This window comes from Knoellia aerolata DSM 18566 (assembly GCF_000768695.1).
In the GTDB taxonomy this organism is placed as follows: domain Bacteria; phylum Actinomycetota; class Actinomycetes; order Actinomycetales; family Dermatophilaceae; genus Knoellia; species Knoellia aerolata.
Map to the genome: position 1 here is coordinate 1 of NZ_AVPL01000010.1, position 57,091 is coordinate 57,091.

The following is a 57,091-nucleotide window of genomic DNA, read 5'->3' on the forward strand; positions in this document are numbered from 1 at the left end:
GGCGACGTCCGCGTCCCGACGGGCCGAGGCCAGCGCCACCTCGGCGGACGCGCGGCTGCTCGGGGCCGAGGCGCTGCGGGCCGGCGACGTCGACACCGCCCTCCTCCTCGGGGTGGCGGGGTGGCAGCTCGAGGCGTCGAGCGACACCCGGGCGAACCTCCTCGCCGCTCTCGACCGGGCGCCGGCGCTGCTCCGGACGGAGCGGGTGGCGCGGACGACGAGCCTCGCCGTGAGCGAGGCCGGCGGGAGGCTGGTCACCCAGGCGCCGGAGCGCGCCCTCGAGCTGCGGTCGCTCGACACGCTCGCGCTCGTCTCCGAGCGACCCGAGCTGAGGGGCCCCGCGGTCGTGGCCAGCGCCGACGGGGTGGTCGTCGCCGTGTCCGTCATGAGCGAGCTGCTCGGGCCCGGCCGACCACACGGCGCCGTCGTCCTCCTCGACGCCGACGGATCCGTCGCCGCCGCGCAGCCCGGCGGGATGCCGGAACGTCGCTACGTCCAGCAGGACCTCACCCTCACCCCCGACGGGCGGTGGCTGGCGGCGACCTTCCTCGACCGGGCGGGAGGAGCGCCGCTCGTCGGACTGTGGGACCTGGACCGACCCGCGACCCCCGTCGCGCTGCTCGACCTCGGGCCGCAGTCCGGCGACCCGACCCCCTCGGCCGACGGGACGACGCTCTACTCGGTCGGGGAGGGGCGGCTGCGCGTCACCGACGTCGGGACCGGGCGCGCGCGGCGGGTGCTCACCGGTGCGGACCTCGGCGCCGGCGAGCTCGGCGGCTCGGTCGCCCTCTCCGCCGACGGGGCACAGATCGCGGTCGCGGCCGACCGGCAGGTCGTCCTCGTCGCCACCGCCACGAACGCGCGCCTCGCCGTCCTTCCCACCCCCGGGGACCCCGGCGGCGTGTCCTTCTCCGGCTCGGGCTCGCGCCTCGCATCGGCGGGCGAGGCACTCCTCGTCTGGGACGTCCCCTCGGACGCGCCACCCACGGAGCTGCTCGACCAGCCGGACGCCGGGAGCTGGGTGGTCTTCGGCGAGGGTGGGCGGACGGCATACACCGCCCAGTTCGACGGGCTCCTCCACGCGTGGGACCTCACCGGCACCCAGGGGATCCTCCGGCGCTCCGTCGGGGGCTCCGACGACCCCGGCTTGGCCAGGGTCTCGCCCGACGGGCGGCGCGTCCTGCACGTCTCGACGGCGCCGGATCCGGTCCTCACGATCGTGGACTCGGCATCGGGAGCGGTGCAGCACGAGGTCGCCGTCGGCCAGGACGCGACGAACTACGTCGACGGTGCCTGGAGTCCGGACGGACGCCTCGTCAGCGTGACGACGGGCGACGACGCCGTCGGTGTCTGGGACTCCGCGACGGGGGACCGGCTCGCGACCCGCGACCTGCCCGTCGACGAGATCGCGTCGTACGGCGCCTTCACCGCGGACGGCCGGCTGCTCGTCGGGACGACGACCGGACGGATGCACGTGCTCGACGCACGGACGCTGGAGCCGGAACGGGAGGCCCTGGACGTCGCGGCGCTCGTCGGCGGGGAGGGGGCACTGTCCTCGCTCATCCCGCGGCCCCGGTCCGACCAGGTCCTCACGGCGGTCGACGGCCGGGGCACCTGGCTCGTCGACGTGGACCGCGGGACGGCCGACCGCCTCGACATCGGCCACGAGGTGTTCGGGGCGGCCTACTCACCGGACGGCTCCCGCCTCGCGGTCACCACCCGGGAGGGCGAGGTCGGCCTGTATGCCGTCGACACGGGTCGGTGGATCGCCGCACCGACCGCACGGCACCCCTTCGCCGGCTGGAGCGCGTCGTTCAACGGGGACGGGACCGAGGTGGCGGTCGCCGCGTCGGGTCGGCTCGGTCGCTGGGACGGCCGGACCGGCGCCTTCCTCGGGGCGGTGACGGTCGGGGACGACGGGGTGGCGGGCTACGGACCCGGCGCCTCGTCACTGCTGCTGGCCGGCGGGTCCGGCAGGACGTCCACGTGGGCCCTCGACGAGCAGGGGTGGGTCGCGGCCGCGTGCCGGATGGCCGGCCGTTCGCTCACCGCGGGCGAGTGGCGCACCTACCTCCCGGACCGTGAACCGCAGGAGGTCTGCTGAGCCGAGCGCTCACGACCACGGCACCACGTCAGCGCACGGGCGTGAGCACGACCACCGGGGTCGGGGTCGTGCGGTGCGCGACGCGGGCGTCCAGCTCCGGGTCCACCGCGCGCCAGCGCGCCCACAGGCGCTCGTGGTCGGCGCCCTGCGCCGCGTGTGCGCGAACGGTGACCGGCTCCTCGACGCCGGTGAGGCGCACGGTGGCCTCCGGGTGGGCCAGCAGGTTGAGCCACCACGCCGGGTGGCCCTCGTCCCAGCCGTTCATCGCCAGCGTGACGAGGTCGTCACCGTCCTCGATGTAGCCGAGGATGACCTCGCGTTCCCGGCCCGAGCGCCGGCCGGTGGCGGTGAGGCGGAGGGCGCCCCAGCCGCGCTTGTTGGAGGGAGTCCAGAGGAAGCGCCCGCCGCTCAGTCGGTGGAGGCCTCGGTGCACCCGCCAGGCCAGGTGGACGAACCACGGCGGTGGCTTGGAGGGCTTGGCGGGTGCGGATGCGGGCATGTGGTTCCTCCTGCGGGCGCGCACGTCGCACGCCGACGGCGTCGCTCACGTCCAGCGTAGGACCGTGGCGCGGCCGGGTAGCGGGGTCGGGCGAACCCGTGCCGGCCCGCCGGGGCGGGTCGGCAGGGCACGGCACGGGTCAGGCACGGGTCAGGCACGGGCGAGCCGGTAGCCGCGCTTGACGACGGTCTGGACCAGCGCGCGTCCTCCGGCGTCGCGCAGACGGCCGACGGCCACCTCGGCGGCGTGCGGGTCGGTGGAGTCGCCGGGCAGGACGCGCAGGACCTCGCCGCGTGACACGACGTCGCCACCGGCGTCGACGAGGAGGCGCAGCACCTCGAGCCCGCTCGGTGACAACGGGAGGACGTGGCCGTCGAGCAGCGCGACGGTGCGGCGGACCTGGAGGTGACCGGTCGCCGTGGCGACCGCCGTGGACTGGGCGGCCTCGTAGTGGTGCACGAGCCGGCGCACGAGGGCGCCGAGCCGGCCGCGGTCGGGGACGATCGGCTCGATGCCCCTCTCCTGCAGCGGAAGGGCCGTGATCGGTCCCACGGCGGCAGCCACAAGGCACCCCGACCGGTGCCGGGCGACGATCCCGTCGAGCGCCCCCTCGGCGTCGGCGGCGGCGAGCCAGGCGTGCGCGCCGGGGGCCGACGTGAAGACGACGGCGTCGATCTCGCCGGCCGCGGCGTCGCGCACCGAGGCGGCCAGGGCCACCGGGTCCGGCGTCGGGCCCCAGCGGTACACGACGAGGCTCGCGACGTCGGCTCCCGCGGCCGCGAGCTCGGTGTCGAGCCCGTCGGCGCCGGCCCCGTGGTGCTGGACCGCGACCCGCAGCCCGGACACCCCCTCGTCGAGGAGCAGCTCGAGGATCTCGGCGGACGTCTCCGACTCTGCGACCCAGTCGGCGGTGAGCCCCGCGGCCTGGATCGCCCCACGTGCCTTCGGGCCGCGCGCGACGATCCGCGCCCGGCCGAGGACGCCGAGCAGCTCGTCCGCGTGTCCGGCGGCGTCGGCGGCCTCGATCCAGCCGCGCAGCCCGATCCCGGTCGTCACCACGACGACGTCCGGTGGTCTCGTGATGAGCTGCGTCGTCGCCAGGACGAGCTCCTCGTCGTGCTCGTGGGGCACGATCGTCAGGGCCGGGGCGTGGCGGACGCTGGCGCCGCGACGGGTCAGGGCGGAGGCGAGCTCGCCGGAGCGGCGGTCGGCCGTGACGAGGACGACGCACCCCGCCATGACCTGGCCCAGCGCCGGGGGAGTCCGGCCGGTCACCGGGTGTCCCCGGCCGCGACGCCGGTGGGGAGGAGCAGCGAGGGGTCGGCGACCCGTCCCACCACGATGACGGCGGGGGAGCGCACCCCGGCCGTGTCGGCCACCGCGGACACGTCCCTGAGGGTGGCCGTGGTGACGCGCTGAGTCGCGGTGGTCGCGTCCTCGACGATCGCGACCGGCAGGTCGTCCGCCGCGCCGGCCGCGCGCAGGTCGCGCACGTGGTCCGCGAGGGCCGAGACGCCCATGAGGACGACGAGGGTCGCCCGCTCCGCCGCGACGACGGCCAGGGCCGAGGGGTCGACGGGCTCGTGCCCGCTCACCACGTGGATCGCGGCGACGGTGCCGCGGTGCGTCAGGGGTATGCCGGCCGCGGCCGGCGCGCTCAGCGCCGAGCTCACGCCGGGCACGACCTCGACCGCGATCCCGGCCGCGCGGCAGGCGAGCACCTCCTCGCCGCCACGACCGTAGACGAACGGGTCACCGCCCTTGAGCCGGACCACGGTCCGGCCGCGCTGGGCCTGCTCGACGAGGATCCGGTTGATCTCGTGCTGCGGGACGGGGTGGTGGCCGGGGGTCTTGCCGACGTCGATGACCTCGACGCTCGTGGGCAGCGTGCGCAGCACCCCGGTGGGGCCCAGCCGGTCGGTGACGACGACGTCCGCCTCGGCCAGGGCCCGTCGGCCGCGCACGGTGAGCAGGTCGGTGGCCCCCGGTCCGCCGCCGACGAGGACGACCCGTCCGGGAGCACCCGGGCGGCGGCGGCGCTGGCGCAGGTCGAGGTCGCCCGTCGCCAGGTGCAGGGCCAGCGCGTCGCGGACGGACACGACCCGGGCGGGGTCGGGACGCCCGAGCGACACCACACCCACCCGCACGCCGGCGTGGTCGGCGACGGCCGGGTTGCGGGCCGTCCCGTCGGCGGCGGCGCCGGCGCACACGCTGAAGACGCGCTCGTCGGTGGCTCTGGCACAGAGCTCGCGGTCGGTGCGGGAGTCACCGGTGGCCGCCACGACGAACCACGTGCCGGCCACGTCGTCGAGCCGGACCTCGCGCCGGCTCCAGGTCACGGTCGGCTCCTCGACGAGGTCGAGCAGGGCCTCGCAGGCGATCGGGGACACGACGTGCACCAGTGCGCCGTCGGCGACGAGGGCGGCCGCCTTGGTGGCGGCGACGGGTCCTCCTCCGGCCACGAGCACGACCCGGCCGACGAGGTCGACGCCGAGCAGGGTGCTCATGCCGCGACCTCGTGCCGCGAGACGTGGACGACGCCGTCGCGGACGTCCGTGGCCCAGGTGCGCAGTGGCTGCGGCTCGCGCCCCGCGGGGTCGAGGCACTCGCCGGTGCGCAGGTCGAACACCTGCTTGTACATCGGTGAGGCGACGGTCGGGGCGTCACCGCGCGAGCCGACGATCCCGCGCGACATCACGTGGGCGCCGGAGAACGGGTCGAGCTGCTGGACGGCATACACGTCGTCGGTGTGGGTGCGGAAGAGGGCGAGCTGTTCGCCGCCCACGAGGGCCGCGGCACCGCGCTCGGGGGAGAGGTCCCCCACCCGGCAGACGGCGACCCACCCGGGCAGGGCGAGCCCGGGCTCCTCCGTCACGACGTCGACGGTCATCGGCGAACCTCCAGGGTAGTGCCGGCGATGAGCACACCGCTCGTGCGCTCCTCCGGGGTGGCGGGGCGGGGCTGGCCGCGCTCGGCGACGTAGGCGAACGAGTCGTCGGCCCGGTCGGGCGCGTTGACGAACGACCCGAAGCGGCGCAGTTTCTCGGGGTCGGCGAGGGCCGCCGCCCACTCGTCCTCGTAGCCGTCGACGTGGCCCGCCATCGCGGCGTCGAGGTCGGCGCCGATCCCGAGGCTGTCGTCGATGACGACGGAGCGGATGGACTCCAGGCCGCCCTCGTGGTCCTCGACCCACGCCGCCGTGCGCTGCAGTCGGTCGGCGGTCCGGACGTAGAACATGAGGAACCGGTCGATGGCCCGGACGAGCGTCTCGGTGTCGAGGTCCTCGGCGAGGAGCTGCGCGTGCCTCGGGGTGAAGCCGCCGTTGCCGCCGACGTAGAGGTTCCAGCCGTTGTCGGTGGCGATGACGCCGACGTCCTTGCCGCGCGCCTCGGCGCACTCGCGCGCACACCCCGAGACGCCGAGCTTGATCTTGTGCGGCGAGCGGAGGCCGCGGTAGCGGAGCTCGAGGGCGATGGCGAGGCCGACCGAGTCCTGCACCCCGTAGCGGCACCACGTCGACCCGACGCACGACTTGACCGTGCGCAGCGACTTCCCGTAGGCGTGCCCGGACTCGAAACCGTTGTCCACCAGTCGTTTCCAGATCTGTGGCAGCTGCTCGATCCGGGCGCCGAAGAGGTCGATCCGCTGGCCGCCGGTGATCTTGGTGTAGAGGCCGAAGTCCTTCGCGACCTCGCCGATGACGATGAGGCCCTCGGGCGTGATCTCGCCACCGGGGATGCGCGGGACGACGGAGTAGGACCCGTCCTTCTGGAGGTTGGCCATGACGTGGTCGTTGGTGTCCTGCAGCGTCGCGCGCTCGCCCTCGAGGATGTGACCGGTGCCGAGCGAGGCGAGGATCGAGCCGATGACCGGCTTGCAGATGTCGCACCCGCGTCCCCGGCCGTGGGCCGCGATGATCTCGCTGAACGTCGTGAGGCCCTGGACCCGGACGACGTCGAACAGCTGCGCGCGTGACAGCTCGAAGTGCTCGCAGAGCGCGTTGCTCACCTCGATGCCCGACCGCTCCAGCTCGGTCGTGACGAGCCGCTTGACGAGCGGCAGGCAGGAGCCACAGCTCGTCCCGGCGCGGGTGCAGGCCTTGACGCCCCCGAGGTCGGTGCACCCGCCCTCGGTCACCGCGCAGCGCACCGCACCCGCCGAGACGTTGTTGCAGGAGCACACGGTCGCGTCGTCGGGCAGGTCGCCCACCGGGGCCGGACCGGAGCCCTCGGGAAGCAGGTATGCCGCCGGGTCACCTCCCAGCTCCCGGCCCACCATCGGGCGCAGCGCGGCGTAGGCGCTCGCGTCACCGACGAGGATGCCGCCGCGCAGGGTCCGGGCGTCGTCGCTCATGACGAGCTTCTTGTAGACGCCGGCGACCGGGTCGGAGATGACGACCTCGAGCCCGCCGGGCTCCTGGGCGAACGCGTCGCCGAAGCTCGCGACGTCGACCCCGAGGAGCTTGAGCTTGGTCGACAGGTCCGCACCGGGGAAGGTGCCGGCGCCGCCCAGGAGCCGGTCGGCGACGATCTCGGCCATCGTGTAGCCGGGGGCGACGAGCCCGAGGCAGCGACCACCGATGTTGGCGACCTCACCGATCGCCCAGACCGCCGGGTCGGCCGTGGCACAGGCGTCGTCGACGAGCACCCCTCCGCGCTCGCCCACCTCCAGCCCACAGTCACGGGCCAGCTCGTCGCGGGGCCGGACGCCCACCGCGAAGATGACGACGTCGACGTCGAGGGCGGGACCCTCGCCGAACTCCATCCGCGAGACCGCACCGCGGTCACCGACGATCTTCGACGTGGCGGTCGACGTCCGGACGCGGACGCCGAGGGCCTCGATGAGCCGCTTGAGCGCCGCGCCGCCGCCGTCGTCGACCTGGAGCGGCATGAGCCGCGGGGCGAACTCGACGACGGTGGACTCCATGTCCAGCGCCGTGAGCGCGCCGGCCGCCTCGAGGCCGAGCAGGCCCCCGCCGACGACCGCGCCGCGGACGGGACGGTCGAGCTCACCACGCCGTTTCTCGACGAAGGCGCGCAGGTCGGCGACGTCGTCGATGGTGCGGTAGACGAACGCCCCACGCAGGTCCTTCCCGGGGACGGGGGGCACGGCGGCATACGAGCCGGTGGCCAGCACGAGCGCGTCGTAGGGCAGGACGGCGCCGCCGCTGGTCGTCACCGTCCGTGCGTCGCGGTCGATCCGGTCGGCCCTGACCCCCCGACGCAGCGTGACGAGGGGGTCGTCCCACAGGTCCTGGCCGCCGAGGGCGAGGTCCTCGGGGTGGCGGCCGGTGAAGTACGACGTGAGGGCGACGCGGTCGTAGGGCGCGCGCGGCTCCTCGCAGAGGAGGGTGACCTCCCACGTGCCCGCCTCGTCGCGCGAGCGGAGCGCATCGATGAGGCGGCGCGCGACCATGCCGCCGCCGATGACGACGAGCTGCTGTGTCGGGGATCCCTGGGGCATGGGTGGAACGCTAGGGACGCGGGGTTTCGGGACGGTCGTCCCCCTGTTTCCCCTGCGTAAAACGGTTCTCACACCGGTGCGGCGGTCGCGGTGAGGCGAGCCTCGTCACGCGAGCCCAGCCAGGCGAGCAGCCCGCAGACCTCGTCCTTGCACCCGCCGCACCCGGTCGTGGCGCGGGTCTCGCGGGCGACCTCGGCGACGGAGTGCGCGCCGCGCGAGTGGGCCCGCGCGACGTCGGCCTTGGTCACGCTGTTGCAGCGGCAGACGGCGGCGTCGTCAGCCAGGTCGCCCGGGCTCGACGGGGCGGGAGGCGCGCTCGAGAGCGTCGCGAGCAGCAGGTGGGCCGGGTCCCGTGGCACCGGGGTGCGCCGGGTGTAGGCGGCGACGAGGTCGGCCGCCACCTGTCCCGCGCCGATGCACGTGGCGCCGACGAGGCGGTCGCCCTCGACGACCACCTCGATGTGGCGGCCGGCCGCGGGGTCGGACAGGCTGAGGGTGCGCTGCTCGGGGTCGGTGGGTCGTGAGCCGCCGCAGACGCCCATCGTCACGACGTCGAGACCGTGCGCCTTGACCCGGACGACGTCGCTCGCCCCGGCCCCGCCGGCGCGGCCGCGAGCCACGGTGCCGGTGAGTCGCTCGGCGAGGGCGCGGGCCTGGTCCCACCCCTGCGCGACGAGCCCGGTGCCGCCTCCCGGTGGCTGGGCGCAGTCCCCGATCGCGAAGATGCGGCCGTCGGCGGTGGCGCTGCCGGCGTCGGTGACGATGCCGCGCTCGCACGCCAGGCCTGCGGCGGCGGCGAGGGAGGTGTTGGCCACCGTCCCCGTCGCGACGACGAGGAGGTCGGACTCGACGACCTCGCCGCCGGTGAGCCGGATGCCGGTGAGGCGGCCGTTCGCGACGATCGCCGCCTCGGCGCCCACGCCGACGCGCGGGTGGATGCCGAACCCGGGCATCGCGCCGACGAGCACGGTGCTCGCCGAGACGTCGAGCTGGCGCTCCATGAGGGCGTCCGCCGGGTGGATGATCGTCACCGGGCAGCCCCGCTGGGCCAGCCCGCTCGCCGCCTCGACGCCCAGGACACCGGCACCGAGGACGACCGCGCGCCGGGAGTTGAGGGTGGCCGCGACGATCTCGCGGGCGTCGTCGATGCTGCGCAGGGCGTGCACGCCGAGGGGGAGCGCCCCGCTGCCCAGACCCAGGCCTTCCAGTGGGGGGATGCGGGCCGAGGCGCCGGTGGCGAGGACGAGCTGGTCGTAGCGGTGGCGGTTGCCCTCCGTCGTGACGACGACCCGGTCCTCGCGGTCGATGGCGGCGGCGCTCACCCCGCGCAGGACGCTCAGCCGGGGGTGCGCCAGGACCGGGAGGGTGATCGCGGCGAGGTCCTGCCGACCCGCGACGACCTCGCTGAGCAGGACGCGGTTGTAGGTCTCGCAGGCCTCGTCCCCGATGACGGTGACGTCGTACTTGCCCGCGTCGTCGCGGGCGAGGACGTCCTCGGCGAACCGCGAGCCGACCATGCCGTTGCCGATGACGACGAGCCTCATGCCGGGACCTCCGTGATGAGGAGCGGCCCTGCCGCCTCCGGGTGTGCGGGCAGGTCGGCGCGGGCCACGGTGACCGCGCAGACCTTGAACTCCGGCATCCCGGAGACGGGATCGGTGGCGTCGTTGGTGACGCGGTTGACGTTCTGCTCGCCCGGCCAGTGGAAGGGCATGAAGACGGTGTCGGGGCGGATCGCGTCGGTGATCCGGGCGACCGCCGTGACCGTCCCGCGTGCGTTCGTCAGGGTGACGAGGTCCCCGGGCTCGACGCCGTGCCGGTCCGCGAGCACCGGGTGCAGCTCGACGAAGGCGGCGGGCGAGGCCGTCACGAGGTCCTCGACGCGTCGGGTCTGGGCACCCGACTGGTAGTGCTGGAGCACCCGCCCGGTGACGAGGTGGATCGGCGCGTCGGCCCGGACGTCGTCGGCCGGTCCGCGGTCGTCGACCGCGACGAAGCGGGCCCGCCCGTCGGCGGTGTGGAACCCGTCGAGGAACAGTCGCGGGGTGCCCGGGTGCGGCTCGCCCTCCGTCGCCGGGCAGGGCCAGTGCAGGTCGGGCTCGGCGTCGAGCCGGGCGTGGCTCAGGCCGCTGTAGTCGGCCCGGCCACCGGCGCTGGCGCGGGCCAGCTCGTCGAAGACCGCCGCCGCGTCGGTGTCCCACGTCCCCGGCGCGCCGAGTCGCGTGGCCAGCTCACGCCAGACCCACAGCTCGGAGCGCGCCCCGGACGGCGCCTCGACCGCCTTTCGGCGGCGCAGGACGCGGCCCTCGAGCGAGGTCATCGTGCCCTCCTCCTCCGCCCACTGGAGCACGGGCAGGACGACGTCGGCTCGCTGCGCGGTCTCGGAGGGGACGACGTCGCAGACGACGAGCAGGTCGAGGGCGTCGAGCCGGTCGGCGACGTGCGTCGAGTGGGGCGCCGAGACGCGCAGGTTGGCGCCGTGCACGAGGAGGGCCCGGGGTCCTCCGGCGCGGCCCAGCGAGTCGAGCAGCTCGACGGCCGGCCTGCCCCTGCCCGGGATGGTGGCGGGGTCGACGCCCCAGACGGCTGCGACGTGCTCGCGAGCCGCGGGGTCGTCGATCATCCGGTAGCCCGGGAGCTGGTCGGACTTCTGGCCGTGCTCGCGGCCGCCCTGGCCGTTGCCCTGGCCGGTGACGGCGCCGTAGCCGGAGCCGAGCCGGCCCGGCAGGCCCAGGGCGAGGGCGAGGTTGATCGCGGCGTTCACCGTGGCGGTGCCCTGGACCGACTGCTCGACACCGCGCCCGGTGAGCACGTAGGCGCCGGCGCCGCCGCGGGACGGGCTCGCGGCGGCGAGCAGCCGTGCGGTCTCGCGGAGCAGGGCGGCCGGGACGCCGGCCACCTGCTCGACGCGTTCCGGCCACCAGGCGGCGGCGAGGCGCCGGGCGTCGTCGGCCCCGGACGTGCGCTCGTCGACGTAGGCCCTGTCCGCCAGCCCCTCGGCGAGGACGACGTGGAGCAGGCCGAGGAGGACGACGAGGTCGGTCCCCGGGACCGGCTGCAGGTGCAGGCCCTGGCCGTTCTCGGTGAGGGTGGCGGTGGCGCTGACCCGGGGGTCGACGACGACGAGCCCACCGGCGGCCCGCGCCCCGGACAGGTGGGCGACCGCCGGGGGCATCGTCTCGGCGAGGTTGCTGCCGAGGAGGAGGACGGCTGCGGCACCGCCGATGTCGGCGAGGGGGAAGGGCAGCCCGCGGTCGACCCCGAGCGAGCGGTTCGCCGCGGCAGCGGCGCTGCTCATGCAGAAGCGCCCGTTGTAGTCGATGTTCGCGGTGCCGAGCGCGATGCGGGCGAACTTCCCCAGCTGGTACGCCTTCTCGTTGGTCAGCCCGCCACCGCCGAAGACGGCGACGGCGTCGGCACCGTGCCGGGCCCGGATCTCGGAGAAGCGCCGGGCGACGAGGTCGAGGGCCTCCACCCAGGTCGCGGGCCCCAGCTCGCCGTCGGCCCCGCGGACGAGGGGGGTGACGAGCCGGTCCGGCGCCCGCAGCACCGAGGCGCTCGTCCATCCCTTCTGGCACAGGCCTCCCCGGTTCGTCGGGAAGTCCCGGCCGGCGACGCCCACCCCGGCCGGAGTCGGGGTGAGCGTCTGCGCGCACTGCAGGGCGCAGTAGGGGCAGTGCGTGGCAACGGCCTCCATGGGGTTCAGATCGTCTCGGCGGCGAGCGCCGCACCGCGACGCTGGTACACGGCATACGTCGTGAGGACCATGAGGACGTAGGCGCCGACGAAGACGTGGAGGGCGGGGGTGAGGGAGCCGTAGGTGTCCTTCGCCATGGCGAAGCCACGCGGGATGAAGAAGCCGCCGTAGGCGCCGACGGCCCCCGCGATGCCGATGCACCCGGCGGCGGCCTTGCGGGCCGCGGGGAGGGCCTCCGCGGACACCCCGGCCCGGAACACCGCGGGGATCATCCGGTAGGTGGCGCCGTTGCCCATGCCGGCGCCGACGAACAGCACCATGAACGCCCCGAAGAAGAGCGGGAAGCTGCGCGACTGCAGCCCCTCGATCGCGGCGAGGGCGCCCCCGGTGAGGACGACGAACGAGGCGAGGGTGACGCGGGCGCCGCCGAGCCGGTCCGCGACCATCCCACCGAGCGGGCGGGTCAGGGCGCCGATGAGAGCACCGAGGAACGCGAGGCCGAGGGGGGCCGTGGGGAACTGGGTCTTGAGCAGCGTCGGGAACGCACCGGCATACCCGATGAAGGAGCCGAAGGTGCCGATGTAGAGGAACGAGATGACCCACGTGTGCGGGTTGCGGGTCGCGAGGGCGAACGACCGGTAGTCGGCGCGGATGCCGGAGAGGTTGTCCATCCAGCGCCACGCGGCCGCGGCGGACAGCAGCGCGAGGGGGATGAATACCAGGCCGGCCCGCTCGAGGTGCACGCCGGCGCCGACGGCGATGACGGCGGGGACGACCATCTGGACCATGCCGGTGCCGAGGTTGCCGCCGGCGGCGTTGAGCCCCAGCGCCTTCCCCTTCTCGGCCTCGGGGAAGAAGAACGAGATGTTCGTCATCGACGAGGCGAAGTTGCCGCCACCGAACCCGGCGAGCGCGGCGCACAGGAGGAGCACCCCGAACGGCGTGCCCGGCTGGGTGACGACCCAGGCGAGGGCGGACGCAGGGAGCAGGAGGAGCAGGGACGAGATGACGGTCCAGTTGCGCCCGCCGAACATGGGGACGGCGAACGTGTAGGGGATGCGGACCGTTGCCCCGACGAGGCTCGGCACCGCGATGAGCCAGAACTGCTGGTTGAGGGTCAGCGAGAAGCCGGCGGCGGGCAGGAGCGGCACGACGACGCTCCACAGGGCCCAGACGCAGAACCCGAGGAACTCGGCGAGGACGGAGAAGCCGAGGTTGCGGCGCGCGACGCGCCGGCCGGTGGACTGCCAGAAGGTGGCGTCCTCGGGGTCCCAGTGCTCGATCCAGCGGCCCTCGGGGGTCGTGGGAGGTGCCGGGACGAGCGTGGCCTCCGGGGCGGGGCCGGCGGGGGCCGCGGTGGCGGTGGTGGTGTCCATGGGTCGGAACCCTGCCGACCCGGTGTTTCGGGGCACCTCAGGGCGTGTGAATGGTCCGTAACACTCGGCGCACAGACCGAGGACCCGATCTGTGAGAACACTCGACCCGCAGGGCCAACGTGCGCCCTGCGGGTCGAGGTGTGGTCAGGGACCGTCTCAGGGGACGGCCGTGATCCGGTTCTGCGGTCCCGGGTTGACCGTCCCGAGGTGCTCGACGTACCGGGCGAAGGCGTCGAGGTCGATCTCGCCGACGAACCGGTTGGTGCCGTCCCGGAACACGCTGTAGCCGTCACCGCCGTCGGCGAGGAAGTTGTTCACCGTGACGCGGTAGGTCGCCGCGGGGTCGAGCGCCACGCCGTTGATGCGGACGTTCGAGATGCGGTCACCCGGCGCTGCGCTCAGCGAGCGGTCGTAGGTGAGCGAGGCCGGGATCTGGAGCACCCCGTTGCCGCCCGTGAACTGCTGCTCCAGCACGGCCTCGATGTCCGCGCCCGTGAGGTCCATGGTCACGAGGACGTTGGCGAAGGGCTGGACCGTGAAGGCCTCGCCGTAGGTGATCGGGCCGGCGTTGATGTCCGACCTGATGCCGCCGGAGTTCATGAACGAGATGACCGCGGGTGCGCCGTTCCCGGCCGGCCACCCGGTCCCGGACGTCGCCCAGAGCTGGGCGTCGGCGATGATGTCGCCGAGCGACGACTCACCGAGGCTGTTCTGCGCCCGGGTGAGGGGTGCCGACGCCGTGCCGATCTCCCTGTTCTCGGTCGGGGCGGCGATCTCGCCGTACTTGGCGATGAGGGCCGTGAGGTCCTCCGCCGGCGTGAAGACGTCGCGTCGCACGATGACGTTGTTGATGCTCGCCGACACGACCTCCTTCGTCGCCCGGCTGATCGAGAGGTCGATGTCGGTGACGACGCGGCCCGCCGACGCGGCGCCGGTCACCATGATCCCCGTCCCGGCGAGGTCCGGGCAGTTGAGGGCCCAGTTCGTGTGGCCCGTGACGACGAGGTCGATCTCGGGGTTGAACCGCTTGATGACCTCCACGCCCGCACCCGTGGGGTTGGCGCAGGAGTTGACCGTGGTCTCGTTGAGCGACACTCCTGCGCTGCCACCCTCGTGGAGCAGCACGACGATCGTCTCGACGCCCGCCTTCTTGAGGACGGGGACGAGGGCGTTGACCGAGTCCGCCTCGTCGTGGAAGTCGAGGTTCTCGGTGGCCGCGGCGGTGACGATGTTGGGCGTGCCCTCGAGCGTCATCCCGACGACGGCGACCTTGACGCCCGGGAACTGGTGGATGGCATACGGCGGGAAGATGGTCTCGCCGGTGTCCTTGTAGGTCACGTTGGCGGCCAGGAAGTCGAAGTCCGCACCCGCGAAGCCGTCACCACCGAAGCAGCCCTCGACGGGGTGGCAGCCGCCCTCCTGCATCCGGACGAGCTCCTCCGGCCCTTCGTCGAACTCGTGGTTGCCCACGCCGTTGTAGTCCAGGCCCATGAGGTTCATGGCCTCGATGGACGGCTCGTCGTGGAAGATCGCCGACACGAGGGGTGTGGCGCCGATGAGGTCCCCGGCCGACACGAAGAGGGTGTGGGGGTTCGTGGCCTCGAGGTTGCGGACGTACTGCGCCAGGTACTCCGCGCCGCCGGCCGGCGTGGCACCGATGCGACCGCCCGAGCTCGTCGAGTCCGGGGGCCGGAGCTGGCCGTGGAAGTCGTTCAGGGCCAGCACCTGGACCTCGGTGGTCCGGGCGTGCTCCTCACCCGGTCCGCCACCGGGCGGGGCGGCCGATGCCCCGGGGGTGAGGGCCGGCAGCACGAGCGCCGATCCGACGGCGAGCAGAGCGAGGGACCTGGTACGCATGACGCATCCTCCTGGGGGCCGTTTTCTGGCGCGGGTGTTCGGCAGGCTAGGGGGTGGACGTCCCGGAGGCCATGACCCAGCCGAGCCCCCTCCTCCACCCCGACGAGGGTGAAGCGCCGGCATCCCGTCCGAGGGCGTCAGACGTAGCGGGTGGGGATGGCCGGGTCGCCCTGGCTGAGCTGGTGGGCCGAGCGGGGCAGCTCGGCGAGCGAGGTCTCGTGGCGTTCGCGGGCGGCGGCCAGAGCGACGTGCTCACCGCCGACGAGCTCACCCGCCCGGACGTAGTCCACGAGGAGGGTGCGGTCGTCCCCGTCGTCGAGGGGTGGCTCGCCGACGCCGATGACCTCCGCCTCGGCCACGCCCCGTGCGTCCCGGCGGCGCAGCGCGAACTTGCGGCCACCCACGGAGGCCTTGTCCTTGCTCGCCTTGGCGACGTCGACCATCCGGCCGGAGTCGTCCGAGCGGGCGACGAGCTTGTAGACCATGCCCGCCGTGGGGGCCCCGGACCCGGTGACGAGCTGGGTGCCGACGCCGTACGCGTCGACCGGGCCGGCCGCGAGCCCGGCGATGGCGAACTCGTCGAGGTCGGAGGTCACGACGATCCGGGTGGACGTGGCGCCGAGCGAGTCGAGCTGCTCGCGCACCTCCTGGGCCTGGTCGAGCAGGTCGCCGCTGTCGAGCCGCACCGCACCGAGCCCGGTCCCGGCGACCTCGACGGCGATCTCGACCGCCCGCTCGACGTCGTAGGTGTCGACGAGCAGCGTCGTGCCCGCGCCCATCGCCTCCACCTGTGCGGTGAAGGCCTCGCGCTCGTCGTCGTGCAGCAGCGTGAACGAGTGGGCCGCCGTCCCCGCGGTCGGCACGCCCCAGCGCCGTCCCGCCTCGAGGTTCGACGTGGCCGCGAAGCCGGCGATCCAGGCCGCCCGAGCCGCCGCCACGGCCGCCTCCTCGTGCGTGCGCCTCGAGCCCATCTCGATGCAGGGACGCGTCCCCGCAGCCCCGGTCATCCGCGAGGCGGCGCTTGCGATCGCGCTGTCGTGGTTGAGGACCGACAGGATCACCGTCTCGAGGAGCACCCCGTGGGCGAAGTCGGACTCGACGACGAGCACGGGGGAGCCGGGGAACCACGCCTCCCCCTCGGCGTACCCGCGGATGTCCCCGTCGAAGCGGTAGCCGGCGAGGAAGTCCAGGGTCTCGTCGTCGACGACCTTCCCGTCGCGCAGCAGGGCGATCTCGGCGTCACCGAACCGGAAGTGCTCGATCGCGTCGAGCACCCGCCCGGTCCCGGCGAGGACCCCGTAGCGGCGACCCCGGGGCAGCCGGCGGGCGAAGGTCTCGAAGACGCAGCGACGACTCGCCGCCCCGGACCGCAGCGCCGCCTGGACCATGGTCAGCTCGTAGTGGTCGGTGAGCAGGGCGGTGGACGCGGGGGCGGCGGGCTCGGGCCTCATTCGCGGCAGCCTATGGTGGGAAGCGTGTCCATCGCGCCCGTGCAGGAGGAGATCACCTCCTCCGACTCCCTGGTCGAGGCCGACGTCCCGTGGATCACGCTCGTCTGGAACGACCCGGTCAACCTCATGTCCTACGTGACCTACGTCTTCCAGAGCTACTTCGGCTACGACCGCGCCAAGGCCGAGAAGCTCATGATGGACGTGCACGTCAAGGGCCGTGCCGTCGTCTCGCACGGCTCCCGCGAGAAGATGGAGATCGACACCGAGGCTCTCCAGGGCTACGGGCTCTGGGCGACCTTCCAGAAGGACGACTGATGGCCCGCGCGTTCTCCCGTCGCGGGAAGGGCAAGACGGTCCGGTACGCCGCGAAGCTCGACGCGATGGAGCGCGCGGTCGTCGCGGGGCTGATGGAGCAGGTCCACGACCTCGTGGCGCCCGAGCCGGACGCCGCGACCACGAGCGGTGACGGCGACGACTTCGACTCGATCGTGTCCGGGCTGGGCGGCCTCGGGATGGGCGTGTCCGTGTCCGCGGAGGACCAGACCCCCGACCAACGGCCGGTGCCCACGGATGCCCGGTCGTTCGGCGAGCGCGACCCCGCCCTCGAGCGGCTCCTTCCTGCCGGCAACCGCACCGACGACCAGGCCTCGGCGGAGTTCCGCCGGCTCACCGAGCCCGGCCTGCGCCAGCGCAAGGCGCGCCACCTCGAGTCCGCCATCGCCGCGCTCCGGGCTCCGGGCTCCGGCGTCGAGCTGGACGAGCGGACCGCGATCGACTTCGTCATCGCCCTCACCGACGTGCGGCTCGTGCTGGGCGAGCGTCTCGGGCTGCGCGAGGACGCCGACGTCGAGCGCCTCGAGGAGGAGCTCGCGGACGCGGACGTCGACGACCCGCGCGCGCACGCCATGGCGGTCTACGACTTCCTCACCTGGCTCCAGGAGACGCTGGCGACGGCGATGCTGCCGGTCAGTAGGCCCCCCGAGCGCTGACGACCGCGATGGCCGTCCGCGCGAGGATGAGCAGGTCCTGGGTGAGCGACCAGTTGTCCACGTAGTAGAGGTCGAGGCGCACGGAGTCCTCCCACGACAGGTTCGAGCGGCCCGACACCTGCCACAGCCCGGTCATGCCGGGACGCACGACGAGCCGGCGGTGGACGTCGGTCTCGTACTTGTCCACCTCCGACTGCAGCGGCGGACGCGGTCCGACGAGGCTCATGTCGCCACGCAGGACGTTGACCAGCTGCGGGAGCTCGTCGAGCGAGAGGCGGCGCAGGGTGCGTCCGATGCGGGTGACGCGTGGGTCGCGCTCGGCCTTGAACAGGACGTGGTCGCTGCCGTGCCGGTTGTGCTCGGCCACATGGTCCACCGCGGCCTCGGCGTCGCACACCATCGACCGGAACTTGAGCATGCGGAACGCCCGGCCCCCCTTCCCGACCCGCTCCTGGGCGAAGAAGACGGGCCCGCCGTCGTCCAGCCGCACGGCGAGCGCGACGACGGCGAAGACCGGTGCGAACAGGACGAGGAGCAGGCCGCCGGCCACGAGGTCGAAGGCCCGCTTGAGGACGTGCGAGACGTAGTGGGACGCCGGGCCCTCGAGCTCGATGAGCGGGAGGCCGGCGGCGGGCCGGGGCCGCACCCGGTCGGAGGCCACGTCGGTGAGGCTGGGCGCGAGGAGGACCTGCACCCCGCTCTCCTCGAGCTCCCACGCCGCGCGTCGCATCTCGCGGGCCGAGCTCACCGCACCACCCGCGAAGAGCACCGCGTGCGGCGCGAAGGTGTTGACGATCTCCGCGGTCCGGGGCGTCGCGCCGAGGACGGGCAGTCCTCCGGGGGTGCTGGACTGCGCCTCAGAGGGCGGCAGCACCGCACCGAGCACGGTGTAGCCGAGCCACCGCTCGCGCTGCAGCACCTTCGCGATCTCGTCCACCTGGCTCGCGGCCCCGGCGATGACGACCCGCTGCTGCAGGTGGCCGTGCTCGCGCAGGCGGTGCAGGACCTGGCGCGCGGCGTACCGCGTCACGAGCAGGGCCGTGGTGCCGACCGTGAAGAGGAGGAAGAAGAACCCGCGGGGGAGTGGGTAGCGGGCCAGGTAGCAGCCGATGCCGACGAACCCCGCGGCATACGTCGTCGCCCGCAGGACGCTCTTGTACTCGCCGGAACCGGCACCGAAGACGTCCGGGGCGTACGCCCCGCTCACGGCGAGGGAGGTGAGCCAGAGCGCGACGATGGGCATGGCCGCCAGACCGAACCTGATGTCGGCGTCGGTCGGGGTCGTGAAGACCCTCCACTCGCTGCGTCCCCACGCCGCGAGGACCGTGCACAGGACGACGATGGCCGCGTCGAGCGCGAAGGCCGCCATGGGCGGCGAGTCCTGGGACCAGTGGTAGCGCACTCGGGGGAGGGCAACCCTGATCCCGTCGTCGAAGAGAACCAACCTCGTCCCCTTGGCTGGTGCCGCATAGCCCCTGCTTGGACCGGCTTCCAACGTGGCACGACCGCGCGGGGCCGGTGGTGCGCTTCCCCGAGAATGACTCGCCCCCTGCCCGATCGGGTCATCGGCGTGCCCAGTCCGGTATCCCCGGGGGCATAACCTTGGGCGGTGCCTGACTCACCCATCGGGATCTTCGACTCCGGATACGGCGGCCTCACCGTCGCGCGAGCCGTCCTCGACCAGCTGCCGCACGAGTCGGTCGCGTACCTCGGCGACACCGCACGCACCCCCTACGGCCCGCGACCCATCGCCGAGACCCGGGCCTTCGCCCTGGAGTGCCTCGACCGGCTCGTCGACCACGGCGTCAAGGCGCTCGTCATCGCGTGCAACACGGCGAGCGCCGCGGTCCTCCACGACGCCCGCGAGCGCTACCACGTCCCGGTCGTCGAGGTCATCCGACCGGCCGTGCGCCGTGCCGTGGGCGCGACCCGCAGCGGTCGGATCGGGGTCATCTCGACGACCGGCACCCACCAGTCCCGCGCCTACCTCGACGCCTTCGCGGCCGCGCCGCACCTCGACGTCACGAGCGGGGCGTGCCCCCGGTTCGTCGAGTTCGTCGAGTCGGGCGTCACCGGGGGGGAGGAGGTGCGCGCCGTGGCCCGCGAGTACCTCGCCCCGTTCCAGGACCACGGGGTCGACACGCTCATCCTCGGCTGCACGCACTACCCGCTGCTGTCCGGCGTGATCTCCTACGTCATGGGACCGGACGTCACGCTCGTGTCCTCCGCCGACGAGACCGCGAAGGAGCTGTACCGCGTGCTGTCCGACAGTGACCTGCTCCGCCCCGACGCCTCTCCGGCGCCGCAGCACGGCTTCACGACCACCGGGGACCCGGAGGAGTTCCGCCGGCTGGCCACGCGCTTCCTCGCGCTGGGGCCGGACGTCGGGGACGTCTTCATCTCGCCGGTGGCGGTCGCCGAGGTGGTCGCGTGAGGCTGACCGTCATCGGCTGCAGCGGCTCGTTCGCCGGTCCGACGTCCGCGGCGTCCAGCTACCTCGTCAGTGCCGACGACGCCGACGGCCGGACGTGGAACGTCCTGCTCGACCTCGGTTCGGGTGCGCTCGGCCCGCTGCAGCAGCACGTCGACCCGCACGCCCTCGACGCGGTCCTCCTCAGCCACCTGCACCCGGACCACTGCGCCGACCTCTGCGGCCTCTACGTCTCCTACACCTACGCCCCCGGCGGTGCGCCCGACGAGCGGCTGCCCGTCTGGGGTCCGCGCGACACCTCCCGTCGGATCGCCCTGATGTACCACGGCCTCGAGGACGGGGGCCTGGAGCGGGTGTTCGACTTCGGCCGGGTGCGCGACCGCGTCCCGATCCGCGTCGGCCCGCTGACGATCACCCCGTATGCCGTGAACCACCCGGTCGAGGCGTACGGCTTCCGGGTCGAGGGCGAAGGGGCCGTGATCGCCTACACCGGTGACACCGACAGCTGCGACAGCCTCGGTCCGCTGATGAGCGGCGCCGACATCGTGCTCGCCGACTCGGCCTTCGTCGACGGGCGCGACGGCGTCCGCGGGGTGCACCTGTCGGCGAGCCGGGCGGCCCGCGCGGCGCTCGACGCCGGGGGTGTCAAGCGGCTGGTGCTGACCCACCTGCCGGCGTGGAACGACCCGGAGGTCTGCCGCGCGCAGGCCGCGGAGCTCTGGCCCGGCGTGGAGGTCGCCGAGGCGGGCGCCGTCCACGACCTCGGCTCACGCGGTGTCACGTCCGGCGTCTAGCCTGCGGGGGTGACTTCACCCCAGACCAGACATGACGGCCGCACCCCCGACGAGCTGCGCGAGGTGCGCATCACGCGCAACTGGCTCGACCACGCCGAGGGCAGCGTGCTCGTCGAGTTCGGCCGGACCCGGGTGCTCTGCGCCGCGTCCTTCACCGCCGGCGTGCCGCGCTGGATGAAGGGCCAGGGGACCGGCTGGGTGACGGCCGAGTACGAGATGCTCCCGCGGTCGACCAACACCCGATCGGACCGCGAGTCCCGCAAGGGCAAGGTCGGCGGTCGCACCCACGAGATCTCGCGGCTCATCGGACGGTCGCTCCGCGCCGTCATCGACACGAAGGCCCTCGGCGAGAACACCATCGTCGTCGACTGCGACGTCCTCCAGGCCGACGGCGGCACCCGGACCGCGGCGATCACCGGCGCCTACGTCGCCCTCGCCGACGCCATCGAGGACGCCAAGGCCAAGGGCCTCCTCGCGCAGGGCGCCGCGCCGCTGTCCGACTCGATCGCCGCCGTGAGCGTCGGCGTCGTCGCCGGCGCGCCGGTGCTCGACCTCGACTACCCCGAGGACTCGACCGCCGACACCGACATGAACGTCGTCATGACCGGCTCGGGGCGCTACGTCGAGGTGCAGGGCACGGCCGAGGGCGCCGGCTCGGCCTTCGACCGCGACCGGCTGCTCGCGCTGCTCGACCTCGCCGCCACCGGCTGCGCCGAGCTGACGCTCGCGCAGCAGCAGGCCCTCCGGGAGACCCCGCGGGTGCGAGTGCGATGACCCGCCTCGTCCTCGCCACGCAGAACGAGCACAAGGTCCACGAGCTGAGGCAGATCCTCGCCGACCTCGTCGACGAGCTCGGGCTCGAGATCGTCGGCGCCTCGGACTTCCCCGACGCCCCCGACGTCGTCGAGAGCGAGGTGACGTTCGAGGGCAACGCGCGGCTCAAGGCCGTGGCCGTGGCGCGGGCCACGGGTCTGCCCAGCGTCGCCGACGACTCGGGGCTGGCCGTCGACGTCCTCGGCGGCTCACCCGGCGTCTTCTCGGCCCGGTGGTCGGGCTCGCACGCCGGGGCGGACGCACCCCGCGCCGTTCGCGACCGGGCCAACTCCTCCCTGCTGCTCGAGCAGCTCGGCGACGTGCCCGACGAGCACCGCGCGGCATCCTTCGTCTGCGCGGCGGTCCTGGCCATGCCGGACGGCTCGGTGGAGGCCGTCGAGGGCCGCGTCACGGGCACGATCCGTCGCGAGGCGGTGGGGGAGAACGGCTTCGGCTACGACCCCGTCTTCGTCCCCGACGGGGACACCCGGTCCATGGCCGAGTACACCGACGTCGAGAAGAACGCGATCTCCCACCGCGGGCTCGCGTTCCGCGCCATGGTGCCGATCCTGCGCGAGCGGCTGAGCCCACCACGCTGAGCCCGGGCTCCCCGGCCCCGGATCAGCCCCGGATCAGTCCCGGTGCGTCTGCGGATGCGGCGGCTCCAGCCGCCGCATCCGCAGACGCACGGGTGCCGACCGGGGTGGGCGGACGGCATACCCTGTCGGCGAAGCGCGAGTGGTGGAACGGCAGACACGCTGGGTTTAGGTCTCAGTGCCTTCGGGTGTGCGGGTTCGAATCCCGCCTCGCGCACGCACCATCCGGCTCGGGAGCCGGGATGCCTGTCGCGAGCCCCATCATCGAGGCTCGGGAGCGCAGACCCGGCTCGCGAGCCGCGACAGGTAGGTTGGGCGACGAGCATCCAAGGAGGATCCACCCGTGAGTGACCGACTGAGCGCCGGAGACGTCGCACCGGACTTCACCCTGAGCACCGACACCGGGGAGAGCGTGACGCTCTCGGACCTGCGCGGGGGCAAGGTCATCGTCTACTTCTACCCGGCGGCCATGACGCCCGGGTGCACCAAGCAGGCCTGCGACTTCAGCGAGTCGCTCGAGTCGCTCAAGGCCGACGGGTACACCGTGCTGGGCATCTCGCCGGACCAGCCCGAGAAGCTCGCCACGTTCCGCGACAAGGAGCACCTGTCGCTCACCCTGCTGTCGGACCCGGACAAGTCCGTCATGACGGCGTGGGGCGCCTACGGTGAGAAGAAGCTGTACGGCAAGGTCGTCCAGGGCGTCATCCGCTCGACCTTCGTGGTCGACGAGGACGGCACGGTCGAGCACGCCTTCCACAACGTCAAGGCCACAGGTCACGTCGCCAAGCTGCGGCGCGACCTCGGACTGAATGAGGACTGACCCATGAGCAGCAACATCCCCGCCCTCGAGGCCGACATCGCCGAGCGTCGCGTGCGCCTGGCCCGCACCCTCGACGAGCTGACGGCCAAGGCGACGCCCTCGGCGATCGCCAAGCGTCAGGTCCAGCAGGCCAAGGCTCGCTTCGCCGACGCGACCACGACGCCCGAGGGCGACCTGCGCGTCGAGCGCGTGGCCGCCGCCGTGGCCGTGGTCGCCGTCATCGTCGCCTTCAAGCTGCTGCGCCGCCGCCGCCGCTGAGGCCGTCAGGTCACTGCGGCTGCATTCCCCCGTGCATGCCCGAGGTCCGCAGTCCGAACCACGCCGCCAGCCACCGACTCATCTGACGGATCTCGCGACGCTGCTCGTCGCTGATCTCCTGCGCCAGGTCCTCCACCTCGGGGTGGGTGGTGCCGTCCCTCAGCAGGTGCTGCGACATCATCACCGCCATCATGTGGTGGCCGACCATGTCCTGGAGGAAGGTGCGGTCGAGCGCGTCACCCTCCAGCCGGGTGAGGTCGCGCATCATCGGCCGGTAGGTGGTGTCCTCCGCCTGGTCGGGGTACCACTGGCGGAGCCACTCCCGCATCTGGACGATCTGGGCCGTCTGCGTCCTGACGATGTCCTCGCCGAACTCCCGCATCGTCGCGCGGGGTGACCGCGCCAGCTCCTCGGCGGCCCGGACGGCCTCCTCGTGGTGGGGGATCATCTCCGCGAGGTAGGTCGCCTCGGACGACACCATGGTCATCCGCATCGGCCCGCCGTGTCGCCGCTCGCTCCGCAGGTCGTCGATGCCACAGCCGGACAGGCCGCCGGCGAGCCCCAGGGCGACCACCAGCACCAGTGCGCGGACTCTCATGGCCCACCTCCTCGGGGAACCTCGTGCTCCCACGGTCCTCCCGGGCGGGGGGCGACGGCAGGGCCGTTGGTCCCGAGAGTCCGACGGGCGCCCGGCCCGAGCATGCGAAGAGCCCCGCACGGTGACCGTGCGGGGCTCTTCGGGTGGTGCGCCATCAGGGACTCGAACCCCGAACCCGCTGAGTCTGGCGACGCATCTCTCCGTGGTGCTCGTCGTTGTCCGAAAACGCGCACTGACGTGCTCGTATGCGGTCCGGGTCCCTCTCGTCGTGACGCGTTGTCCGGTGCCGGTTCTCGTTCAAAGTCGGGCGGTTAACCGGTGACTGCGTCCTTGCCTGCGTTGCCGGTGGGTGCCCTGCCCTCTTGACCACCGCGGAGGCAGCAGGTGAGCCACCTACGCGAAGGTCCCAAACCTTCCCAACGTGGCGCATGACGATGAAGGGACGTGGTCTTGCTGCCACCATGCCTCATGCAGACGGCACGTCGGACGGCGCCGCTGCCGTGAGCACCACTACCGTGCTCTAGGTTCGAGGGTGGGCCTGTGACACTGCCGTGTCGCCGGCCGCGTGACGATAAGGACTGCACATGCTCGGGCGTGAACTGTCGCTGGAGGAGCTGGCCACTGGCGCTTCGCCGCTCGAGCTCAATCCTGTAGGTCGGCCGGAGGCGGCACTGGCGTACGTGAATCTGGACCGGCTGCCTCGAGATCCAGACCCGGTGATGCTCGCTTCGTCCGTTGCCACTCTCGAGCGTGGGCATGTCCCGGTCATTGGCTTGTCGACGCGCCCACTGACGGCCGGGGGGCGCACTCTCGCCGTTGCCATGGACGTGACTCTCGTGACCGCCGATGGTCGCGACGTGCCTGAAACCTGTGTAGCCCTGGGGGACGTCGACGCTGGGCTTGACGTTCTGGAGACTTCGTCGTCAGGCCGCGCGAAGGCGGCGGCCGTCCTTTGCCAGACGGTCCGCGTCACTTCGGGGCTGCCGGTCCACCTGGGACTCGTGGTGGAGTCGATGGCGTACTCCATGTTGCTGGCGTCCGAGGAGTTCCAAGAGTGGAGATCCACGACCCCGCGGCGGCGGCGACCTGCTGCTGAGGACCCGGTTCGGCTCTCTCGTGACGGCAGTGCTCTCCGGATGGTCCTCGACGATCCGGACCGGCGAAACGCCTATTCACGGCACATGCGCGATGGGCTCGTCGAAGGGCTGGACCTGGCTGCCTGGGATGACTCGATCCGCCACGTCTCGCTCTCGGGTGCCGGACCGTCGTTCTGCAGTGGCGGCGATCTGGACGAGTTCGGAACCGTTGACGATGTGTCCGTCGCCCACCTCATCCGACTCAGACAAGGCGCCGGAGCCGCCCTGGAGCGCGTTCGGGAACGAGTCACCGTGGACGTGCACGGAGCATGTATCGGCGCCGGCATTGAGATTCCCGCGTTCGCCAGCAGTCTCGTGGCCCACCCGGCCACGACCTTCCGCCTTCCGGAGCTCGCGATGGGTCTCATCCCGGGAGCCGGCGGCACGGTGAGCATCACGCGTCGGATCGGTCGGTGGCGAACCGCCTGGCTGGCGTTGACCGGTGAGGCCATCGATGTGAACGATGCACTTGGCTGGGGTCTGATCGACGGGATTGCCTGATCCGAGGAGTCCGTGCCCGGCGCCAAGGGTCGAGATCCCGTGTTGGGGGACTGGTGGCGGCGGTCCAGCCGTCAGGAGGTGACCCGTGGTGCTACGAGTGCGCCGAGGGTGTCCGCGATCAGGAGGGCTGCCTCGCGAACGATCCGGTCGACGAGCTCCTCGACCCGCGGGATGTCGTTGATCAGTCCTTGCACCATGCCTGCCGTCCAGATCCCTGCGTCGGTATCGCCGGTCTCGTACACGGACCGGCCGCGGGCGCCGTTCACGAGGTGCCGGACGTCCTCGAATGCGCCACCGCGGCTGAGGATCTCCGCCGCTTCCTCGCTGACGGCGTTCCGCGCCACTCGAGCGGTGTTGTGGAGCTGGCGGAAGATCAGCTGGGTGTCGCGCTCGGTCGCCTTCACCATCCGATCCTTGACGTGGGGGTGCACAGGCGACTCCTGGGTGCACAGGAATCGGGTGCCCATCGTGATGCCGTCGGCGCCCAGAGCCAAGGCGGCGACGAGTCCGCGCGCATCTGCGAACCCGCCCGAGGCGAGCATGGGAATGGTCAGCTGTGCCCTGGCGGCGGGGATCAGGACCAGTCCGGGGATGTCGTCCTCTCCGGGGTGGCCAGCGCATTCGAACCCGTCGATGCTGACGGCATCAACGCCTACCCCTTGGGCTTTGACGGCATGACGGACGCTGGTGCACTTGTGAATGACCTTGATTCCCCGGTCGCGGAAGAAGGGCATGTGTGGCTCTGGGGAAGACCCTGCAGTCTCGACGATCGTGACCCCTGCGTCCGCGATGGCGTGGCGGTACTCGTCGTAGGGAGGAGGTGTGATGGCGGGAAGGATGGTGAGGTTCACGCCGAATGGCCGGTCCGTCATGTCACGGCAGCGGTTGATCTCCGTGACAAGCGCCTCGGGCGTCGGCTGCGTCAGAGCCGTGATGAATCCGAGCGCGCCGGCGTTGGCCACCGCGGACACAAGGTCGGCCGTGCCGACCCACTGCATTCCTCCTTGGACGATCGGGTGGGCGACGCCGAACGTGTCCGTGAACGCCGTACGCAGCATCAGGTCTCTCCTTGCCTTGGTGACGCATCGGCGGGGCCGCGGGGGGGAAGGGCATTGAGTGGGGGAGGTGACAGGTTGGCAGGCGTCAGCGTGGAGCGAGCCGCACTGCACCGTCGAGGCGGATCGTCTCGCCGTTGATCATGCTGTTCTCGACGATGTGGGCCACCAGTGCGCCGTACTCGCCGGGATCTCCGAGACGGTTGGGATGGGGGACCTGGCTGCCCAGCGACGCGATCATGTCGGGGCCGAGTGAGTCGAACATCGGCGTGTGGAACAGTCCTGGGGCGATGGTGGTGACCCTGATCCTGTGCTGAGCGAGGTCGCGAGCAATCGGGAGCGTCATCCCCACGACGCCGCCCTTCGATGCCGAGTACGCCGCCTGGCCGATCTGTCCGTCGAAGGCAGCCACGGACGCAGTGTTGATGATGACCCCACGCTCTTCGGCGTCCGTCGCACCCGTCGACACCATCGCCGCTGCGGCCAACCTGATGACGTTGAACGTGCCCACCAGGTTGACCTGAACGACGCGCACGAACGCGTCCAATGGAAAAGGGCTCTGGTCCTTGCCGACCATGCGGTGGCCATGGGCGATGCCCGCGCAGTTCACCGCGACAGCCAAGGGGCCAAGGGACTGGGCGACCTCCACCGCCGCCTGCACCTCTACCTCCTGCGTGACGTCAGCCGGAGCGAAGACCACGTGGTCGCCCAGCTCGGCCGCGACCTCGGCGCCCGGGGAGCCGGGGAGGTCCACGATGACGACGCGCGCGCCCGCGGCGTGGAGGTGCCGGACGGCCGCCAGGCCGAGGCCGGACGCACCTCCGGTCACGAGGGCTGATCTTCCGGTGACGTCCATGACTCTCCGTTCGCTATTTGACAGTTTCGTCAAATAGCGAACCTATCGGTTGGACGGGAGCTCGGTCGACCCCGGGCGGGCCTGAAACCAGTGTGACTCCGGCGACATCGCAGCCGCCGCCGGGCAGCCTCAGGTATTGAGCAGGAAGCTCGTCACGGCCCGAGTGAAGGCGTCGTTGTCATCCGCGGCCGCCGTGTGTGCCGCGTCGCGCAGTCGCACCACCCGGGCATGCGGGACCAGCGACTGGAAGTGCTCGACACCCTCATCACTGACGACGTCGCTCAGGGCCCCTTGAAGCAGCAAGGTGGGAACCTCCAGTGCCCTGGCGGCATCCTCCAGCTCGGCCTGGACCTCCGACGGGTCGGGGTGGGCGGACCCCGTGAACATCGCCGGGTCCCAGTGCCAGTGCCAGCGACCGTCCTGGCGCTGTCGGAGGTTCTTGCGAAGTCCATCAGTGGATCGGGGGCGGCGGCGATGAGGGAGGTAGGCCGCAATCGCGTCGGCCGCCTCATCGAGGTCGGCGAAGCCTTGCGGGGCGCTACGCATGAACCCGGTGATGCGCTCGGCTCCGGAGCGCTCGATCCGGGGGACCACGTCCACGAGCACGAGCCTGTCGACGAGGTCGGGTCGATGGTGCGAGACGAGCAGCGAGGTGAGCCCGCCCATGCTCGCTCCGACGAGGCTGGCAGGAGAACCCAGCTGCTCGAGCACGGAGATGATGTCGTCTCTGATGACGGCGAGGCTGTAGTCCCCGTCAGGGGACCAGTCGGAGTCGCCGTGGCCGCGAAGATCGGCCGACACGGCATGTGCCCCCGCCGCGGCCAGATCGGCCCCGGCGTTCTTCCACGAGTGCCGCGTCTGTCCTCCGCCGTGCAGGAACAGGACCACGGGGCCATCCTCCTGCCCCCATGAGTCGACAGCGATCCGCACACCGCCCACGCCCTCGAGGTGCTGGCTGCGTGCGAGGGTCGGCTGGCTCTGTTCTTGCATCGTGACTCCCAAGGTCTATACAGTGCAATCCTCTAACTGATTCAACCCCAGTGTATGCCGTGTGCCGACGAGGAGGTCGACGTTGAGGTTCGCCTTCGAGTACGTCGTGGACAGCAACACCGACGGGGGGTCCCTGGCGACGGCCGAGGGCCTGGCGACCGTCGCGCGCGCGGCGGACACGTTGGGGTACTCCGCCATGGCTCTTCCGGAGCACCCAGCGCCCTCCCACAAGTGGCTCACCCATGGTGGCCACGAGACGTTCGACCCTGCCGTCGCGCTCGGGTTCGTCGCCGCCGTGACACAGCGGCTGCAGATCATGACCCACCTGATGGTCGTGCCCTACCGCAACCCCTTCCTCGCGGCCAAGGCCCTGGCGACGCTCGACCGGCTGTCCGGGGGCCGCCTGGTCGTGGGAGTCGGAACGGGTTATCTGAGCTCCGAGTTCCTTGCTCTGGGGGTGGACTTCGAGGAGCGCAATGCCCTCTTCGACGAAGGCATCGAGGTGATACGCGGCGTCTGGTCCACGGCGGTGTACGACCACGACGGTCCCCGTCTCACGGCCAGAGGTGTGGCTGCTGTCCCCGGGCCCCTCACGCCGGGCGGCCCGCCGATCATCGTGGGGGGAAACAGCGGGCTGAGCCGTCGCCGGGCAGCTCGACTCGGTGGGTGGTCACCCATGCTGTTGTCCGAGCAGGTGGCCGCCTCGACCCGTACCCGACCGCTCACGTCCATCGCTCAGCTGGCCCGCGGGATCGCCGAGGTCCAGCGGCTGGCTGCGGAGTCCGGGAACCCGGGACCGCTGCTCTTCAACGTGGCCACCCCCCAGCTGGAGTTTCCGTCCACGGGTGGATCCATCGAGGAGCACCGCGACCACGTCGGACTGTTGGCGGAGGCGGGGGTCGACCAGTTCCTCGTTCGTCCCAGCCACCTGGGTGCCGAGGCAGCGGTCGACTCGCTCCATGCCTATGCCGAACAGATGGGAATCTCATGACCCTCGACCCCCGCATCCTCGTCGAGGTGGACGACCATGTCGCCCGCATCACCCTCAACGCTCCTCGCAGCCTCAACGCCGTGGATGCGGTGATGCTCGATGCGCTCGCCGATGCCGTGATCGAGATCGCTTCCAACGACGAGGTCCGAGTCGTCGTCCTCACCGGTGCGGGGCGCGGGTTCTGCTCCGGTGCGAACCTGCTGGACTCATCGGTGACCATCGACGACGCCACCGTCCAGGCCGCTGGCAGGGTCATCCGGGCTCTCACCGAGATGGGGCAGCCAGTCATCAGCAAGGTGGGCGGGGTGGCGGCCGGCGTCGGGCTGTCCATCGCCCTGGCCGGCGACTACGTCGTGGTCGCCGAGTCGGCACCTCTGACGCTCGCGTTCTCCAAGATCTCCCTCATGCCTGATGGCGGTGCGACCCAGCTCGTGGCGGCGTCCGTGGGCCGCTCCCGAGCGCTGCGCCTCGCCCTCACCGGCGACCGCATCTCGGCGGTTGAGGCAGAGCGAGCCGGCCTGATCGCCGAAGCAGTCCCCGACGACCGGCTGGACGCGCGCACGGAGGAGCTCATCCAGCACATGGCTGCGCTCGGCACGAGGGCGACGGCGCTCACGAAGCGGGCCATCAACTGTGCGGCGCTCGACCTCGACAACACCCTGGCTCGCGAGGAGGCGGGGCAGTCCGAGCTGCTCCAGTCCCCCGAGTTCGCTGAGGGGGTCGCCGCCTTTCGGGAGAAGCGATCGCCCCGCTTCCACCAACCGCCTAAGACCCAGGAGTTCTGATGTCAATGCCCATGGACCTGACCGCGCTCGCGGAGGAGCTCGGCGACAAGGTCGCCTACCTGATGGCGGATACCGGAGAGTCGCTGAGCTATCGCGAGCTGGAGGAGAAGTCGAACCGGATCGCCCACCTGTTCCGGCAGCTCGGCCTCGCGCGGGGCGACCACATCGCCGTTCTCATGGAGAATCGCCTCGATCTCTTCCCGGTCTACTGGGCAGCCCAGCGCAGCGGCCTCTACTACACGCCGGTGAACTGGCATCTCACGCGTGACGAGGCGGCATACATCGTCGACAACTGCGAGGCGAAGGTCCTCGTCTCCTCCGTGCAGCTGGAGGACATCGCCGCCCATGCGGCGGACGGTGCCACCGGCCTGACGCACCGTTTCGTCGTGGGCGGCGTCATCGACGGAGTGCACTCGCTCGATGACGCGCTCGCCGACCAGCCGCCGACGCCGGTCGAGCACCAGTCCGAGGGCTACTACATGTTCTACAGCTCAGGCACGACAGGGCGACCCAAGGGCATCCTGCCCGCAATGCCAGACGTGCCGTTCGGGACGGGACTGACGCTCGACCACCAGCTCGGCCCCGGGTTCGGCGTCAGTCGCGCGGCCACCTACCTCAACACCGGACCCCTGTATCACGCTGCTCCCGTGGGCTGGTCGATGGCGACGGTCCGCAACGGGGCCACCGCGATCTTCATGAGTCGGTTCGATGCGGAGCAGACGTTGCGCGTCATCCAGGACCACAAGGTCACCCATGCACAGTTCGTCCCGACGATGTTCGTCCGGATGCTCAAGCTTCCCGACGCCACGCGCAAGGCCTACGACGTCTCGTCGCTGCTCCTCGCCATCCATGCCGCGGCTCCCTGCCCGATTCCGGTCAAGGAGGCCATGATCGACTGGTTCGGGCCGAAGATCGTCGAGTACTACGCCGGTAGTGAGTCCAACTGCTTTTTCGTCATCTCCACACCGGAGTGGCTGGGGCATCGCGGGTCCGTGGGCAGGGCCGTCATCGGGACGCCTCACGTGTGCGACGCCCTGGGGGTCGAGCTCCCGCCCGGCGAGGTCGGACAGTTGTGGTTCGAGGGACCGGACTTCGAGTACCACCAGGACCCGGACAAGACAGCCACGGCCCACGACGAGCGCGGCTGGAGCACCTTGGGCGACCTCGGCTGGCTCGACGAGGAGGGCTACCTCTACCTTGCGGACCGCCGAACGGACCTCATCATCAGTGGCGGGGTGAACATCTACCCCCGGGAGATCGAGGACGCCCTGGCGATGCACCCGGCCGTGCAGGACATCGCGGTGATCGGGGTACCCGATGACGAGATGGGCCAACGGGTCCACGCCGTCGTCCATGTCGCCGAGGGAGCGACGGTCGGACCTGAGCTCGCCGCGGAGCTCGTGGCCGACGCCGCCACCCGGATCGCGCGCTTCAAAGTGCCTCGGACGGTCGACTTCGTCGAGGACTTCCCCCGACTGCCCAGTGGGAAGGTCCTCCGTCGCCAGCTCGTCGCCGACTACGACCCCGCCCGCGTACTTGCTGTTCCTCTACCCCATGCCCAGGAGAGCTGATGACCACGACGCACCGTCCGCCGCTCGGCGACGTTCCCCGCACCGCAGTGGTCGTCGTCGAATGCCAGGAGGGAGTGCTGGGCTCGACCTCCGTCCTGCCGACTCTGGCCGGTCCGGCCGAGACGATGCTGGGCCCCCTGCGCTCCCTGCTCGACGCGGCCCGCGCGGCCGGTGTGCCCGTCGTCCACGCGACCTATGCCGGTCCTCTCGGGGGCACCGGCGCAGGCACCGCGCCCCTGTGGAAGGCTCTTGCGCCCGTCACCGACGAATGGAACGGCAGCCACGTGGGAACCCAGGTGCTTTCACAGCTCGTACGCAACGAGGATCTGGTCCTTCCTCGCCATCACGGGCTCAACCCGGCCAAGGGCACCGAGCTGCTGCCGGTGTTGCGCGGGCGCGGCGTCGACACGATCGTGCTCACCGGTGTCTCCGTGAACCTCGCCCTCCCGCTCGTCGCGGGGGAGGCCACCGAGGAGGGATTCCACGTCATCGTCCCCAGGGATGCTGTCGCCGGCACCCCCGTCGAGTACGCGCAGCAGGCACTCAAGCACACCCTCGGGATGCTGGCGACCCTGACGACCGTCAGTGACCTCTCGGACCACTGGCGGGGCTCGGGTCACTGACCAGGGACCAGACGCCCCGGACGGAGTCTTCTGCCTCGGCGGTCCTGGCGGTCTCGGCGCGCACCGCGGCCCGCGTCAGCAGGTCGTCGAACGCCGCGACAGTTCCGTACTCGTTGGTCCACGCGAGGATCGGGACGGTGACCCGGTGCAGGTGGTGCTCACGGGTCGTCCCGATGGCTCCGTGGAGCTGATGGGCGGCGCGCACCACAACCGAACCGGCGTGGCCGGTGCAGGAGCGGGCAGCGGCAATCGCGATCTCGACCCCCTCACCGATGAAGTCGGCGGTGACCGCCTCCATCAGGGCGGCGCGGGTGGCGGCCCTGGCCAGCGCCGCCTCCGCGCCGGCCTCGGCGAGTCGATGCTGGACGGCCTGGAACTGGGAGAGCGCGCGGCCGAACTGGACCCGCTCGGTGGTGTGACGCACGGTCGCCGCCACGGCGGCATCCATCGCTCCGCACATCTGGACCGCACGGATGAGGGCCGCGCGGTGCTGAAGCGCTATCCCGGTGGTCGGCTCGAGGCCGATGCCGCCCCCCGGCCGCAGGCCCGTGACCAGGTCCCGAGGCTGGCCGGCAAGGTTGCTTCTCGGCTCGATCGTGACCTCGGCAGAGGCAACGACCCGGACTCGCTGTGCACCTGACGGCTCAGCACTCACGACGAGGATCTGGTCGGCCGTTGCCGCCCACGGCGCCACGACCGCGGTGGCTTCCGCTTGGGCCCACCCGATCGTCGTGATGCCGGCAGAGGGCTCGAGGCCGACCTCCGACAGGAGCCACGTGGCGAGCAGGTCGTGCTCGACCAGGGGCAGCTGGATCCCGTGTGCGGCGGCGGCCTCGTGCAGGGCCGCTGCGTCGTACCAGCTGGCACCGGAGCCGCCCACGGCTTCGTCGCTCGTGAGCCGGGTCAGACCGAGACTCTCGAGCAACGTCCACAGGGTGGAGTCGAGGGCCTCGGGGCCCTGCTCATGATCCGGGCGATGCGTTCTCAGGACGTCGTCGAGCAGTGAGACGAGCTCGGGGTCGGCATGCAGCTGGGCCGTGCTCATCGCAACCCCATCCCTCGAGCGATCACGCCGAGGAGGATCTCGTTCGTCCCCCCGCGCAGAGTGAAGCCTGGACGCTGCAGCAGGCCGGCGCCCAGCAGCGGCTCGCCCGGGGCCACGGTGCCGCCCAGGTGTGCCTGCTCGATGAGGTCCCCGTCGAACGCCGTGCCGAGCACCTTGACGACGGCTGCGGCGGTGTCGGCCCTCTCGCCGCGCTCCACGGCGCCGTTGACGGCCATGGACATGTGGTGGAGCCCACGCAGACGTGCAAGGCCGCGCCCCAAGGATCGGTCGGGAACGAGCTCGGGGTGCCCAGCGGCATACCTCACCTGGGCAGCGAAGAGCGGAAAGGCGCTCAGGAATCGCTCGGGTCCGCTGCGCTCGTAGGCCAGCTCCGACGTCACCTGGTGCCAGCCGGCGCCGACCTCCCCCAGGACGCGGTTGTCGGGGACGAAGACGTCGTCGAGGTGCACCTCGTTGAAGTGGTGCTGGCCGGTCATCGACGTGATCGGGCGGACCTGGACTCCGTCCGACCGCAGGTCGACGATGAACTGGCTGAGCCCGGCGTGTCGGTGCGCGGGGTCGAGTGGGCTGGTCCGGGCCAGGACGAAGAAGGCCTCCGACGCGTGGGCGCCCGAGGTCCATACCTTGGTGCCCGTGAGGCGCCATCCGCCCTCCACCCGGCTGGCGCGGGTACGAACGCTGGCGAGGTCGGACCCGGAGTCGGGCTCGCTCATGCCGATGGCGAAGAAACACTCACCGGCAGCGATGCGAGGCAGGTAGTTCTGCTGCTGCTCCACGCTTCCGAAGCGCAGGAGACTTGGCGCAGCCTGCCGGTCTGCCACCCAGTGCGCTGCCACCGGTGCGCCGGCAGCGAGCAGCTCCTCGGTCACGACGAGGCGCTCGACGAAGGTGCGGCCGTGCCCGCCGAAGTTCTGGGGGATGGTCATGCCGACCCAGCCCCGTGAGGCGAGCTCGCGGGAGAAGTCGGGGTCCCAACCGGTGATCCACGCATCGACCTCCGGTCTGAAGGTGCCTGTCTCTCGCGCCTTCGTGAGAAAGGCCCGGACCTCGTGGCGCACGCGCGTGAGCTCGGCGGTCTCGGGGACTCCGTCCGGCATCAGGGTCTGGGTCATGGAGTCACTCCCCGGTGAAGGTCGGGCGACGTCGGGCGAGCATCGCCTCGATGGCCTCGTGATGGTCACGCGAACGCTGGGCCAAGGGCTGCAGCGCTCCGGCCAGCTCGAGGTGTGACGGAAGGCTCTGCTGGTCCTGCTCGCGAAGCAGACGCTTGGCCATACGAATCGTGGCGGGTGGGTTCGCGGCGATCAGCTCGGCGATCGAGAAGGCGGTCTCGAGCAGCTCGTTCCCCGGGACGATCCGCGAGAGGAGGCCCCAGCCGAGGCCGGTTCTCGCGTCGATGGGAGCCCCGGTCAAGGTCATCTCGGTGGCACGGGCAAGCCCGATGGCGCGGGGGAGGAGCCAGGCGCCACCGTCACCGGGGATCAGCCCCACCCTGACGAAGCTCTCGGCGAAGGTTGCTGTGTCCGCGGCGATCCGGACGTCACACAGGAGTGCGAGGTCGAACCCCGCGCCCACCGCGGGCCCGTTCACCGCCGCGATGAGGGGAACCTCGCAGGCGTGAAGGGCACGGGGTATCCGCTGGATGCCGTGACGGTAGCCGTCTCGGGCGTGGCTCAAGGGCCCGCCGAACGGCACGTCGTCACTGCGAACCTGGTCGAGGTTGGCTCCGGCCGAGAAGGCGGTTCCCGCGCCGGTGAGGATGACCGCGCGCAGACTGGAGTCACGGTTGGCGCGCTCGGCGCAGTCCACGATCGCGTCGATCATGTCCGGGTCAGAGATCGGATTGCGCTGCTCGGGTCGGTTGAGCGTCCAGGTCTCGACGTGGCCGTCCCGCTCGACGAGGACGGGCTGGGTCACGGCGCTGGAACCTCGATGACGACAGCGCCGCCCTGCCCACCGCCGGCACACATGGCGGCGACGCCGACGCCGCCTCCGCGGCGACGCAGCTCGTGGGTGAGGGTGGTGATCATCCGCGCACCGGTCGCTGCGACCGGATGGCCGAGGCTGCAACCGCTGCCAAAGACGTTGACCTTCTCCTCATCGATGTCGAGGAGGCGGCAGGCGGCGAGGGGCACGGAGGCGAAGGCCTCGTTGATCTCCCAGAGGTCCACGTCGTCCACGGTGAGGCTTGCTCGCTCGAGAGCGAGGGGGATCACCTCGACCGCTCCCATCCCGGTCCGAGCGGGCTCGACCCCGATCGATGCCCAGGCGCGAATGGTGGCCAAGGGCGTCACGCCACGATCGGCCGCGAACTCGGCGCTGGCGATGACCATGGCCGCGGCGGCGTCGTTGATTCCGCTGGCATTGCCGGCCGTGACACTGAAGCCTTCGATCTCGGGGTGGAGAGGCTTGAGGGTCGCGAGCTTCTCGACGGAGCTGCCGCGTCGAGGACCCTCGTCGGTGGAGAAGGTGAACGGGAGGCCGTCCGGGCCATGCGTCTCGACCGGCACGATTTCGTCGTCAAAGGCTCCGGCATCGATGGCGGCGACGGCGCGCTCGTGGGACCGAACTGCCCAGGCGTCGACGTCTTCACGGGACAGTCCTGCCTCCTGGGCGGTGTTCCAGCCGACGTTGATCGAGACGTCGTCGTTGACGCCCTCGCTGAAGGGAAACGTGGGCGGCATGCCCTGCCTGGTGTCCTCACTGCCCGGGACGCGCCAGGTGAGCTGAGGCATCAGCGACGTGGACTGGACACCTCCGGCGATGACCACGGTGTCCATCCCTGCACGGATGCTGCCCGCAGCGTTGCCCACCGCCGTGAGGCTTGCCGCGCAGTGCCGGTTGACCGCTTGGCCGGGTACGCGTGGCATGCCCGCAGCGACAGCCGCGTGCCGGGCAAGGTCACCACCGCCGTACATGGACTCGGCAAGGACGATGTCGTCGACATCAGCGGCGTCGAGGCCCGAGCGTTCGAGCGCCTGGGTGACGACCAGCTCGGCGAGCGGCTCTGCGGGGGTGTTGACCAGCGATCCCTTGAAGGCGACGGCGATCGGAGTGCGGACTGCGCTGAGGATCACGGCATCGGGCACGGTATCGGCTCCTTCGGAGGGCGATGAAAATTGGCGTTATCGTCAAAAACTACTCGACCGCACCTTTGTGGTCAAGGGGGCGTACGGCCAGCGAGGTTGGCTTCCGCCGTAGTTGGCACATCGAGCCGAGCTGCAGAACGTTTGATGCCGACGTCAAGAATGGGCGTGAGGCGATGGTCAGAACTCGATGACGACCCGCTCGGACGCGGCCCTCGCCTGACAGCCGAGGATGTAGCCGTCATCGATGTCCTCGGCCTCGAGCGTTTCACTGAACGCGATGTCCACCTTGCCGTCGAGGACCCGGCACACGCAGGACCCGCACGCACCTTCACGGACGGCGGCGGTCCTGGGAGACGCGATCGTGCGACGCAGCACCGCCGATCTGGGGGCTTCGGGCGGTGTCGGACTCACGTTGATGGCCATGCTGGAGCGCAGCTGGCTGCTCCAGCAGATGCCTGCCTACCTGGCCCGGCGGGACGAGACCAGCACCTCCGCAGCGGCCGTGGTGCTGTCGCTGCTGCGCTCAGTGCGTCTGGCAGCGCCACATGGTGCCGGCCCGACCCGCTGAGTCGATCTCAACGAGCCGGGCCGGAGTGGAAGAGCTCAGCGTCGGGGGAAGTTGAGCATGGTGCGAGCGTTCGTCTCGGTGATCTTGGTGACCTCGTCGTCTGGGACGTGGGCCAAGACCTCGGATGCACGCTTGCGGCTGTTGGGCCAGTTCGAGTCGGAGTGCGGGTAGTCGATCTCCAGCATGATGCGGTCCACGCCGATCTTGTGGCGGTTCTCCACGCCGAACTCGTCGTCGATGAAGCAGCCCCAGAAGTGCTTGGCGAAGAGCTCCGACGGGCGCGCGTCGAAGTCGATGTTCTTCATGTAGTAGCGGTGACGGGACCACACGAAGTCGGCTCGCTCGAGGATGTAGGGGATCCAGCCGATCCCGCCCTCTGCGAGCGAGAACTGCAGCTTCGGGTACTTCTGCAGCACGCCTGAGAAGAGCAGGTCGACCGCCGACCACATGAGGTTCGAGGAGAACAGCGTGATCGCCACGGCGAACGGAGCCTCTGGAAGCTTCATGTTGTTTGTCGCCTGGGTCTGCATGAACGAGAACCCGGGGACGTAGGAGCTGGAGCCGAAGTGCAGTGAGATCGGCATGCTCGTCTCTTCGCAAGCCTCCCAGAACGGCGTCCAGTACTCGTTGTGGAAGCTGGGGAGCCCCAGGGGTACGGGGCTGTCCGGGAAGGTCACGGTCCGTGCGCCCTTGGCTGCCATTCGCCGGATCTCCGCCGCAGCAAGCTCGACGTCCCATGTGGGAACGATCGCCATGGGAATGAGGCGGTCGGGGTCGGTGGCACACCACTCGTCGACGTTGAAGTCGTTCCAGGCCTTGACGCACTTCAGCGCCAAGTCCTTGTCGGGAGCGCGGTGGAAGACCCCTCCGGCAAAGCCGGGGAACGACGGGAAGGCCAAGGTCGCCTCCACGCCGTCGGTGTCCATGTCCTTCAGACGCTCGACCGGGTCGTAACAGCCCGGGATCATGTCCTCGTAACGGACGGGATCCATGCCCCACTCCTCCACGGGCTTGCCGGCGACGGCGTTCAGACCGATGGTCGGAGCAACCATCCCGTCGTAGTGCCAGAGGTGCATGCCGTTCTGCTCGACGATGCGCGGACCCTTTTCCTGGTCAGCCTTGGACAACCTGTCCTGCCACACCCGGGGGTGTTCGATCAAGTGGTCATCGACCGAGATGAGCTGGTGGTGATCTTGAAGCGGCATGCGAGCTCCCTTGCTCTGGCGTGCTGGATGCGGAGCACGATAGCGCGACCTGACGAAACTGTCATCCATCCCGCGGACTATCTCCATGGCGCCGACGTCTAGCGGTCGCAACGACGCAGGAGCTACTGTGCTGACGCAACCGCCAATTCAATGAAAGCGAGTCGAAGTCATGAGCGAGACCTTCGATGGGCCCTCTCCGGAGCGTGAGGACGAGGAGGACCACGACCTGCTGACCTACGGTGAGGTCAAGGTGCGCATCCACGAAGAGGTCCAGGCGCAGCGGGCCCTGGTGGCACAGCTGGAAGCCTCTGGAGAAGACGCATCGAGCGCTCTTCAGAGATTGGACGCACTCGTCGACGCGGCGCAGCGGAACAGCCGTAACCGGATCAACGACGACAACTTCGAGAGATTCTTCGGCTACCGCGGCACCGCGCGACGCAACACCTGAGGTCTCGCCCGCACCCCCCTCAGCAGTGCCTGCCAGTTCGTGTGAGTCAAATGCTTGGCAATAGTGTCAAGTTCCGCTTTACTGAGACCCTCCCCGCCCTATTGAGAACGTTGAGGTGAACCCCATGAGCAACGACGCTCAGCAGCACATCCTGTCCGGGATCAAGGTGGTCGAACTGGCCGCATGGACCTTCGTTCCCACCGCTGGCGCGGTGCTCGCCGACTGGGGAGCCGACGTCATCAAGGTCGAGCACCCGGAGACCGGTGACCCGCAACGCGGGCTCATCAACTCGGGCATGGTGACTGGCGCTGGTGGAGTGAACCACTTCATCGAGCAGCCCAACCGAGGCAAGCGCAGCGCCGCCATGGACGTCTCGCACCCCGACGGTCTCGAGGTCCTACTCAAGCTCGTGGAGACGGCCGACGTCTTCATCACCAACCTCCTGCCCGAGAGCCGGGAGCGGCTCGGCGTCGACGTCGACGCGATTCGGGCCCGCAACCCGAAGATCATCTACGCGCGTGGCCACGGCTATGGCTCCAAGGGCGAACAGGTCAACCGAGGTGGGTTCGACCTCGCGGCCTACTGGTCCCGAGGCGGTCTGGGCGAGGCGTACACGTCGTCCGCGCCGGGCTCCTACCCTCCTGTGCAGAAGCCGGCCTTCGGTGACGTGGTCGCGGGTTTTGCGATCGCCTCCGGCATCGTGGGTGCCCTGTTCAAGCGCGAGCGCACCGGCGAGAGCTCGGTGGTGGATGTGTCGCTGCTCAACATGGCCATGTGGCAGCTGGCGCCGGACATCGTCGGCGCCGGCGTCACGGGCCAGAACGTTCCCAAGTTCAACCTGGAGGAGTCGCCCAACCCGGGGGTGGGGTTCTTCCCGACGAGCGATGGTCGCCACGTGACCTTCGTCCTGCTGCAGTCCGACCGGTTCTGGTCGGACTTCTGCGCCCGCATCGGCCGCGAGGACCTCATCGACGATGAGCGCTACTCGAACCAGAAGGTGCGGTTCGTCAACCGCAAGGACTGCATCGCCGAGCTGCGCAGCGCCTTCGGCGCCCAGCCCCTCGCCCACTGGCAGAAGGCGTTCGCGGACTTCGACGGCGTCTGGGACGTGGTCCAGTCCGCTCTGGAGGTTCATGACGACCCGCAGGCCATCGCGAACGGTTACCTGCCCAGGCTGACGGACAACAGCGGCAACGAGTTCGCCGTCGTGGACTCACCGGTGCAGTTCGACGAGAAGCCCAACGCGTCCCGTCGCGCCCCCGAACACGGCGAGCACACCGACGAGATCCTCCAGGAGCTCGGCCTCGACTGGGACCGGATCATTGCCCTGAAGACCAGCGGCGCCATCCTGTGACCGATGCGCACAGCGCACCTGTGCGGCCCGCGAGCCCAGAAGACTCTGCGCTCGCGGGCCGTACGGCTCTGATCAGCGGTGCAAGCCGAGGCATCGGCGCGGCCATCGCACATCGGCTGGCCCGTTCAGGGGCCAATGTGCTGCTCTTCGCCAAATCCGGTGCGGACTCGCCCGGTCGTCTTCCGGGGTCGGTGGACGAGGTCGCCTCCCAGATTCGCGCGGCTGGTGGTCAGGCCCTGGCGTATGCCGGTGACTTGCGCTCGGATGCCGATGTGGAGGGGGCAGTTGCCGCAGCGGTGACTGCCTTCGGGGCGCTGGACATCGTCGTCAACAACGCGGCGGTGTTCGACACGACGCCGACAGCCGAGATCACGATGAGGCGCTACGACCTCCTCCACCAGGTCAACACCCGAGGCGCTTTCGCCCTCACCCGGGCCGCGGTTCCGCACCTCGTCCACTCCGATCACGCGCACGTCCTCACGATCTCCCCGCCCCTGGCACTCGCACCGAAGTGGCTCGGAGCGCATGCGGCATACACCGTGTCGAAGTACTCCATGAGCCTCATGACACTGGGTCTGGCAGCCGAGCTCGAGACGGCGCCGGTGGCTGCGAACTCGCTGTGGCCCAGCGCCTCAGTCGCCACCGAGGCGATCCGAACCATCCTGGGCGACGACGTCGCGTCGAGCCGGTCCCGCAGCCCGCGGATCATGGCCGATGCCGCATACGAGATCCTCCGCTCGAAGCCGGGCGAGCGGACCGGCCAGCTGCTCACGGACGTCGAGGTCCTCCGAGCCGCCGGGGTCGGCGACTTCAGCGAATATCTCCTGGGCGGACAGGAGAACGACCTTTCCCCGAGCTGGTTTCTTCCGGAGGCATGATGACCCCGACTCCCGCCCCGCAGCATGCCCACGCGGCCATGCACTGCAACCTCAACACGGTCAACCTCGACGCGGCCGAGGCGTTCTACCGGGTGATGGCCGGCCGAGACCCCAGGTTCCGTTCGGTCGGGGTCGATCAGGACGCGACGATGATGGGGCTGGCGGAGCGCACGTCCAGCGTCACGGCGTTCGTGTGGGACCAGCGGGGGCCACGTGCCGCGCCCGCCCTCGAGCTCGTCGCATGGTCGGATCCCCCCACGGTCCCCGCCGACCAGGAGCAGCGAGCCGGCTTTTTCGCCGTCGGATACCGGGTCCAGGACCTTGCGGCCGCGGGGGAGGACCTGGCGACGTTGGGAGAACTCACCACCGAGGACGTCCGCGTGCGCGGTCGCACGCACCGGGCAGTGGTCCTGACCGACCCCGACGGGGTGCGGGTCGAGGTCATCGAGGTCGACGGACCGGAGGACGCCGCGAAAGGACCGGCGATGGCCTACGAGCGTCTGCGGGTGACCGATCTCCAGCGATCCCTCGCCTGGTATGCGTCCATTGGCTTCGCGACCGTTCGCACGGGCGGAGCGGTTGCGTCCCTCTCCCTGCCGGAGGATCCGACGTTCTCGCTCGAGCTGTCCGAACAGCCGGACCTCATGGCTGCGCCCGATCGGGCCAACGAGCAGGGGCTCTACCGCATCGCCCTGGCGGTGGAGGACGTCGAGGCGGCTGCGGCTGCCCTACGAGGCATCGATCCTCGAACCCCGGAACCGGTCTTCATCCCCATGGAGGACACCCCGACCGGCGGATACACCGTGCTCTTCCTCACCGACCCGGACGGCACCGTCGTCGAGCTCGTGTCCAGACCGCGGTCCGAGGTGCGGCGACCCGTCACCCCTGTATGACGAATCTGTCAATTGCGTCGGGTACACAGACTTGTAGAGAAGCGAAAAGCGTTGTTACAGGCGGGATGCCTAGGTCGTGGCCAAAGTTGACGCTTTCGTTGACAACGACTGATATGACACCTAGTCTGTCCTCGTGACTGACGTGTCCCAGAGTGACCTCGACGACCTGCGTGGCTCGCTGCGTGCAGTGCTGGAGCGCGACTCGTCCGAGACCTCGGTCCGCGCGACGATGGGCAGCGAGTCCGGCGTGGACCGAGCTCTGTGGCAGTCGCTGGTCTCAGGCTTCGACCTCCCGTCGTTGGCCGTTCCGGAACCGTGCGGTGGGGCGGGTGCCGGATGGTCGGTGCAGCGCATCGCGCTGGAGGAACTGGGGCGCTCCCTCAGCTGCGTGCCTGCGCTGTCGGTGATCGGCCTGGGTCTGCCGGCGCTCGTTGCCAGCGCGGACGACGCCGCGGTGGAGGAGATCGTGCCCCGAGTGCTTGACGGTCGAACCGTCGTGACTGCAGCCCTGCTCGGCGCTGATCCCGTGGGCGACTGCCAGCTGAGCGCATCACGGTCGAAGGGCGGGTGGCGGCTCAGTGGCACGGTGACCCATGTGCTGGACGGCCAGATCGCGGACGTCGTCCTCGTCTTGGCACGCCACGACGGCGGTCTGGGCCTGTTTGCACTGGATCCGCGTGCAGCCGGCGTGGTCGTCGATCCCCGGCGGACGTCCGACCAGACCCGGCGTGTGGTCGGCCTCATGGTGGACGAGGCCCCTGCCCGTCTTCTGGGTGCGCCGGATGGTGGTGAGGCGATCGCTCAGGCGGTCCGCCCCCAGGCTCTCCTCGCGCTGGCCTGCGAGCAGACCGGCGGTACCTCGGCGGTTCTCGACCAGTCGGTCACCTACGCCAAGCAACGGGTCCAGTTCGGGCGCCCCATCGGCTCCTTCCAGGCGGTCAAGCACCAGCTCGCAGACGTGCTGGTGTCTGTCGAGGAGTGCCGGTCGGCGATCTGGGCAGCGGCTCGGGCGCTCGACACCGAGCACCCCGACGTGCAGCTGTTGACCCACGCCACCGCTGCCGTGACGGGCCCCGCCTACGTCGCGGCGGCGTCCAGGAACGTCCAGGTCCATGGCGGCATCGGCTACACGTGGGAGCACCCCGCACACCTTCACGTGAAGCGATCACGTGGTTCCGGCCTCCTGTTCGGCAGCCCCGCCGAGCACCGGGCCCGTGTGACCGAGCTGTTGCCCCTGCTCGCGGAGGACTCCCTTCCGACCACCGACGCAGTCCCGGCGCGGACCACTGAAGGAGCACTCCCATGACCCAGGTCCCTCTGGCCGAAGGCCTTTTCACCTGGCCGGCAGCCGATCCAGCGCTCATCGCCGGCCGGGCCAGCGACGGCTCCCTGACCTTCCCCTACCGGTCGCACCGCCTCGTCGGCGGGGCACGCGAGGAGCTCGAGAAGGTCGAGCTGCCGCGTCGCGGGACATTGTGGACCTTCACCACCCAGCTCTTCCGACCCACATCCCCGCCCTACGCCGGCGACGACACCGAGGAGACCTTTGAGGGCTTCACCGTGGGCTACGTCGAACTTCCCGGGGCACTGCGCGTCGAGGCTCGTCTGACCGAGCCGGACCCCGCGAAGCTGCGCATCGGCCAGGAGATGGAGCTGCGCATCGTCCCGCTGGGCAGGACCAAGGACGGGGACACGACCATGATCTACGCTTTCGCGCCCGTGCAGGAAGAGGCTTCGCCATGACCACGCCAGACATCGCGATCATCGGCGTCGGCCTGCACCCCTTTGGTCGGCACGGCGACAAGTCGGCCCTCGAGATGGGCGAGGACGCTGTCATCGACGCGCTCGACGACGCCGGGGTTGCCTGGAACGACGTGCAGGAGCTGTGGGCCTCGAGCATGGAGGTGAAGAATCCTGAGGCCATCACCGGTCTGCTCGGCATGACCGGCATCCCCGCGCGCTCCACGTTCACCGGATGCGCTTCGGGCGCAACGGTGCTCGCGCAGGCCGCCAACGCCATCCGGCTCGGTAAGGACATCACCGTGGCAGTCGGCCTGGACAAGCACCCCCGGGGAGCCTTCTCGGCGGACCCGTCGGTCTCGGGGCTCCCGCTCTGGTACGGCCAAGCGGGCATGTTCCTCACGACCCACTTCTTCGGCATGAAGATCAACCGCTACATGCATGACCACGGGATCACCGAGGCGTCGCTGGCCAAGGTCGCCGCCAAGAACTTCCGCAACGGGTCGCTCAACGACAAGGCCTGGCGCCGCACGCCCATGAGCGAGGATGACGTGCTCGCGTCCCAGTACCTCAACTACCCCCTGCGCCAGTACATGTACTGCGGACCCGACGAAGGTGCAGCCGCGGCCGTCCTGTGCCGCGCGGACATCGCCCACAAGTACACCGACACCCCGATCTACCTTCGCGCAAGCCAGCTCGTCTCGCGCCGGGAGGGGGCACTGGAGCTGATGAGTCCGGCGCTCTCCCTCGACGACACGGCCAGCCCGACGATCTTCGCGTCGCGTCAGGCCTACGAGGAGGCCGGCATCTCCCCGGAGGACGTGGACGTGATCCAGCTCCAGGACACCGACGCCGGCTCGGAGCTCATCCACATGGCGGAGAACGGCTTCTGCCTGGACGGCGAGCAGGAGAAGCTCCTGGCCGAGAACGCCACCGACATCGGCGGTCGTCTGCCGGTCAACACCGATGGCGGCCTCATGGCCAACGGCGAGCCGGTCGGCGCCTCCGGGCTGCGTCAGGTCTACGAGCTGGCGAACCAGCTGCGCGGTCGGTGCGGTGAGCGGCAGGTTGCCGACGCCAGGGTCGGCTACGCCCAGCTCTACGGCATGCCGGGCACCGCCGCCGTCACGATCCTGTCGACCTGAGGTTCAGCCGATGAGCACCGATCTTGCTTTCCGCTCCGAGATTCGTGAGTGGCTGGTGCAGGCACCGCGACCTGCTGGGCTGCATGACTACGGCCCCACGCCGACACCGGACGACGTCCAGGCCGGTCGAGCCTGGCAGCGACAGCTTGCCGACGCCGGCTATGCATGCCTGCACTGGCCACGGGACCGTGGCGGGCGGCAGGCCACGGTCGCCGAGCAGGCAGCCTTCGCTGAGGAGTGCGCGCTCGCGGGCGTGCCCCGCCAGTTCCATCTCGTGGGTCCAGATCTCGCCGGACCAGTCCTCATGGCCTACGGCTCCGCCGACCAGCGCGACACCCTCCTCGAGCCCATCCGCACCGGCGAGCACCTGTGGTGTCAGCTCTTCTCGGAGCCCGGGGCCGGTTCCGACCTGGCCAGCGTGCGCACCAGAGCCGTCCCCACCGACGACGGCTGGGTCGTCGACGGCCAGAAGGTCTGGACCAGTGGCGCGGCTGACGCCCAGTACGGGCTGCTCCTGGCCCGGACCGGTGGCCCAGGCCATGGTGGGCTGTCCGCGTTCGTCGTTCCCATGAACCTCGATGGCATCACCGTGCGACCTCTCGTCCAGATGAACGGCGAAAGCAAGTTCAACGAGGTCTTCCTCGACGGCGTGCTGCTCTCTCCGGAAGCGCTGATCGGCGTGGAAGGGCAGGGCTGGGCCGTGGCCACGGCGACCCTGGGCCGCGAGCGTCTCTCGTTGGGATCCAACGCCGTGGGCATGCTCAAGGCGCTCGAGGAGATCACCGCAGCGGCCCGCTCGCGCGGACGGCTGGGCGATCACCTCAAGGCGGGAGTCACCGATGCCTGGCTCGGGGTCTGGCTCCTGCGCTCGACGTGGGAACGAGCAGTCGCCGAGGGCACCGAACCGGGCGGTCCGGCCTTCTCCGTTCTCAAGGTCATCAGCACGACCACCTACCAGGCGATCGGCGACCTCGGCATGGAGGCTCTCGGGCTCGACGGTCTCACCAGCGAGCTGGACGAGCCGCTCGTCGACCGGATGCTCGTCGCCCACGCGCAGACCATCCTCGGCGGCACCAGCGAGATCCAGCGCAACATCCTCGGCGAGCGGATCCTCGGCCTCCCGCGCGAGCCCAAGCCGTGACCTACAACACAGCTGCCCTGGCCGGCCTGATCCGGCCGGGAACGCGGATCGCTCTCGGCGACGGCATCGGCATGCCGCGCAGTGTTCTTCCCGAGATGGCTGCGGCTGCTCGCGCGGCCGGCGACGTGAAACTGATCACTGGCTGGGTGCCGCAGGCGACTGCGGAGCTGGACCTGACGGCATACGCCGATGTCCGCACGATCATGGGCGGTTGGGGTCTGCGGCGGGCCATCGAGGCGGGAACCGTCCATGCGCCCCCACTGCGACTCTCGGCGGTGCCCGCCCTGCTGGCCGGACCGTGGCGACCGGACATCGTCGTCGTCACCGCAGTGCCGCGCAGCGACGGATCGCTCGGGTTCGGCACGGAAGTGGCCTGGCTGCCGGCGGCGATCGCCGCCGGCGCCACGATCGCGGCCGTCGTCAACTCGAACCGTCCTCGGTGCGACGTCGGGCCCTCGCTTCCTCCGGATCGTCTCGTCGTCGTCGGTGAGTCCCAGGAGGCGCCCATGTCGTTGACGTTCACCCCCGCGACCGACGCCCACAGGACGATGGCCGAGAAAGTGGTCGCGCGCATCCCCGAAGGTGCTCGTCTCCAGGTGGGACCAGGGGCCTTGGGTGGCGCCGTACTGGACGCCGTACGCAAGCCGGTCACCATTGACTCCGGACTCTTGCCCGAGGCTGTCACGGACCTCGATCGCCGCGGGCTGGTGTGCGGTGACCCCGTCGCCACCTATCTCGCCGGAGGTCCCGCCCTCCTGGACTGGGCGGACGGCAGGCCACTCCTGCACCACCTGGGCCACACCCATGACGCGACGCGGCTCTCGTCGGGCATTCCGCTCGTGGCCGTGAACACCGCCATCGAGATCGACGAGCAGGGCCAGGTCAACGTCGAGGGCTTTCCGGGGGCGGCCGTTGGGGGAGTGGGCGGTCACGGAGACTACGCCGTCGCAGCAACCCGATCCGTGGGCGGCCTGAGCATCATCGCGATGGTTTCGGAGCACCACGGCCGACCGACCCTGGTGGACCGGTTGTCCGCGCCTGTCAGCACCCCCGGTCACGACGTGGACGTGCTGGTGACCGAGCGTGGGGCAGTCGACCTGCGCGGACTCGACAGGACAGAGCGGGCGCGCGCAATTCGGTCCCTGTGGGACCGCTGATGACCACCGTACGAACGAGCATGACGGAGAAGCTATGAGTCTCAACCAGGTTGGCGTCCCGGACACCGAGGACCAGGCAGCGCTCATCGATGCGCTCGCCGGCATCCTGTCTCGGGTGTGGTCTCCGAGCGAGCTCCTCGACCCATCGCACCGGAAGCGTCCTGATCAGCGCACGGTCTGGGCCGCCCTCGCCGAGGTCGGTCTTGCCAGTCTGCCGGTGCCCGAGGAGCAAGGGGGTTCGGGCGGCTCGTGGAGCGACGTGGCCGTCGCGGGTGAGCTGCTCGGCGCGGCCGCCGCTCCTGCTCCTCTGGTGGCTGTCTGCGGCGCGCTGGGGGCGTTGCTGAGCCTCCCGGAGGGGAGCGCCGATGACCTCGTGCGAGACATCAGCAACGCCACCATCACCCCGGCCGTGGCGTGGACGGGCGCCCGGCCGGACGTTCTCCGGGCCACGGGGACCCAGGACGACCTGAGAGTGGACGGCGTTCTGACGACGATCCTGGGCGGTGAGGGAGACGTCCTCCTGGCACTGGCAAAGGGAGACTCCGGCGCTGTCCTCGTCGCGATCTCGGCTGGTACGGGCGTCGACGTCACGCGGCTCGAGTCGATGGACCTCACACGAGAGGTGTCCCGAGTCGTCCTGACCTCCGCTCCCGCACGTCTACTCGCCACCGGTGCCGCAGCGGAGGCTGCTGTTCGACGAGGCCGGGCGAGTGCCGTCCTCGCCATGGGAGCCGAGCTCGTCGGAACGCAGGGGCACTGCCTCGAGGCATCGGTGTCCTACGCCCTGGAGCGCTCCCAGTTCGGCCAGCCGATCGGATCCTTCCAGGGCGTCAAGCACCGCCTGGCCGATGTGCTCGCCGGCGTTGAGCTGTCCCGCGCCACGGTGCGCCACCTGGGCTCCCTCCTCGATGGTTCGTCGATGACCGGCGCCGACGAGAACGCCGACGAGGCGGTCGCCGAGGCGGTCGGCCTCGTCCTGGCGTCGGTGGTCCCCGCTGCCGTCACCGCGGGCAACGCCTACATCCAGGTTCTCGGCGGCATCGGCTACACCTGGGAGCACGAGGCCCACCTGCACTACCGACGCGCGTGCGCGGCCCAAGGACTCTTCGGCGGAGCGTCCGCCGGCAAGGCGGCCCAGGCAACCGGTCCCCGACGACACACCTCGAACGGCGTGGTGTCGCCTGCTCTCGCCGAGTTCGCGGCTCTGGTCGACGCAGAGCTCCCGGCACACCGGGCGGCCCACCCCGACGACGACTACGAGTCCCGGTTGGCGTGGCAGCAGCGACTGCACTCAGCCGGCTGGATCGCTCCCCACTGGTCCGAGGAGTTCGGGGGCAAAAGCCTGGGCATCGTCGACCAGGTCGAGTACGACCGGGTGCTCGGAAGCCGCCGGGCACCGGTCACCTTCGCGGGAGTCCTGGGCATCAACAACGTCGCGCCCACGCTGATGCGGTTCGGGACGCCCGAGCAGAAGGGTTACCTGTCGCGCATCCAGTCCGCCGAGGACATCTGGTGCCAGGGCTTCTCGGAGCCCAGCTCAGGAAGCGACCTGGCCTCGCTTCGCACCCGTGCGCGGATCGAGGGTGGGGGAGAGGGCCGGGAGTTCGTGATCGACGGCCAGAAGGTCTGGACCTCCGAGGGCATGGAGGCAACGCACTGCCTGTTGCTCGTGCGCACGGATCCTGATGCCCCGGCTCACAAGGGAATCTCGGCTCTGCTCGTTCCTCTGGACACCCCGGGCATCACCCGTCGCCCGATCACGCAGATCACGGGAGAGGGCGGCTTCGCCGAGATGTTCTTCGACGGCGTGAGGGTGCCCTGGTCTGCTCTCCTGGGACCGCTGAACGAGGGCTGGAGCGTCACGATGACCACGCTGGCCTTCGAAAGAGCCGGCGTCATCATGATGGCCAGCCGCCTCGAGCAAGAGCTCGAGGACGTCGCCGCCGAGCTCGAGGGCCGAGAGATCTCGCAGTCCGCGCGCGAGGCGCTCCTCGACCGAGTCGTCGAGGCGCGAACCCTGGGCCTCCTTGGTCAGCGCGCCCTCACCACGATTGCCCGCAAGGGTGCGCCCGGGGCCGAACACTCGGTCATCAAGCTGGTCTGGTCCCGTGTGGCGCAGCAGATCGCTGACACCCGGCTTGCCATCGCCGGACCGCTCGCGCTCGCGGGTGAAGGTGGCGTCAGCGCTCGCACGGGTGCCCTGCAGTCGCGGGCCATGACGATCGCCGGTGGCACGACCGAGGTGATGAAGAACATCCTGGCGCAGCAGGTGCTCCGGCTGCCGCGATGACAGTGGCTGCGCGGCCGTCAGCCGTTGGATCGGCTGGCGGCCGCGACGTCTATCGGGGGAGCGGGCTCCACTCGGACACCTCACGCACGGCATCCTTGTCCACCTTGCCAGCAGCATTGCGGGGCAGCGGTTCTGTCCGCAGGCAGATGAGCTCGGGCACCTTGAAGGACGCCAAGCCCTCACGGGCGACACGGACGAGCTGCTCTGGATCGAAGTCCACCCCGGGGCGTGCCACGACACAGACCGCAACCCTGCTGCCCAGGCGCTCGTCGGACACCGCAACGACCGCCGACTCTGCGACCGCCGGATATGCGGCTAGCGCAGCCTCCACCTCAACGCTGTAGACGTTCTCGCCGCCCCGGTTGATGAGGTCTGTGCGGCGATCGAGCATGAAGACACGACCGCCATCGTCGATCCGCACGATGTCGCCGGTGTGCAACCACCCATCGACGAGCGCCTCAGTGGTGGCGGACGAGTTGCCCCAGTAGCCGGACATGACCTGGGGTCCTCGCACAATGAGCTGACCGATCCCCTGGTCGGCTTCTGGACCGATGAGACCGAGCTCGGTGTCGGCGACCGCTGTTCCCACCGAACCCGCGTGCATCAGGGCGTCGTGGTCCTGCAGCCCTGTCACACACGGCGCCTCGGTCAGCCCGTAACCCGGTGCGAGCCTGGCGCCCGGGAAGGCCTCTCGCAACGCGAGCGCCTGGGCCGGCGGAGTGGGCGCGGCTCCATAGCTGAGGATTCGCACACCGCTCACGTCGACATCCCTGAAGTCGGGGTGCCGCAGCGCCTGCCAGAACATGGCCGGCACCCCATTGAGCGCCTCGATCTGCTCGTCGCCGATGGCGCGAACCCAGGTGCCCACCTCGAACGACGGCATGATCACGACACATCCGCCGCTGACGAGCGCCGGAATCCACTGCATGCCCGATGCAAGGACGTGAAAGAGGGGTCCGGCCACCAGCGAGCGCAGCCCGTCATCGGCTCCCAGGCGGTAGGCCTGCCGGACCTGCTCCGCGGCAGACAGGAGGGCACGGTGGGAGAGCATCGCTCCCTTGGGTCGTCCGGTCGTGCCGCTGGTGTAGAACAACGCCGCAAGCGACTCCGGGTCCGACGCGTCCCGCTCGATGGGTCCGCCGTGCGGCAGTTCGCCGTCGATGACGAGGTCTGCTCCGCAGTCCTCGACGATGTGACGTCGCTCGCCAGTCGTGAGCCTTGGGTTGATCGGCACAGGCACCGCGGCGGCGAGGAGGATGCCGAGGAAGGCCACCGTCCATGCCGCCCCGTTCGGGAGGGCGACACCGACCCGCGCTCCCGGGGTGATCCCTGCCTCGACGAGCCCGCCGGCGACTGCCGACGCGCGTCGCCACAGCGCGGCATAGGTCAGACGTTCTCCACAGCCGAGATCGACCACGGCCTCGGCGTCTGGAACACGCGCCACGGTCGCTCGAGTCGCGGCGACCAGAGTCGATGCCGCTCGAAGCTCGGTCACACGCCCAGCCTCGCAAGCAGGCGCTCGGCGTTCGCTGCTGGGCCGCCGAGGAGCATCTGGGACGACTTCGCCCGCCGGAAGTACAGGTGCGCAGGGTGCTCCCACGTGAAGCCGATTCCTCCGTGCACGTGAATGTTCTCGGTCGCCGTGAACATGGCCGCCTCGGAGCAGACGGAGTGTGCGACCGCAGCGGCGACGTCGGCGGGTGCGCGGTCAGGCTCCCGATCTGCAGAGTGAGCGGCCTCCTGGGCGGCGGCGCTGGCGAGCTGCACCTTGGCGAACATGTCGGCGCACCGGTGCTTGACGGCCTGGAAGGACCCGATCTGGCGGCCGAACTGGACCCGGTCCTTGGCGTAGGCGACACTGGCGTCCAGGCAGGCCCGGGCAGCGCCCACCTGCTCGGCGGCGAGGGCCACCATGGTCGCGTCAAGGACCCGGTCGAGTACCGCAGGGGCGTCTCCCGGCGACCCCAACAGCTCCGCCGGTGTGCCGTCGAAGGCGACGGACGCGATCCTGCGCGTGAGGTCCAGCGTGCGCAGTTCCTTTCGCTCGACAGCCTCGGACGAGGTGACGAGGAACAGGCTGGGGCCCGACTCCGTCGCGGCCGCCACGACGAGCAGGTCGGCCACAGCGCCATCCACGACGAGGTCCTTCGCACCCGTGAGGCGCCACGTCCCTCCGTCCAGCTCTGCCCGCGTCGAGAAGTGGGCGGTCCGCCACCGCCCGTCCCCCTCGGTCACCGCCAGCGCGGCGAGCGTGGCGCCTGAGGCTATGCGCTCGAGGTGCGGGTGGGCAGCGGGGTCTCCACTGGCCACCAGGGCCGTCGCAGCCTGCACGACGGTCCCGAGGAATGGTGTCGGGGCCAGGGTTCGTCCCAGCTCCTCGAGCACCACCCGCTGCTCAACAGCTCCATAGCCGGCTCCACCGGCGGCTTCGGGCACGGTCAGGGACAGGGCGCCGACCTCGGCCAGTGCGCTCCACAGCCGAGTGCTGTGGCCGGACTCACTGCCAATGGCATCCTGTCGGGCAACGTCATCGCCGAAGCGGTCCAGCAGGTCTCGCACGCTCCGACGGAGATCCTCACGTTCGGGGACAGTCGTGCCGGTCATGATCCACTCCGTGAGGTCCGCAGCTCGCGATAGGGCGTGGCGGCATCGCCGCCGGGCTCCTTGGGGAGACCGAGCACCCGCTCCCCGAGGATGTTCTTCATGATGTCTTCGGTCCCTCCGAGGATGCGCAGGGCGGGTGTGGAGAGCAGGAGCTCGTTCCACGAGAAGGCGCCCCACGCTCCCGTGTCGGCGACGATTCGCGGTCCCACCACCTCGGCGGCAAAATGCGCTGCGCGCGTGATGTTCTGGGAGTAGAGGAGCTTGGAGACCGAAGCCTCCGGTCCCGGTTGCCCGCCAGAGATCAGGTGGTCAAGGGCCTGCCGGTTGAGGTAGGAGGTGGCGAGCTGGTCTGCCTGCAGCTCGGCAAGCCTGCGGCGGGCATGGGAGTCATCGAGGCAGCCGTTCTCGCCCATCAACGCCGCAAGAAAGGGCGTGGAGATGGCACGTGCGGCCGGGCCGGCGCCCTCGGACCCGACGCTGGCCCGCTCGTTCATGAGGGTGGTCAGAGCGACGGACCAGCCGCCGTCGACCTCACCCAGCCGGTATGAGTCGTACACCCACACGTCGGTGAGGAACACCTCGTTGAACTCCGCGCCACCACTCATCTGGCGCAGGGGGCGGACCTCCACGCCGGACGCATTCATGTCGATGAGCAGCGCGGTGATGCCCCTGTGCTTGGGGACGTCGGGATTGGTGCGACAGAGCGCCAGTCCGACCTGAGCGTGCTGCGCGACGGAGGTCCAGACCTTCTGCCCGTTGACCCGCCACCCGTTGCCGTCGCGGACGGCGCGCGTCGAGACGTTGGCAAGGTCCGATCCGGCATTGGGTTCACTGAAGAGCTGGCAGGCAATGAGGTCACCGGCATACATGCCCGGGAGATACTCCGCCTTGGCCTTGTCGGACCCATGGGCCACGATCGTCGGGCCGATCATCCCCAGACCGATGAGGGAGAGGACGCCGGTGTCGGGAACGTCGTACTCCGCTTCGATGCTGTCGTAGATGAGGTCGTGGATGGCCGAGAGTCCGCGCCCGCCGAACTTCTCGGGGCCGGTGATCCATCCAAAGCCCGCGGCATACCTCGTCTTCTGCCACGCCCGGGCGGCGTCGACCAGGCGTGTGGCGTCCTCGGGGGTCTCGTCACCGAAGTAGGAGATGCGGTCCTCACCCGCTCCCCACTCGACCTCTGTCTCGTCCTCAAGTCGGTCCGCAGAAGCGTCGAGGAAGTCACGTGCGGACTGCGCGAAGGCCTCCAGGTCAGTCGGCTCCGTGTGTGCGAGGCGATGGCTCACGTGCTGCTCCTCAGATCGATGCGATGGGGTATGCCGTGGTGCCGGCCAGGAGGGAGTCGCCCAGCGACTCCTCGAGCCTGACGTGGCTGCCAAGGAGCTGGTCCAGGGCTGCGGCACGCGTGACATGGCGGTGCATGGGGCTCTCGAGGGTGAGCCCCATCGCACCGAGCACTTGCACCCCCGTACGCATGACCTCCGACTGGGCACGCCCAGCGCGGGCCTTGGCGGCGGCCGCGGCCCACTCGGGTGGGCTGTCGAACCACGACTCGTCAGTGGCGTTGCCCCACACGGCGTCCAGCAGCGACGTCGCGGACTCCACGGCGACATGAGCCTCCGAAAGACGGTGCCGGACCGCTTGAAAGGAGCCGATGGCGCGGCCGTACTGATGACGGCTGGTCACGTGGTCGGCGGCAAGGCGCAACGCCGCCTCGCAGACGCCGAGGATCTCGGCGGCGATGGCGCGCCGGCCCCATGCCACCGCAGCCACCCAGTCGACGGCAACGGGCGGACGGGGCTGGGACTCGGGCAGGGGGTCGTTGGTGTCCACGACCAGCCACGTGGACGAGGCGTCGAATCCTGACGCAGGGCGGGACCGTTCGAGGACCCAGGCCGAATCCACCGGGTGCACCATGACACGGTCACCGCGGCACGTAGGGACAAGGACCAACGTGCCGTGCGGTGGGGTGTCGAGCAGAATTCCCCGCAGGCGTGGCGCGGCCTGTGAGCCCGGCCGTGCCCCGTCGTCGGAGGGGTGGGGGAACAGCAGGGACATCCTCTGGCCAGCCACGGGAAAATCTGGTCCGAACGATCTGATGATGGAGTCGGACAGCACCGCCGAGCTGGCCAGCGCTGCGCCGTGGGCGTGGAAGAGCATCCTCGCCGCGGTGGCAGGGTCCTCGGCCTCGACCTCGGGCCACCCGAGCTGGTCCAGGGCTGCGGTCAGCTCGCCGCCGGGGGTCGCGGCGAAGAGCTCGCGCAACGACGTCTGCAAGGAGCTGCGGAGCTCGGGATCCAGACCTGGAGCCGAGGTGGTGCTCGATCCTGGAGTCATCGCGCCATCTCCTTGGGCAGTTCGAGGACGTGGTCGGCGAGGATGGTGCGTTGGACCTCGGCCGAACCGCCGAGGATCGTCGCGGACCGGCTGTACCACCAGTCAGCACGCCAGGCCCTGACCGCCGCGGAGTCCGAGAGAAGGAAGTCGGATCCCAGCAGGTCGCGCGCGAGGTCGTGCAGACCCTGCTCGGCAGAAGCGAGGAGGATCTTGTCCACGCTGGCCTCGGGCCCGACCGTGTCGCCCGCAGCCAGGCGGCGAACGGTCTGGGAGCTGCGGGCGCGGAGGGTGATGATGTCGACGTAGCACGCGCCGAACCGCCGCCGGGCTCCGTCCGGCAGAGGGCCGGGGAGCTCACCCACGAGTCGCCGGAGCTCGGTGATGCGGCGTAGGGCCACAGACGCGGTCTGCCAGGCGTACATGGCGCGTTCGTACTGCAGGAGGAACATCGCCACCGCCCAACCCTGTCCCTCCGTCCCGACCAGCTGGTCGGCGGGCACGATGACGTCGTCGAAGAAGATCTCAGCCAGCTCGTTGTCGCCGCTGGCCAGAGCGATCGGACGCACGCTGACGCCGGGGGAGTCGACGTCGACCATGAGCATCGACAGGCCCCGGTGACGAGACTCCGTCGTGCCGGTGCGGACGAGGCAGACGAGGCGCGTGGCCGTGGCACCGTGGCTCGTCCACAGTTTCTGTCCCGAGAGGACGTAGTGGTCGGCCTGACGGGTGGCCTTGGTGCGCAGCGCGGCAAGGTCGCTGCCGGCTTCGGGCTCGGAGAAGCACTGCCCCCACCACTCCTCGCCGCGCAGGAAGGCCGCCGCATGTCGTCGCGCCAGGTGCGGGCTGAACTTCGTCACAGCGGGGACGAGGGTCTCGATGAGGAGGTGTGGTTCGGGGACGGGCAGGCCGGACCGGGACAGCTCGTCGTAGAGCACACCGCGGTGGCGCTCGTCCCCACCGAGCCCGCCGATCTCCGTGGGCCAGCCGTAGAGGTTCCACCCGCCCTCAGCAGCGAGGTGGGACATCAGCCTCGCATCCGAGGTGATGCGTTCCTCCGTACTCTTGTGCCCTCGCTCCCGGAACCGAGCGAGGGACGGGGCAGTCGCGAGGTGACGACGCAGCGCGTGCCGGTACTCGTCCGGATCAGTGGCGTATGCCGTGTTCTCCGCGCCGTTCTCACTCACTACTACCACCTGCAGCCCGTGCGGTGGACCGGGCGAGGAAGGCCCGGACGAGGTCCTGGTGCTCAGGGGTGTCGAAGGAGGCGAACTCCTCCTGCAGGGCGTACTCGAGCACGCCGGCGACCGCGCGTTTCATGTGCATGTTCAGCGCGCGCTTGGTGCTCTGAACGGCCTGGGGGGGCTGCGCAGCGAGCCTGTCCGCGAACGCCAGCGCGGCGTCCATGAGCTCGGCGTCGGGGACGACCCGGTTGGCGAGACCGAGCTCGACAGCCCGGGCAGCGGGAATGCGCTCACTCGTGAGCAGGTACTCCTTGGCACGCAGCATCGACATCAGCATCGGCCAGGTGGGGGCGCCTCCGTCGGCGGCGGTCAGGCCCACCCCGACGTGCGGGTCGGCGATGAACGCGGACTCGGCCATGATGACGATGTCGCTGGCCACGGCGAGGTTGCAGCCGAGACCTACCGCGGGCCCGTTGACGGCAGCCACGACCGGCAGCGGGAAGTCGAGAATCTCGGTGAGCAGTCGGCGGGCACCGTCGATCTCGCGGCGACGCGCCTCCCGGTCCTCCCAGAGCTCGACGAAGTGGTTGAAGTCGCCCCCCGCACTGAACGCTTTCCCCGCACCGGTGAGGACGACGGCGCGAGCCTCAGGATCCTCGGCAAGGTGCCGCCACACCCCGATGAGTGCACCGTGCAAAGCCTCGTTGGTGGCGTTGAGGTGTTCTGGCCGGTTGAGCGTCACGATGCGAACCGCGCCGCGCGACTCGATGAGCAGCTCGGGTGCGAATGGGTGGTCCACGGATCCTCCTGGCAGACGTCGGAACTCCATTCGAACCGTAGTTGACGAATCTGTCAAGTAGTCCTAGCCTTCGGGAGTCGCTGATGGTCCAACAAAGGAGTTCCGGCATGGCACAAGCGCGTCTGCTCGAGGGTCGAGTCATCATGGTGACCGGCGCCGGGCGTGGCTTGGGACGAAGCCACAGCCTTGAGCTCGCGGCGCACGGAGCAACGGTCATCGTCAACGATCTCGGTGTGGGACTGGGGGGAGAACGGTCCGACGACGATCCTGCCCAAGAGGTCGTGGACACGATCACGAGCTCTGGTGGAAAGGCCGCCCTGGCCCCCGGTTCCGCGAGTGACTGGGACGCCATGGCGGCGGCCGTGGCCACGACCGTCGACTCCTTCGGCCGGCTCGACGGAATCGTCAACAACGCGGGGATCCTGCGTGACGCGACGATCACCAACATGAGTGAGAAGGACTGGGACGCTGTCCTCGACGTGCACCTCAAGGGGACGTTCACGTTGACCCGCCACGCGTGCGAGTACTGGCGGGCCGAGCACAAGGCTGGACGCCCTGTCGCTGGCCGCATCGTCAACACCACCTCCGGTGCGGGTCTGGCGGGCAACGTCGGGCAGGCCGGCTACTCGGCGGCCAAGGCCGGGATCATCGCGCTCACGCAGGTCACGGCCATGGAGGGCTCGCGCTACGGCGTGACCGCCAACGCCATCTCCCCGATCGCCGCGACCCGGATGATGGCCAGTGCGGGCATCGCAACCTCGGACACCGATGGATGGGACCCGCTCGATCCGGCCAACGCCTCGCCCGTGGTCGCGTGGCTGTGCTCCGAGGCGTCCGGGTGGATCACGGGCCAGGTGCTGCGCATCGACGGCAGCCGGCTCATCGCGATGGAAGCGTGGAGCACGGGTCGCTCCCACGTCGCCAAGACGGGAGAGCGTC

53 protein-coding genes and 1 tRNA gene (1 of these 54 cut by a window edge) are annotated in these 57,091 nt (G+C 70.6%); 27 read left to right on the forward strand and 27 right to left on the reverse strand.

All coding sequences use genetic code 11. From position 1 onward, the window contains the following. The coding region (locus tag N801_RS20950) for a WD40 repeat domain-containing protein (RefSeq protein WP_169744208.1) at positions 1 to 2,104 on the forward strand (2,104 nt) is incomplete at its 5' end. Between the two features lie 28 nt (positions 2,105 to 2,132). Here N801_RS20950 and N801_RS05880 read toward each other — a convergent pair. The 10 genes from N801_RS05880 to N801_RS05925 form a co-directional block, all read right to left on the reverse strand. Continuing rightward, complete coding sequence (locus N801_RS05880; protein WP_035934803.1) at positions 2,133 to 2,603, reverse strand: nitroreductase/quinone reductase family protein; 471 nt, start codon at positions 2,601 to 2,603, stop codon at positions 2,133 to 2,135. Positions 2,604 to 2,753: 150 nt separating this feature from the next. Beyond that, entirely contained in the window at positions 2,754 to 3,842 is a 1,089-nt protein-coding gene (locus tag N801_RS05885; RefSeq protein ID WP_035934947.1) for a uroporphyrinogen-III synthase, read from the reverse strand. Between the two features lie 32 nt (positions 3,843 to 3,874). Then, positions 3,875 to 5,110 carry a uroporphyrinogen-III C-methyltransferase gene (cobA, locus tag N801_RS05890; protein WP_035934805.1) on the reverse strand — a complete coding sequence of 412 codons (1,236 nt, stop codon included), beginning with the start codon at positions 5,108 to 5,110 and terminating at the stop codon, positions 3,875 to 3,877. Further along, the gene (gene nirD / locus N801_RS05895; protein ID WP_035934807.1) at positions 5,107 to 5,493 is read right to left on the reverse strand and encodes a nitrite reductase small subunit NirD; all 387 of its coding nucleotides are present in this window, start codon (positions 5,491 to 5,493) and stop codon (positions 5,107 to 5,109) included. Before nirD ends, cobA begins: the two co-directional genes overlap by 4 nt. Further along, positions 5,490 to 8,066 carry a nitrite reductase large subunit NirB gene (gene nirB / locus N801_RS05900; protein WP_035934810.1) on the reverse strand — a complete coding sequence of 859 codons (2,577 nt, stop codon included), beginning with the start codon at positions 8,064 to 8,066 and terminating at the stop codon, positions 5,490 to 5,492. Before nirB ends, nirD begins: the two co-directional genes overlap by 4 nt. 68 nt (positions 8,067 to 8,134) lie before the next feature. After that, positions 8,135 to 9,610, reverse strand: a complete 1,476-nt coding sequence (locus N801_RS05905; RefSeq protein ID WP_035934813.1) for an FAD-dependent oxidoreductase — start codon at positions 9,608 to 9,610, stop codon at positions 8,135 to 8,137. Continuing rightward, positions 9,607 to 11,763, reverse strand: coding sequence for a molybdopterin oxidoreductase family protein (locus tag N801_RS05910; RefSeq protein ID WP_052112661.1), 2,157 nt, complete (start codon positions 11,761 to 11,763; stop codon positions 9,607 to 9,609). The genes N801_RS05905 and N801_RS05910 overlap by 4 nt, the downstream gene beginning before the upstream one ends. A 5-nt stretch (positions 11,764 to 11,768) precedes the next feature. Continuing rightward, a complete protein-coding gene (locus N801_RS05915; protein ID WP_035934815.1) occupies positions 11,769 to 13,139 on the reverse strand; it encodes an MFS transporter in 1,371 nt (456 codons plus the stop codon). A gap of 156 nt (positions 13,140 to 13,295) precedes the next feature. Beyond that, positions 13,296 to 14,996, reverse strand: coding sequence for a bifunctional metallophosphatase/5'-nucleotidase (locus N801_RS05920; protein ID WP_035934817.1), 1,701 nt, complete (start codon positions 14,994 to 14,996; stop codon positions 13,296 to 13,298). A 137-nt stretch (positions 14,997 to 15,133) separates the two neighbouring features. Further along, on the reverse strand, positions 15,134 to 16,447 hold the full coding sequence (locus N801_RS05925) for a nicotinate phosphoribosyltransferase (RefSeq protein ID WP_035934819.1): 1,314 nt from the start codon (positions 16,445 to 16,447) through the stop codon (positions 15,134 to 15,136). A 24-nt stretch (positions 16,448 to 16,471) separates the two neighbouring features. On the opposite strand from N801_RS05925, the gene clpS reads away from it, so the two are divergent. Further along, positions 16,472 to 16,762, forward strand: coding sequence for an ATP-dependent Clp protease adapter ClpS (gene clpS / locus N801_RS05930; RefSeq protein WP_035934821.1), 291 nt, complete (start codon positions 16,472 to 16,474; stop codon positions 16,760 to 16,762). Then, a complete protein-coding gene (locus N801_RS05935) occupies positions 16,762 to 17,436 on the forward strand; it encodes a DUF2017 family protein (protein ID WP_035934824.1) in 675 nt (224 codons plus the stop codon). The genes clpS and N801_RS05935 overlap by 1 nt, the downstream gene beginning before the upstream one ends. Here N801_RS05935 and N801_RS05940 read toward each other — a convergent pair. Continuing rightward, positions 17,414 to 18,880, reverse strand: a complete 1,467-nt coding sequence (locus N801_RS05940) for a sugar transferase (protein WP_156996510.1) — start codon at positions 18,878 to 18,880, stop codon at positions 17,414 to 17,416. The genes N801_RS05935 and N801_RS05940 overlap by 23 nt on opposite strands. 165 nt (positions 18,881 to 19,045) lie before the next feature. Here N801_RS05940 and murI point away from each other — a divergent pair, with 165 nt between their 5' ends. The 7 genes from murI to N801_RS05975 all read left to right on the forward strand — a co-directional run bounded on the left by murI (position 19,046) and on the right by N801_RS05975 (position 23,148). After that, positions 19,046 to 19,870, forward strand: a complete 825-nt coding sequence (murI, locus tag N801_RS05945) for a glutamate racemase (protein ID WP_035934827.1) — start codon at positions 19,046 to 19,048, stop codon at positions 19,868 to 19,870. Continuing rightward, positions 19,867 to 20,661: an MBL fold metallo-hydrolase gene (locus N801_RS05950; protein ID WP_035934829.1), complete on the forward strand. Its 795-nt coding sequence runs from the start codon at positions 19,867 to 19,869 to the stop codon at positions 20,659 to 20,661. The genes murI and N801_RS05950 overlap by 4 nt, the downstream gene beginning before the upstream one ends. 9 nt (positions 20,662 to 20,670) lie before the next feature. Continuing rightward, positions 20,671 to 21,435: a ribonuclease PH gene (gene rph, locus N801_RS05955; protein ID WP_035934832.1), complete on the forward strand. Its 765-nt coding sequence runs from the start codon at positions 20,671 to 20,673 to the stop codon at positions 21,433 to 21,435. Next, on the forward strand, positions 21,432 to 22,073 hold the full coding sequence (gene rdgB, locus N801_RS05960) for an RdgB/HAM1 family non-canonical purine NTP pyrophosphatase (RefSeq protein WP_035934834.1): 642 nt from the start codon (positions 21,432 to 21,434) through the stop codon (positions 22,071 to 22,073). The genes rph and rdgB overlap by 4 nt, the downstream gene beginning before the upstream one ends. Positions 22,074 to 22,206: 133 nt before the next feature. Beyond that, a tRNA-Leu gene (locus N801_RS05965) sits at positions 22,207 to 22,287 on the forward strand. A gap of 126 nt (positions 22,288 to 22,413) precedes the next feature. Beyond that, positions 22,414 to 22,890, forward strand: a complete 477-nt coding sequence (bcp, locus tag N801_RS05970) for a thioredoxin-dependent thiol peroxidase (RefSeq protein ID WP_035934836.1) — start codon at positions 22,414 to 22,416, stop codon at positions 22,888 to 22,890. Between the two features lie 3 nt (positions 22,891 to 22,893). After that, positions 22,894 to 23,148: a DUF3618 domain-containing protein gene (locus N801_RS05975; RefSeq protein WP_035934839.1), complete on the forward strand. Its 255-nt coding sequence runs from the start codon at positions 22,894 to 22,896 to the stop codon at positions 23,146 to 23,148. A 10-nt stretch (positions 23,149 to 23,158) separates the two neighbouring features. Here N801_RS05975 and N801_RS05980 read toward each other — a convergent pair whose 3' ends face one another. Then, a complete protein-coding gene (locus N801_RS05980; RefSeq protein WP_035934842.1) occupies positions 23,159 to 23,746 on the reverse strand; it encodes a DUF305 domain-containing protein in 588 nt (195 codons plus the stop codon). 584 nt (positions 23,747 to 24,330) lie between these two features. On the opposite strand from N801_RS05980, the gene N801_RS05985 reads away from it, so the two are divergent. Beyond that, the gene (locus tag N801_RS05985; RefSeq protein WP_035934844.1) at positions 24,331 to 25,383 is read left to right on the forward strand and encodes an enoyl-CoA hydratase/isomerase family protein; all 1,053 of its coding nucleotides are present in this window, start codon (positions 24,331 to 24,333) and stop codon (positions 25,381 to 25,383) included. Positions 25,384 to 25,454: 71 nt separating this feature from the next. Here the strand turns inward: N801_RS05985 and N801_RS05990 are convergent, their stop codons facing one another. The 3 genes from N801_RS05990 to N801_RS06000 all read right to left on the reverse strand — a co-directional run bounded on the left by N801_RS05990 (position 25,455) and on the right by N801_RS06000 (position 28,284). Further along, positions 25,455 to 26,441, reverse strand: coding sequence for an NAD(P)H-dependent flavin oxidoreductase (locus N801_RS05990; protein WP_211254675.1), 987 nt, complete (start codon positions 26,439 to 26,441; stop codon positions 25,455 to 25,457). An 85-nt stretch (positions 26,442 to 26,526) separates the two neighbouring features. Continuing rightward, entirely contained in the window at positions 26,527 to 27,294 is a 768-nt protein-coding gene (locus N801_RS05995; protein ID WP_035934847.1) for a 3-hydroxyacyl-CoA dehydrogenase, read from the reverse strand. A 129-nt stretch (positions 27,295 to 27,423) separates the two neighbouring features. Beyond that, positions 27,424 to 28,284: an alpha/beta fold hydrolase gene (locus N801_RS06000; RefSeq protein ID WP_035934848.1), complete on the reverse strand. Its 861-nt coding sequence runs from the start codon at positions 28,282 to 28,284 to the stop codon at positions 27,424 to 27,426. A gap of 82 nt (positions 28,285 to 28,366) precedes the next feature. On the opposite strand from N801_RS06000, the gene N801_RS06005 reads away from it, so the two are divergent. Genes N801_RS06005 through N801_RS06020 form a run of 4 tightly spaced genes read left to right on the forward strand, consistent with a single transcriptional unit; the run spans position 28,367 to position 32,254 of the window. Beyond that, positions 28,367 to 29,275 carry a TIGR03619 family F420-dependent LLM class oxidoreductase gene (locus tag N801_RS06005; protein ID WP_035934959.1) on the forward strand — a complete coding sequence of 303 codons (909 nt, stop codon included), beginning with the start codon at positions 28,367 to 28,369 and terminating at the stop codon, positions 29,273 to 29,275. Beyond that, positions 29,272 to 30,060: an enoyl-CoA hydratase-related protein gene (locus N801_RS06010; RefSeq protein ID WP_035934849.1), complete on the forward strand. Its 789-nt coding sequence runs from the start codon at positions 29,272 to 29,274 to the stop codon at positions 30,058 to 30,060. Before N801_RS06005 ends, N801_RS06010 begins: the two co-directional genes overlap by 4 nt. Further along, entirely contained in the window at positions 30,060 to 31,631 is a 1,572-nt protein-coding gene (locus tag N801_RS06015) for an acyl-CoA synthetase (RefSeq protein WP_245618238.1), read from the forward strand. Before N801_RS06010 ends, N801_RS06015 begins: the two co-directional genes overlap by 1 nt. Then, complete coding sequence (locus tag N801_RS06020; RefSeq protein WP_052112663.1) at positions 31,631 to 32,254, forward strand: cysteine hydrolase family protein; 624 nt, start codon at positions 31,631 to 31,633, stop codon at positions 32,252 to 32,254. Before N801_RS06015 ends, N801_RS06020 begins: the two co-directional genes overlap by 1 nt. On the opposite strand, the gene N801_RS06025 is transcribed toward N801_RS06020, so the two are convergent. The 5 genes from N801_RS06025 to N801_RS21720 form a co-directional block, all read right to left on the reverse strand. Next, a complete protein-coding gene (locus N801_RS06025) occupies positions 32,214 to 33,299 on the reverse strand; it encodes an acyl-CoA dehydrogenase family protein (RefSeq protein ID WP_052112664.1) in 1,086 nt (361 codons plus the stop codon). The two genes, N801_RS06020 and N801_RS06025, sit on opposite strands and share 41 nt — an antisense overlap. After that, the gene (locus N801_RS06030) at positions 33,296 to 34,432 is read right to left on the reverse strand and encodes an acyl-CoA dehydrogenase family protein (RefSeq protein WP_035934851.1); all 1,137 of its coding nucleotides are present in this window, start codon (positions 34,430 to 34,432) and stop codon (positions 33,296 to 33,298) included. The genes N801_RS06025 and N801_RS06030 overlap by 4 nt, the downstream gene beginning before the upstream one ends. A gap of 4 nt (positions 34,433 to 34,436) precedes the next feature. After that, the gene (locus tag N801_RS06035; RefSeq protein WP_035934852.1) at positions 34,437 to 35,237 is read right to left on the reverse strand and encodes a crotonase/enoyl-CoA hydratase family protein; all 801 of its coding nucleotides are present in this window, start codon (positions 35,235 to 35,237) and stop codon (positions 34,437 to 34,439) included. Next, entirely contained in the window at positions 35,234 to 36,409 is a 1,176-nt protein-coding gene (locus N801_RS06040; protein ID WP_035934854.1) for a thiolase family protein, read from the reverse strand. Before N801_RS06040 ends, N801_RS06035 begins: the two co-directional genes overlap by 4 nt. 177 nt (positions 36,410 to 36,586) lie before the next feature. Further along, a complete protein-coding gene (locus N801_RS21720; RefSeq protein WP_084108321.1) occupies positions 36,587 to 36,832 on the reverse strand; it encodes a 2Fe-2S iron-sulfur cluster-binding protein in 246 nt (81 codons plus the stop codon). Here N801_RS21720 and N801_RS20585 point away from each other — a divergent pair. Continuing rightward, the gene (locus tag N801_RS20585) at positions 36,771 to 36,977 is read left to right on the forward strand and encodes a hypothetical protein (RefSeq protein WP_169744210.1); all 207 of its coding nucleotides are present in this window, start codon (positions 36,771 to 36,773) and stop codon (positions 36,975 to 36,977) included. The genes N801_RS21720 and N801_RS20585 overlap by 62 nt on opposite strands. 35 nt (positions 36,978 to 37,012) lie before the next feature. Here N801_RS20585 and N801_RS06045 read toward each other — a convergent pair whose 3' ends face one another. Next, a complete protein-coding gene (locus N801_RS06045; protein ID WP_035934855.1) occupies positions 37,013 to 38,182 on the reverse strand; it encodes an amidohydrolase family protein in 1,170 nt (389 codons plus the stop codon). A 169-nt stretch (positions 38,183 to 38,351) separates the two neighbouring features. Between N801_RS06045 and N801_RS06050 the strand changes: the two genes are divergently transcribed. The 10 genes from N801_RS06050 to N801_RS06095 all read left to right on the forward strand — a co-directional run bounded on the left by N801_RS06050 (position 38,352) and on the right by N801_RS06095 (position 49,228). Further along, entirely contained in the window at positions 38,352 to 38,630 is a 279-nt protein-coding gene (locus N801_RS06050) for a hypothetical protein (RefSeq protein ID WP_035934857.1), read from the forward strand. Positions 38,631 to 38,754: 124 nt separating this feature from the next. Further along, on the forward strand, positions 38,755 to 39,984 hold the full coding sequence (locus N801_RS06055; protein ID WP_084108324.1) for a CaiB/BaiF CoA transferase family protein: 1,230 nt from the start codon (positions 38,755 to 38,757) through the stop codon (positions 39,982 to 39,984). 20 nt (positions 39,985 to 40,004) lie between these two features. Then, positions 40,005 to 40,862: an SDR family oxidoreductase gene (locus N801_RS06060; RefSeq protein ID WP_052112665.1), complete on the forward strand. Its 858-nt coding sequence runs from the start codon at positions 40,005 to 40,007 to the stop codon at positions 40,860 to 40,862. After that, complete coding sequence (locus N801_RS06065; protein WP_052112666.1) at positions 40,862 to 41,755, forward strand: VOC family protein; 894 nt, start codon at positions 40,862 to 40,864, stop codon at positions 41,753 to 41,755. The genes N801_RS06060 and N801_RS06065 overlap by 1 nt, the downstream gene beginning before the upstream one ends. Before the next feature lie 133 nt (positions 41,756 to 41,888). After that, entirely contained in the window at positions 41,889 to 43,061 is a 1,173-nt protein-coding gene (locus tag N801_RS06070; protein ID WP_035934858.1) for an acyl-CoA dehydrogenase family protein, read from the forward strand. Next, complete coding sequence (locus N801_RS06075; protein ID WP_035934861.1) at positions 43,058 to 43,498, forward strand: Zn-ribbon domain-containing OB-fold protein; 441 nt, start codon at positions 43,058 to 43,060, stop codon at positions 43,496 to 43,498. Before N801_RS06070 ends, N801_RS06075 begins: the two co-directional genes overlap by 4 nt. After that, positions 43,495 to 44,640, forward strand: a complete 1,146-nt coding sequence (locus N801_RS06080; protein ID WP_035934863.1) for a thiolase family protein — start codon at positions 43,495 to 43,497, stop codon at positions 44,638 to 44,640. Before N801_RS06075 ends, N801_RS06080 begins: the two co-directional genes overlap by 4 nt. 10 nt (positions 44,641 to 44,650) lie before the next feature. Next, entirely contained in the window at positions 44,651 to 45,781 is a 1,131-nt protein-coding gene (locus N801_RS06085; RefSeq protein ID WP_035934865.1) for an acyl-CoA dehydrogenase family protein, read from the forward strand. Beyond that, positions 45,778 to 46,938, forward strand: coding sequence for an acetyl-CoA hydrolase/transferase C-terminal domain-containing protein (locus tag N801_RS06090; protein ID WP_035934866.1), 1,161 nt, complete (start codon positions 45,778 to 45,780; stop codon positions 46,936 to 46,938). Before N801_RS06085 ends, N801_RS06090 begins: the two co-directional genes overlap by 4 nt. A gap of 34 nt (positions 46,939 to 46,972) precedes the next feature. Beyond that, complete coding sequence (locus N801_RS06095; RefSeq protein WP_035934868.1) at positions 46,973 to 49,228, forward strand: acyl-CoA dehydrogenase family protein; 2,256 nt, start codon at positions 46,973 to 46,975, stop codon at positions 49,226 to 49,228. A gap of 49 nt (positions 49,229 to 49,277) precedes the next feature. On the opposite strand, the gene N801_RS06100 is transcribed toward N801_RS06095, so the two are convergent. Genes N801_RS06100 through N801_RS06125 form a run of 6 tightly spaced genes read right to left on the reverse strand, consistent with a single transcriptional unit; the run spans position 49,278 to position 56,152 of the window. Next, complete coding sequence (locus N801_RS06100; protein ID WP_245618239.1) at positions 49,278 to 50,672, reverse strand: class I adenylate-forming enzyme family protein; 1,395 nt, start codon at positions 50,670 to 50,672, stop codon at positions 49,278 to 49,280. 47 nt (positions 50,673 to 50,719) lie between these two features. After that, a complete protein-coding gene (locus tag N801_RS06105) occupies positions 50,720 to 51,832 on the reverse strand; it encodes an acyl-CoA dehydrogenase family protein (protein ID WP_035934871.1) in 1,113 nt (370 codons plus the stop codon). Next, positions 51,829 to 53,121 carry an acyl-CoA dehydrogenase family protein gene (locus N801_RS06110; protein ID WP_245618241.1) on the reverse strand — a complete coding sequence of 431 codons (1,293 nt, stop codon included), beginning with the start codon at positions 53,119 to 53,121 and terminating at the stop codon, positions 51,829 to 51,831. The genes N801_RS06105 and N801_RS06110 overlap by 4 nt, the downstream gene beginning before the upstream one ends. A gap of 10 nt (positions 53,122 to 53,131) precedes the next feature. Beyond that, on the reverse strand, positions 53,132 to 54,172 hold the full coding sequence (locus N801_RS06115; RefSeq protein ID WP_035934872.1) for an acyl-CoA dehydrogenase family protein: 1,041 nt from the start codon (positions 54,170 to 54,172) through the stop codon (positions 53,132 to 53,134). Then, a complete protein-coding gene (locus N801_RS06120) occupies positions 54,169 to 55,356 on the reverse strand; it encodes an acyl-CoA dehydrogenase family protein (RefSeq protein WP_035934873.1) in 1,188 nt (395 codons plus the stop codon). The genes N801_RS06115 and N801_RS06120 overlap by 4 nt, the downstream gene beginning before the upstream one ends. Then, on the reverse strand, positions 55,349 to 56,152 hold the full coding sequence (locus tag N801_RS06125; protein WP_035934875.1) for an enoyl-CoA hydratase/isomerase family protein: 804 nt from the start codon (positions 56,150 to 56,152) through the stop codon (positions 55,349 to 55,351). The genes N801_RS06120 and N801_RS06125 overlap by 8 nt, the downstream gene beginning before the upstream one ends. 107 nt (positions 56,153 to 56,259) lie before the next feature. Between N801_RS06125 and N801_RS06130 the strand changes: the two genes are divergently transcribed. Next, on the forward strand, positions 56,260 to 57,091 hold the 5' portion of the coding sequence (locus N801_RS06130) for an SDR family NAD(P)-dependent oxidoreductase (RefSeq protein WP_035934877.1). It continues 95 nt past the right edge of the window; 832 of the gene's 927 nt are visible here — the first part of the coding sequence; its start codon is at positions 56,260 to 56,262; the stop codon falls past the right edge of the window.

Coding starts and splice junctions, on each gene's coding strand:
- N801_RS05880 (WP_035934803.1), bottom strand. CDS start 2,603: ATGCCCGCATCCGCACCCGCCAAGCCCTCCAAGCCACCGCCGTGGTTC.
- N801_RS05885 (WP_035934947.1), bottom strand. CDS start 3,842: ATGGCGGGGTGCGTCGTCCTCGTCACGGCCGACCGCCGCTCCGGCGAG.
- cobA (WP_035934805.1), bottom strand. CDS start 5,110: ATGAGCACCCTGCTCGGCGTCGACCTCGTCGGCCGGGTCGTGCTCGTG.
- nirD (WP_035934807.1), bottom strand. CDS start 5,493: ATGACCGTCGACGTCGTGACGGAGGAGCCCGGGCTCGCCCTGCCCGGG.
- nirB (WP_035934810.1), bottom strand. CDS start 8,066: ATGCCCCAGGGATCCCCGACACAGCAGCTCGTCGTCATCGGCGGCGGC.
- N801_RS05905 (WP_035934813.1), bottom strand. CDS start 9,610: ATGAGGCTCGTCGTCATCGGCAACGGCATGGTCGGCTCGCGGTTCGCC.
- N801_RS05910 (WP_052112661.1), bottom strand. CDS start 11,763: ATGGAGGCCGTTGCCACGCACTGCCCCTACTGCGCCCTGCAGTGCGCG.
- N801_RS05915 (WP_035934815.1), bottom strand. CDS start 13,139: ATGGACACCACCACCGCCACCGCGGCCCCCGCCGGCCCCGCCCCGGAG.
- N801_RS05920 (WP_035934817.1), bottom strand. CDS start 14,996: ATGCGTACCAGGTCCCTCGCTCTGCTCGCCGTCGGATCGGCGCTCGTG.
- N801_RS05925 (WP_035934819.1), bottom strand. CDS start 16,447: ATGAGGCCCGAGCCCGCCGCCCCCGCGTCCACCGCCCTGCTCACCGAC.
- N801_RS05935 (WP_035934824.1), top strand. CDS start 16,762: ATGGCCCGCGCGTTCTCCCGTCGCGGGAAGGGCAAGACGGTCCGGTAC.
- rdgB (WP_035934834.1), top strand. CDS start 21,432: ATGACCCGCCTCGTCCTCGCCACGCAGAACGAGCACAAGGTCCACGAG.
- N801_RS05975 (WP_035934839.1), top strand. CDS start 22,894: ATGAGCAGCAACATCCCCGCCCTCGAGGCCGACATCGCCGAGCGTCGC.
- N801_RS05980 (WP_035934842.1), bottom strand. CDS start 23,746: ATGAGAGTCCGCGCACTGGTGCTGGTGGTCGCCCTGGGGCTCGCCGGC.
- N801_RS05985 (WP_035934844.1), top strand. CDS start 24,331: ATGCTCGGGCGTGAACTGTCGCTGGAGGAGCTGGCCACTGGCGCTTCG.
- N801_RS05990 (WP_211254675.1), bottom strand. CDS start 26,441: ATGCTGCGTACGGCGTTCACGGACACGTTCGGCGTCGCCCACCCGATC.
- N801_RS05995 (WP_035934847.1), bottom strand. CDS start 27,294: ATGGACGTCACCGGAAGATCAGCCCTCGTGACCGGAGGTGCGTCCGGC.
- N801_RS06000 (WP_035934848.1), bottom strand. CDS start 28,284: ATGCAAGAACAGAGCCAGCCGACCCTCGCACGCAGCCAGCACCTCGAG.
- N801_RS06010 (WP_035934849.1), top strand. CDS start 29,272: ATGACCCTCGACCCCCGCATCCTCGTCGAGGTGGACGACCATGTCGCC.
- N801_RS06015 (WP_245618238.1), top strand. CDS start 30,060: ATGTCAATGCCCATGGACCTGACCGCGCTCGCGGAGGAGCTCGGCGAC.
- N801_RS06020 (WP_052112663.1), top strand. CDS start 31,631: ATGACCACGACGCACCGTCCGCCGCTCGGCGACGTTCCCCGCACCGCA.
- N801_RS06025 (WP_052112664.1), bottom strand. CDS start 33,299: ATGAGCACGGCCCAGCTGCATGCCGACCCCGAGCTCGTCTCACTGCTC.
- N801_RS06030 (WP_035934851.1), bottom strand. CDS start 34,432: ATGACCCAGACCCTGATGCCGGACGGAGTCCCCGAGACCGCCGAGCTC.
- N801_RS21720 (WP_084108321.1), bottom strand. CDS start 36,832: ATGGCCATCAACGTGAGTCCGACACCGCCCGAAGCCCCCAGATCGGCG.
- N801_RS06045 (WP_035934855.1), bottom strand. CDS start 38,182: ATGCCGCTTCAAGATCACCACCAGCTCATCTCGGTCGATGACCACTTG.
- N801_RS06050 (WP_035934857.1), top strand. CDS start 38,352: ATGAGCGAGACCTTCGATGGGCCCTCTCCGGAGCGTGAGGACGAGGAG.
- N801_RS06055 (WP_084108324.1), top strand. CDS start 38,755: ATGAGCAACGACGCTCAGCAGCACATCCTGTCCGGGATCAAGGTGGTC.
- N801_RS06065 (WP_052112666.1), top strand. CDS start 40,862: ATGACCCCGACTCCCGCCCCGCAGCATGCCCACGCGGCCATGCACTGC.
- N801_RS06075 (WP_035934861.1), top strand. CDS start 43,058: ATGACCCAGGTCCCTCTGGCCGAAGGCCTTTTCACCTGGCCGGCAGCC.
- N801_RS06080 (WP_035934863.1), top strand. CDS start 43,495: ATGACCACGCCAGACATCGCGATCATCGGCGTCGGCCTGCACCCCTTT.
- N801_RS06085 (WP_035934865.1), top strand. CDS start 44,651: ATGAGCACCGATCTTGCTTTCCGCTCCGAGATTCGTGAGTGGCTGGTG.
- N801_RS06095 (WP_035934868.1), top strand. CDS start 46,973: ATGAGTCTCAACCAGGTTGGCGTCCCGGACACCGAGGACCAGGCAGCG.
- N801_RS06105 (WP_035934871.1), bottom strand. CDS start 51,832: ATGACCGGCACGACTGTCCCCGAACGTGAGGATCTCCGTCGGAGCGTG.
- N801_RS06115 (WP_035934872.1), bottom strand. CDS start 54,172: ATGACTCCAGGATCGAGCACCACCTCGGCTCCAGGTCTGGATCCCGAG.